Source organism: Mycobacterium sp. UM_Kg1 (assembly GCF_000972925.1).
Taxonomy (GTDB): Bacteria; Actinomycetota; Actinomycetes; order Mycobacteriales; family Mycobacteriaceae; genus Mycobacterium; species Mycobacterium hiberniae.
Genome location: NZ_JRMK01000004.1, coordinates 1 through 57671, shown reverse-complemented (window position 1 = coordinate 57671; position 57671 = coordinate 1). Strand labels below are relative to the sequence as shown.

The following is a 57671-nucleotide window of genomic DNA, read 5'->3' as shown; positions in this document are numbered from 1 at the left end:
AGGTCATCGAGACGGTGCCGCTCGGCCGGCCGTCACGCTGCCCGGCGGGCCGCCGCACCCGGTCGCGTGCGTTGCGGCTTGCAGTTTCCCGACGCCGCCGCCATTGCGTCGCCATTTTTCCCGCGCCGGCCATGAGTGCGTGAATCATGTTGCACGGCAACGTATTTCTAGAGTGAACGACCACCGTGACAAAGCCCTGAGTCGGTACTATCCATTAGTGGTTGTATATCGGCCGGATAATTCGGCGATAAATTTCGCCCTCTCGACTGCGGAACCTGCGCTTTATTTCCACGGAATTATCCGAATTTGCTGACGGTACGCCTCAGGGCAGCCCGGCGATGTCGTCCGGGGAGTTGAGATTGACCAACGGGGACGCGTCGGCCAGCACGACCCGACGGACGTCGACGGCATCGATCAGGGCGCCCACCCGTCGTTGGCCGGCAGCCACCAGGGTCTGGACGGTCGGGGCCAGGCCGGTGCGATACACCCCGGCCAGATAGTGGTCGCGGCCAGCGCGCGGCAACACGATGTCCGCCGCTGCGGCCCCGGCGAGGAGATCGATCAATTCCGTTGTCAGGTAAGGCATGTCGACGGCGCAGACAAATGCCCTGGAGGCACCCTCGCGCTCGGCGGCGCGCAGCCCCAGCCCGATGGCCGGCAACGGTCCCAGCCCGGGAACTTCGTCGCGCAGCACCCGCGCAGGTACGGTCGGCAGCGCTTGGCCCTGGGCGGCCACCACGAACACCGGATCGCAGCGCTGCGCCAGCACCGAGACCAGATGCTGCACCAGGGTCAGGCCGCCGAATCGGCCCGGCACCGTCAGGGTGGCCTTGTCACGGCCCATCCGGCGGGAAGCGCCGCCCGCCAGTACCACGCCGGCCAACCGACCGGCGGTCATCGCGTCAGTCGACGGTCCAGGTGTCGCGACCACGCAGCAGCGCCTGGAGTGCGGCGGTGTCGTGGGCGGTCGACTGCCGGGCCTCGGCGACCTGCGCACGCGCCAGGTCGTCGTAGGTGGGCTTGCTCACCTTGCGGAAAATGCCCATCGGGAAGTGCGACAGGTCCTGCTCGGAGAGCCGCGACAGCGCGAACGCGTACGAGGAGTCGGCCTGGGTGGCGTCGTGCACCACGATCTGGTCGGCCGAGACGTCGGCGGTCTTGGCGACCTCGAGCCCGAAACCGGACTTGATGACGCAGTACTCCCCCTGGGCACCGAACACGATGGGTTCACCGTGCCGGACGTTGATGATGCGGTTCTCCGCACCGTCCTTGCGCAGCAGGTCGAAGGAGCCGTCGTTGAACACCGGGCAGTCCTGCAGGATCTCCACCAGCGCCGAACCGCGGTGCTCCATCGCACCCTGCAGGACCTCGGTGAGACCCTTGCGGTCGGAGTCCAGGGCGCGACCGACGAACGTCGCCTCAGCGCCGATGGCCAGCGAGATCGGGTTGAACGGGTTGTCCAGCGAGCCGTAGGGCGTCGACTTGGTGACCTTGCCGGTCTCCGAGGTCGGCGAGTACTGGCCCTTGGTCAGGCCATAGATCCGGTTGTTGAACAGCAAGATGGTGATGTTGACGTTGCGGCGCAGCGTGTGGATCAGGTGGTTGCCGCCGATCGACAGGGCGTCGCCGTCACCGGTGATCAGGAACACCTTGAGGTCTTCGCGGGCGGTCGCCAGCCCGGTGGCAAACGTCGGGCCACGGCCGTGGATCGAGTGCACGCCGTAGGTGTTCATGTAGTACGGGAACCGGCTCGAGCAGCCGATACCGCTGACGAACACCACGTTCTCCCGGCGCAGTCCCAGCTCGGGAAGGAAGCCGCGGATCGTGTTGAGGATGACGTAGTCACCGCAGCCCGGGCACCAGCGCACCTCCTGGTCGGAGGTGTAGTCCTTGGCCTTCTGCGGCTCGTCGGTGGTGGGCACCCCGCTCAGCGCGGTCAGCCCCAGGTGGGTACCGACGAGCGTGTCTGCCGATTCGGTGGTGGTCATGAATTCGCTCCCGCTGTGCCCGCAATGGTGACCGCCGCGGCCTTGGCCAGCGACGCCTTCTCGTTCTCCCGATCGGCCAGCGTGCCGGCCAGCGCGTCGTCGATGATTCCCTCGATCTCATCGGCCAGGAACGCCTGGCCGGTCACCTTGGTGACCGACTGGATGTCGACCAGGTAGCGACCGCGCAGCAGCAGCGCCAGCTGGCCCAGGTTCATCTCCGGCAGCACCACCTTGGGGTAGCGCCGCAGCACCTCGCCCAGGTTGGCCGGCAACGGGTTGAGGTTCCGCAGGTGCGCCTGCGCGACCTTGATCCCGCTGCGCCGGACCCGCCGGCAGGCCTCGGCGATCGGACCGTAAGAACTGCCCCAGCCCAGCATCAGCAGCTCGGCGTCCCCGGACGGGTCATCGACGACCAGGTCGGGCACCTTGATGCCGTCGACCTTGGCCTGCCGCAGCCGCACCATCAGGTCGTGGTTGGCCGGCTCGTAGGAGATCGCCCCGGAGCCGTTGGCCTTCTCCAGTCCACCGATTCGGTGCTCCAGGCCCGGGGTGCCGGGGATGGCGAACTGCCGGGCCAGCGTCTCGGGGTCGCGCGCGTAGGGCGCGAAGTCCTCGCCGGCCTTGGCCAGGTTCTGCTCGATCGGCTCCATCGAGGCCACGTCGGGGATACGCCACGGTTCGGACCCGTTGGCGATCGCGCCGTCGGAGAGCAGCACCACCGGGGTGCGGTAGGTCACCGCGATCCGAACGGCCTCAACGGCCGCGTCGAAGCAGTCCGACGGTGTGCACGGCGCCAGCACGGCAACCGGCGACTCACCGTTGCGCCCGAAGAGGGCCTGCATCAGGTCGGCCTGCTCGGTCTTGGTGGGCAGGCCGGTGGACGGGCCGCCGCGCTGGACGTTGATCAGCAGCAGCGGCAGCTCGGTCATGACGGCAAGGCCCAGCGCCTCGGCCTTGAGAGCCAAACCGGGACCGGAGGTGCTGGTGACGCCCAGCGCACCGCCGTAAGAGGCGCCGATCGCGGCGCCGATACCGGCGATCTCGTCTTCGGCCTGGAAGGTGAGGACGTTGAAGTTCTTGTACTTGGACAGCTCGTGCAGGATGTCCGAGGCCGGGGTGATGGGGTAAGTCCCCAGCACTACCTGGGTGTCGGCCAGCTGGCCGGCGACGATCACGCCGTAGGCCATCGCGGTGTTGCCCGAGATCTGGCGGTATTCGCCGGCCGGCAACTTGGCCGGGGCGATCTCATAAGTGGTCCCGAATGCCTCGGTGGTCTCGCCGTAGTTCCAGCCCGCCTTGAGCGCCAGCACGTTGGCGTCGGCCACGTCGGGCTTCTTGGCGAACTTCTCCCGGATGAAGCGCTCACTGCTGGCCAGCTCCCGGCCGTACATCCAGGACAGCAGGCCCAGGGCGAACATGTTCTTGGCGCGGGCGCCGTCCTTCTTGGTGGCGCCGATCGCCTCGACCGCACCCAGCGTCAGGGAGGTCATCGCGACCGGGACCACGACGTAGTCGGAGAGCTCCTCGGTTTCCAGCGGGTTGGTCTCGTAGCCGATCTTGGCCAGGTTGCGCTTGGTGAACTCGTCGGAGTTGACGATCACCATGCCGCCGCGCGGCAGGTCGCCGATGTTGGCCTTGAGCGCCGCGGGGTTCATCGCCACCAAGACGTCGGGCCGGTCGCCGGCGGTCAGGATGTCGAAGTCGGCGATCTGGATCTGGAACGACGAGACCCCGGGCAGGGTGCCCTGAGGTGCGCGGATCTCCGCCGGATAGTTCGGCTGGGTGGCCAGGTCATTGCCGAACAGGGCCGCCTCGGAGGTGAAGCGATCGCCGGTCAGCTGCATGCCGTCGCCGGAGTCCCCGGCGAAACGGATGACGACCTTCTCGAGTTTTTGGCGTCCCGGTGCCGATCCGACTCCGTTACCACTCGGCCCCACGGCCCCGCCTTCCCACACGTCCGACCCGGGCCCGCGCAGCACGGCCGGCGCACCCACAAGTTTTTCTGTCACTAGCAGTACCGATTATTGCACCGCTCTTATAGACCATACGACGCCACACCGTGTCGAATTTCGGGTTACTCAGTGTTAAATGTCGATGTCACACGGGGGTTCACGGACAACTTCGGGCGTAAATGTGGTTTTCATCACGTCTGCCCACGGGCCAAGTCTAAGAAAACGCCCGTACTGTTCGAAAACCCGCCGCCGAGCGGGCGGCGCGGTGCTCTAGGCGCTCTTGTCGCGACGCTCGCTGCGCGATGCCTTGCGCGGAACGATGGTCGGCAACACGTTGTCCTGCACCGTTTCCTTGGTCACCACGACCTTGGCGACGTCGTTGCGGCTGGGGATGTCGTACATCACCGGCAGCAGGACTTCCTCCATGATCGCCCGCAGACCACGTGCACCGGTGCCCCGATGGATGGCCTGATCCGCGATGGCCTCCAGGGCGTCCTGGGTGAACTCCAACTCCACCCCGTCCATCTCGAACAGCCGGGTGTACTGCTTGACGAGGGCGTTCTTGGGCTCCGAGAGGATCTTGACCAACGACTCCATGTCCAGGTTGGTCACCGAGGCCACCACCGGCAACCGGCCGATGAACTCGGGGATCAGCCCGAACTTGATCAGGTCCTCGGGCATGACCTCCGCGAAGTGGTCGGTGGTGTCGATCTCGGCCTTGGACCGGACTTCGGCGCCGAAACCCAAACCGCGCTTGCCGACCCGGTCCGAGACGATCTTCTCCAGTCCGGCGAAGGCCCCGGCCACGATGAACAGCACGTTGGTGGTGTCGATCTGGATGAACTCCTGGTGCGGGTGCTTGCGGCCGCCCTGCGGCGGAACCGAGGCCTGCGTGCCCTCCAGGATCTTCAGCAGCGCCTGCTGCACGCCCTCACCGGAGACGTCGCGGGTGATCGACGGGTTCTCGCTCTTACGGGCGATCTTGTCGACCTCGTCGATGTAGACGATGCCGGTCTCGGCGCGCTTGACGTCGTAGTCGGCAGCCTGAATCAGCTTGAGCAGAATGTTCTCGACATCCTCGCCGACGTAGCCCGCCTCGGTCAGCGCGGTGGCGTCGGCGATCGCGAACGGCACATTGAGCATCTTGGCCAGGGTCTGGGCCAGGTAGGTCTTGCCGCAGCCGGTGGGTCCGAGCATCAAGATGTTGGACTTGGTCAGTTCGACTGCCTCACCGGAGCGGGAATCGCGGTTCTTCTCGCCGGCCTGGATCCGCTTGTAGTGGTTGTAGACCGCCACCGCCAGGGTGCGCTTGGCGGTGTCCTGACCGATGACGTAGCCCTCCAGGAACTCCCGGATCTCCGCGGGCTTGGGCAGCTCGTCAAGCTTGACGTCGTCGGCGTCGGCCAGCTCCTCTTCGATGATCTCGTTGCACAGGTCGATGCACTCATCGCAGATGTAGACGCCCGGTCCTGCGATGAGCTTCTTGACCTGCTTCTGGCTCTTCCCGCAGAACGAACACTTCAGCAAGTCCCCGCCATCTCCAATGCGCGCCATAGTGCGTTAGGACCTACTTCCTGTTCGCCGTCTGTCGTCGGGGAGCCGATGTCTGCTCCGACGCTACCCGTTCATTCCGGTGCGAGGCGACCGATAAGGCCGAATCGCGTCGTTGGTATTCATCACTAGCCCGTCTGCCTGCCCAAGAAGATATCGCCCGGGACGCCGCACCCGGCGGTGTGACGCGCTGGCGTGGCGTGAGCGATTCGGGGGCGTTACCCGGCTGTGAGACACAGCAGAGCGTCGGGGGCCCTACAGTGGCGACCGTGGGGTTCGCCGTGCCCGACGATACCGTGCTCGTCGCCGATGGGGGGCTGGCGAGCGAGCTGGCGGCCCGCGGAGCAGACCTGTCCGATCCCCTGTGGTCGGCCCGCCTGCTCATCGACGACCCCCGGGCGATCGTGACCGCTCACGGCGCCTTCTTCGCCGCGGGCGCGCAGATCGCGATCACCGCCAGCTATCAGGCGAGCCTCGACGGGTTCGCCGCCCGCGGGATCGGCCGCCGCGACGCCGCGGACCTGTTGCGCCTCAGCGTGGACCTGGCGCGCCAGGCCGGCCACGGCGGGCAGGAGCGCTGGGTTGCGGCCTCCGTCGGCCCGTACGGCGCCGCCCGCGCCGACGGTTCGGAATACCGCGGGCGGTACGGGCTTTCGCCTGCGCAATTGTCGGCATGGCATCGGCCCCGGCTGGAGATCCTGGCCGACGCCGGCGCCGATCTGCTCGCGCTGGAGACCGTGCCGGACATCGACGAGGCGCAGGCCCTGGTGGATCTGGTGCAGCAGGCGAATGCGCCGGCCTGGCTGAGTTACACCGTCGAGGGCACGAAAACCCGCGCCGGGCAGCCCCTCTCGGAGGCGTTCGCGGTAGCTGCCGGGGTGCCGCAGATCCTGGCGGTGGGAGTGAACTGCTGCTCTCCCGAGGACGTCCTGCCGGCGATCGAGATCGCCCGCGAAGTCACCGGCAAGCCGGTGGTCGTCTATCCCAACAGCGGCCAGCGCTGGGAACGGGGCACCTGGACCGGACCGAGGGTGTTCTCCCCCGCGTTGGTTCCGCAGTGGGTCGCCGCGGGCGCCCGCATCGTGGGCGGATGCTGCCGGGTGTCGCCGGCGGACATCGGCGCGGTGGCCGAAGTGGCCGCAGGATTACGCCCAACGTGCACCCAGGGCGAAAATCCCACCGGAAAATCGCCCTGAATGCACGCTCGGCGCGAAGACTTACGCCGTCTGCGCCGAAAGCTTGCGGTACTCCAGGACGGTGTCGATGATCCCGTAGTCCTTGGCCTCCGGGGCGGTGAGGATCTTGTCGCGATCGGTGTCCTTGCGGATCACGTCGGCGTCCTTGCCGGTGTGTCGCGCCAGGGTGGCCTCCATCAGCGTCCGCATCCGCTCGATCTCGGCCGCCTGGATCTCCAGGTCGGAGAACTGCCCCTGGATCACGCCGGACAGCGACGGCTGGTGGATGAGCACCCGCGCGTTGGGCAGCGCCATCCGCTTACCGGGCGTTCCCGCTGCCAGCAGCACCGCGGCCGCCGATGCGGCCTGGCCCAGGCACACGGTCTGGATGTCGGCCCGCACGTACTGCATGGTGTCGTAGATCGCCATCAGCGAGGTGAAGGAGCCACCCGGGGAGTTGATGTACATGGTGATGTCGCGGTCGGGGTCCAGCGACTCCAGGACCAGCAGCTGGGCCATGATGTCGTTGGCCGAGGCGTCGTCGACCTGCACGCCGAGGAAGATGATGCGCTCCTCGAACAACTTGTTGTACGGGTTGGACTCCTTGACGCCCCAGCTGGAGTGCTCCACGAACGACGGCAGGATGTAGCGCGCCTGCGGCTGGATGTGCGGGTTCATGATGCGGCTCCGTTGGTGTGGGCGCGAGTGATGATGTGGTCGACGAAGCCGTATTCCAGGGCTTCCTGGGCGGTGAACCAGCGGTCGCGGTCCGAGTCGGCCTCGATGCGCTCGATGGGCTGACCGGTGAACTCCGCGTTGAGCCGGAACATCTCCTTCTTGATGACCGCGAACTGCTCGGCCTGGATGGCGATGTCGGCCGCACTGCCGGTCACCCCACCCAACGGCTGGTGCATCAGGATGCGGGCGTGCGGAAGGGCGTAGCGCTTGCCCTTGGTGCCCGCCGCCAGCAGGAACTCGCCCATCGAGGCGGCCATGCCCATCGCGTAGGTGGCGACGTCACACGGTGCCAGCACCATGGTGTCGTAGATCGCCATCCCGGCGCTGATCGAACCGCCCGGAGAGTTGATGTAGAGCGAGATGTCCTTGGTCGGGTCCTCGGCCGCCAACAGCAGGATCTGGGCGCACAGCCGGTTGGCGATGTCGTCGTCGACCTGCGACCCCAGGAAGATGATGCGTTCTCGCAGTAGCCGCTCGTAAACCGAGTCGACGAGATTCAGACCAGGCTGGCTCACAGTGGGGTACCTGCTTCCTCGAGATTCATATGCCGAGACATGTTTAAGACCCTAACCAACCGGCGCGGCCGAGGACGGCCCGAACCGGGTTCGTTCGCTTACAGCGTCACTACTCGGACGCCGGCGCGGCCTCGTCGGCGGATTCCTCGGCCGCCTCGGTCTCGTCGGCGGACGCCGCGGCCACCGCGGCCTCGTCGCCCTCATCGCTCTCGTCGGCTCCGAAGAACTCAGCGGTGTCGACCTCGTTGCCGTCGGTGTCCTTGACCGTGGCGGCACGCACCGCCGCCGCCAGCGCCTTGCCGCGGCGCACGTCGGCCAGCACGGCGGGCAGCTGGTTGTTCTCCTGCAGGAACTGGATCAGCTGCTGCGGGGCGACGCCGTACTGGCGCGCCATCAGCACCAGGTGCTGGGTCAGGTCGTTCTGCCCCACCTTGACCTCGAGCTTGTCGCCGAGCGCGTCGAGCAGCAGCTGGGTCTTCACCGACTTCTCGGCCTCGCTGCGGGTCTCGGCGTCGAACTCGGCCCGCGAGGAGCCCTTCTCGGCCAGCGACTCGGCCAGCTTGTTCTCGTCGTGGTCGACCGCGTGCAGGGCGTTGTGCAGCGCGTTGTCGATGTGCGCCTTTACGACGGCCTCGGGAAGCGGCATCTCGACCTGCTCGACCAGGGCCTCCAGGGTCAGCTCGCGGACCTTCTCGGCCTGCTGGATGCGCTTGGTCCGGCTCACCTGCTCGCTGAGGTTCTCCCGCAACTCCGCGATGGTGTCGTATTCGCTGGCCAGCTGCGCGAATTCGTCGTCGGCCTCCGGCAGCTCGCGTTCCTTGACGGACTGGACCGTGACGGTGACCTCGGCCTCCTTGCCGGCCTGCGGGCCGGCCGCCAGCTTGGCGGTGAAGGACTTGCTCTCACCGGCGGACAGTCCCACGATCGCGTCGTCGAGTCCCTCGATGAGCTGACCCGATCCCACCTCATGCGACAGGCCCTCGGTGGCGGCCCCTTCGACGGCTTCCCCGTCGATGGTGGCGTCGAGGTCGATCGAGACGAAGTCGCCCTCGGCGGCCGGGCGGTCGACACCGGTCAGGGTACCGAAGCGGGCGCGCAGCGAGTCGAGTTCGGCGTCGACCTCTTCGTCTTTGATCTCGATGGGGTCGACGGTGACCGCGAGCTGCTCCAGGTCGGGCAGGGTGATCTCCGGGCGCACGTCGACCTCGGCGGTGAAGGCGATCTGCTCACCGTCGTCGAGCTTGGTGACCTCGATGTCGGGCTGACCGAGCGGCTTGAGGTCCGAGGTGGTCACCGCCTCGCTGTAGCGACTCGGCAGTGCCTCGTTGACGACCTGCTGCAGCACCGCGGCGCGGCCGAAGCGGGCCTCGATGAGCTTGGCCGGCGCCTTGCCCGGCCGGAAACCCGGCAACCGCACCTGCTTGGCCAGCTCCTTGTAGGTCCGCTCGAAATCCGGCTGAAGCTCGGTGAACGGCACCTCAACGTTGATGCGAACCCGGGTCGGGGTCAGCTGCTCGACGGTGCTCTTCACGGGTTACTCCTCGATATGGTTGACGTGGTCAGTCGTGTGCCGGTGCGGCGCGCGCTGCTGGTCGGGGTGACAGGATTTGAACCTGCGGCCTTCCGCTCCCAAAGCGGATGCGCTACCAAGCTGCGCTACACCCCGCACTGACCAGGCGATCCTACGGCCCGGTAGATCGGCAGTCGCAAAGACCTGCTGTCAGCGCCCCATGAACGGCCCCGCGGCGGGGCAATTGGATTTCGAGTCCGCCACGCCGGTACAGTCTCGCTCTAGCTATTCATGCGGGCGTAGCTCAATGGTAGAGCCCTAGTCTTCCAAACTAGCTACGCGGGTTCGATTCCCGTCGCCCGCTCTGCAAGGGCCGCCGGACAGCGGTTCGGCGGTCTCCGACACGGTCGATCTCGGCCGTGAGCCGGGGCCGGGGCCGCTGTACGCGCACCCGGCCCGCGACTTATCCTTCGAACGCGGGTCCGATCGCCCCGTCGCCCCCGCGGAAGGGGATTCTCCCTAGCAGGAAGGCACTCGATGGGCGGCACACGGCACGTCCAAATTCATGGAACGTGCTCCCCGCGCTTTGAGAAGGTGCGGTACGAGTTCGAGCGCAACTTCACGCTGCGCGACGAACTCGGCGCAGCCGTCGCGGCCTATGTCGACGGCGAACTCGTCGTCAACCTGTGGGCCGGCTCCGCCGACGTCGAGGGCCGCCGCCCCTGGCAGGAAGACACCCTGAGCACGGTGTTGTCCGGCAGCAAGGGCCTGACCAGTACGTGTGTCCATCGCCTCGCCGAAGCCGGCGTATTGGACCTGCGGGTACCGGTGGCGCACTACTGGCCGGAGTTCGGTCAGGCCGGCAAGGGCGACATCACCCTGGCCATGGTGCTGGCACACCGCTCCGGGGCCATCGGGCCGCGCGAACCGATGCACTGGCGCGACGTCACCGACTGGGACCTGGTCTGCGAGCGCCTCGCCGCCGCCGAACCGTGGTGGCGTCCCGGCAGCGCACAGGGCTATCACATGACCAGCTACGGCTTCATCATCGGTGAAGTGGTCCAGCGGGTCACCGGCATGACAGTCGGCGAATACCTGCGCAACGAGGTCGCCGGTCCGCTGGGCGCCGAGGTGCACATCGGGGTTCCGGCCGAGCAACAGCCGTACCGCTGCGCCGACCCGGTGGGCAAGCCCACGATTCGGGAGATGCTGGCCTCGGCCGGGGCGCCCAAGCGCCCGACCTCGCTGGACGACCACCCGAGAGCGGGGCTGGCGGTGGCGATGGGATTCGCCCCCGACGACGAGATCGCCACCAACGACCTGACCCTGTGGCGCCGACTGGAATTCCCCGGCACCAACGCCCAGGTTTCCGCCCTGGGCATGGCCACGTTCTACAACGCGCTGCTGCAGGAGAAGCTGCTCAGCCGGGCCGCGATGGACCGCCTGCGGGTGCTGCAGGGCGGCACCGAAACCGATCTGGTGCTCGGACCCCGGGTGGCCGAGCACGGCTGGGGCTTGGGATACATGCTCAACGCGCAGGGCGTCAACGGGCCCAACCGCCGGATCTTCGGTCACGGCGGCCTCGGCGGGTCGTTCGCCTTCGTCGACCTCGAGCACCGGATCGGCTACGGCTACGTGATGAACCGGTTCGACCACACCCAGGCCAATGCCGATCCGCGCAGCGTGGTGCTGTCCAACGAGATCTACCGGGCGCTCGGCGTGCCGATCCGGCCCCGGCGCGAAACGATCTACGACGACTGACGGGCCCCTACCGGGCCGACGTCACGCCTGGCACGACGGGCACCAGAACACGTTGCGGGCCTCCAGTTGCGCGGTGCGCACGGCGGTACCGCACAGCCGGCAGGGCTCCCCGGCGCGGCGATAGACATAGGTACGCGGCTTGCCGGGCGCATACGCCGGTGCTCCGTGGTCGTCCTCGGGCCGCACCACCACGATGCTGCCGCGCCGCAGGCCGACCTTCAGCAGCGCCACCAGGTCGGCCCAGATCGCGGCGAAAGCGGCTTCATCGATCTGCGTGCCGGGCCGATACGGGTCGATCCGGTGCCGGAACAGCACCTCGCTGCGGTAGACGTTGCCCACCCCGGCCATCACGGACTGGTCCATCAGCAACGCTGCGATCGTCCTGCGGGACTTGGCTATTCGCTTGAAGGCCAGCCCCGGGTCGGCCTCGCTGCGCAGCGGGTCGGGCCCCAACCGCGCAATCACGTCGGCGACCTGCGCCGCGTCGACCACATCGCAGGCGGCCGGTCCGCGCAGGTCGGTGCCGTACCCGGTGCCCACCATGCGCATCCGAACCTGGCCGACCGGATCGGGCAGACCACCGTCAGCCAGGCCGAACTCGGTGAAATGGCCGTAGATCCCCAGGTGCACGTGCACGATCGGCCCGTGCGCGTAGCGGTGGAACAGGTGTTTGCCCCAGGCCTCGGCGCGCAGCAGCGGCCGCCCGTCGACGGCTGCGGCACCGGTTTCGAAGCGGCCCTGCGGGCTGGACACCGCGACCGGCGCACCCGCGAAGCGGCGCTGATGCAGCCGGGCCAGCCGGTGCAGGATGTGCCCCTCCGGCATGTCAGGCCGCGGAGTGGGTCAGGCCGGCGCGCCGGGGACGGCAGGCGCCTGGTGGTCGCGTTCGTAGGCGGCCAGGATGTCGATACGGCGCTGGTGCCGTTCGGCCTGCGACCAGGGCGTGCTCAGGAACGCGTCGACGATCGCCAGCGCCTCGGCGGTGGTGTGCATCCGGCCGCCGATGCCGATCAGCTGGGCGTTGTTGTGTTCGCGCGCCAGCTGCGCGGTCTCGGTGCTCCAGGCCAGCGCACAGCGCGCCCCGGGCACCTTGTTGGCCGCGATCTGCTCGCCGTTGCCCGAGCCGCCGATCACGATGCCCAGGCTGCCCGGGTCGGCAACCGTGCGGGTGGCCGCCGCGATGCAGAAAGCCGGGTAGTCGTCCTCGGCGTCGTAGGCGAAAGCCCCGCAGTCGACCGGCTCATGGCCGGCCTGACGCAGGTGCTCGATGATCTGCTCTTTGAGTTCGTAACCGGCGTGATCGCAGCCGAGGTAGACGCGCATGACGTCATTGTCTCAGAGCGGGCCGGCGGCTTCTGACGAGCCTGCGCCCCGCGGCGACCCCGCGGCGGGACGCCGCGGGGATCGCCTGGGCGGCTGGGGTCAGTCGAACTCCGGCGCCTCGGTGCGGGAGCGCTTGAGCTCCCAGAAGTGCGGGTAAGACGCGAAAGTCACCGACGCGTCCCACAGCTTGCCCGCCTGCTCCCCGCGGGGAATGCGCGACAGCACCGGCCCGAAGAACGCCACCCCGTTGACGTGGATGGTCGGGGTGCCGACGTCGTCGCCCACCGCGTCCATCCCGGCGTGGTGGCTCGCGCGCAGCGCGTCGTCATAGGCGTCGCTGGTGGCGGCATCGGCCAGTTCGGCCGGTAGCCCGACCTCGGCCAGCGACCCGGCGATGACGTCGGGGAAGTCCTTGTTGTCCTGATTGTGGATCCGGGTGCCCATAGCGGTGTACAGCGGCCGCAGAATCTCGTTGCCGCGCAGTTGTTCGGCGGCGATCGCCACCCGCACCGGCCCCCACGCATGCTTGAGCCGCTCACGGTACTGCTCGGGCAGGTCGCGTCCCTCGTTGAGGACGGCCAGGCTCATCACGTGGAAGGTGACGTCGATATCCCGCACCTTCTCGACCTCAAGGATCCATCGGGAGGTGATCCAGCACCACGGGCACAGGGGGTCGAACCAGAACTCGGCGTGCGACTTCTCGGGCATGGGAATCCTCTCGGCCTAGGGTTACGTCTGGGTCTAACGCGGCACCGGGCACATCTATGCCCTCCCCCGCATCTACCGGCCCAGTACCAGCAGTACCACCGCGACAGCCGGGAAAGCACCCTGGACGACCGCGGCGCGCGCCCGCTCCGGCGACGACGACACCAGAACCAGCGCCGCCGCCAGCATCGATCCCACCCCCGCGAAGATCAGCGCCAGCCCCACGGCGCGGTGGCCGCCGGCCACGGCACCGATCCCGACGGCCGTCACGACCGCCAGAAACAGGTTGTAGAAGCCCTGGTTGAAGGCCAGCGCCTTGGTGGTCTCGGCCTCCTCGGCGGTGGTGCCGAACACCGCCCGGGTACGCGGTGCGGTCCAGCGCAGCGACTCCAGCACGAAGATGTAGACATGCAGCGCGGCCGCCAGCGCGGCGAACGTCACACCGGCGATGAGCATGGTCTCCATTAAACGCCGTCCGGCGTCCGCCCACCGTGTTTGACGGCTACTGTAGGCGGGCGTGGCACTTCCTAATCTCACCCGCGACCAGGCCGCCGAACGGGCCGCACTGGTCAGCGTCGTCAACTACCGGATCGCCCTGGACCTGACCGACGGCAGCGGCGCCCCGGGCGAGCGCACCTTCCGCTCCACCACGACCGTCACCTTCGACGCGTTGGCCGGCAGCGACACCGTCATCGACATCGCCGCAGAGACGATCCACAGCGCCACCCTCAACGGCCGCGCCCTCGATGTCTCGGGCTACGACGAGTCGGTCGGCATCGCGCTGGACGGCTTGGCCGAGCACAACACCGTCGAGGTCGACGCACAGTGCTTCTACTCCAACACCGGTGAAGGTCTGCACCGGTTCGTCGACCCGGTCGACGACGAGGTGTACCTGTACTCGCAGTTCGAAACCGCCGACGCCAAGCGGATGTTCGCCTGCTTCGACCAACCGGACCTCAAGGCCACCTTCGACATCACCGTCACCGCGCCACCGCACTGGCAGGTGGTGTCCAACGGCGCCACCGTCGAGGTGCGCGACGGTGTGCACACCTTCGCCACCACCCCGAAGATGAGCACCTACCTGGTGGCCCTGATCGCCGGTCCGTACGCGCGATGGGACGACGTCTACCGCGACGAGCACGGCGAGATTCCGCTGGGGCTGTTCTGCCGGGCATCGCTGGCCGAGCACATGGACCCCGAGCGGCTGTTCACCGAGACCAAGCAGGGTTTCGGCTTCTACCACCGCAACTTCGGCGTGCCCTATGCGTTCGGCAAGTACGACCAGCTGTTCGTGCCGGAGTTCAACGCCGGTGCGATGGAGAACGCCGGAGCGGTGACGTTCCTGGAGGACTACGTCTTTCGCAGCAAGGTGACCCGGGCGTCCTATGAGCGGCGCGCCGAGACCGTACTGCACGAGATGGCGCACATGTGGTTCGGCGACCTGGTCACCATGCGGTGGTGGGATGACCTGTGGCTCAACGAGTCGTTCGCGACGTTCGCCTCGGTGCTGTGCCAAAGCGAGGCAACCGAATACAGCAGCGCCTGGACCACGTTCGCGAACGCCGAGAAGTCCTGGGCCTACCGTCAGGATCAGCTGCCGTCGACGCACCCGATCGCCGCGGACATCCCCGACCTGGCCGCGGTGGAGGTCAACTTCGACGGGATCACCTACGCCAAAGGCGCGTCGGTGCTCAAGCAGTTGGTGGCCTACGTCGGCCTGGATCACTTTCTGGCCGGCCTGCGCGACTACTTCGCCGCGCACGCGTTCGGCAACGCCACCTTCGACGATCTGCTGGCCGCGCTGGAGAAGGCTTCCGGCCGGGACCTGTCCGACTGGGGCCGTCAGTGGCTCAAGACCACCGGCCTGAACACCCTGCAGGCGGACTTCGATGTCGACGCCGAGGGGCGATTCAGCCGGCTCGCGGTGTCGCAGAGCGGGGCCGCCCCCGGCGCCGGCGAGACCCGGGTGCACCGGCTGGCGATCGGCATCTATGACGACGACCGCTCCGGTTCCGGGCGGTTGGTGCGGGTGCACCGCGAGGAGCTCGATATCGAAGGGCCCAGCACGGAAGTGCCCGGCCTGATAGGGGTTTCGCGCGGAAAGCTGATCCTGGTCAACGACGACGACCTGACCTACTGCGCGCTGCGACTGGACCCCGAGTCACTGGCCACCGCAACCGAGCGCATCGCCGACATCGCCGAGCCGTTGCCGCGCACCCTGGTGTGGTCGGCGGCCTGGGAGATGACCCGCGAGGCCGAGATGCGCGCCCGTGACTTTGTGGCGCTGCTGCAACAGGGTATCGGCGCCGAGACCGAAGTCGGTGTGGCGCAACGGCTGCTGCTGCAGGCGCAGACCGCGCTGGGCTTCTACGCCGAACCGGGATGGGCTGCCGAGCAGGGCTGGCCGGCGTTCGCCGACCGGCTGCTGAAGCTGGCCCGCGCCGCCGAGCCCGGCTCGGACCATCAGCTGGCCTTCCTCAACGCCCTGTGCACCTCGGTGCTCGCCGAGCGGCACACCGCAGTGCTCGCCGCGCTGCTGGACGCCGATCCGGCCGCCCAAGGGCTGGCCGGGCTGGCCGTCGACACCGACCTGCGATGGCGGATCGTGCTGGCGCTGGCCCGAAGTGGTGTGGTGGACGCCGCGGAGATCGACGCCGAGATCCAGCGTGACCCCACCGCGGCCGGAAAGCGCCAGGGCGCCCAGGCTTCCGCGGCCCGACCCCAGGCCGCCGTCAAGGAAGCGGCCTGGCGGCAGGTGATCGAGGACGACACGCTGGCCAACATCACCGGCCGGTCGATCATCGCCGGGATCGTGCAGCCCGGACAGGGTGCGTTGCTGGCGCCGTTCACCGCCCGCTACTTCGAGGCGATTCTAGGTGTGTGGGAGCGCCGATCCAGTGAGGTGGCGCAAACCGTGGTAGTGGGTCTGTACCCGGGCTGGGACGTCAGTCAGGCCGGCCTGGACGCCGCCGATGCCTTCCTCGCCGACCCACAGGTGCCGCCGGCACTTCGCCGGTTGGTGCTGGAGGGCCGGGCCGGGGTGGAGCGGTCGCTGCGGGCACGCGCCCTTGATGGCGCCTGATCAGCGGTAGCCGCCGTCGCGCAGGCCGGCCTCTTCCTCGAAACGGTTGACGCCGCCCCGGATTCGCGCTCTGGCCTCCTCGGCGAGGTAGCGCGCGGGCATCCGCAGTGGGCCCAGGTCAGCCCACTGCTGGGCGTGGATCTCCTCGTGATGCAGCAGCGAATCGAGCCCCGGTCCGTGCCGGCCGAGCCGGCCGGACTCGACGATCTCGCGCATCCGGCGAGCCGGGTCGCCGACACGCTGGCTGTTGACCAGGAACAGATCGCCCCACATGGTGCCGCCGCGATGGCTCAGCGGGCCGTGAATCCTGCCGCCCACCACCATCAACACCCCGTTCGGGGTGGTGACGACACAACCGCCGCTGTTGGAGATGCTCCACACCGTCGTGTAGCTCCAGCGGTTCGCGCGCTGCCGATCGGCGATCCGTCGCACTTCGGCGGCACCGTAGGGCGTTTCGGGAAAGTCGCTGGGCGCACCCGGCCGGCCGTAGCCGGTGCCCGCGTTGAGAATATAGGTCAGCAGTACGGCACGGCGCGCGTCGTCGCCGCCGGCCGTCGGGGGGATCACGAAATAGCTGCGGCCCGCCGGATCGGCGAGGCGTTCCATCGCGTCCAGAGCACGGAAGCTGTCCCGCGTGATGCGCCGCTCGCGGACGATCTCGGCCACCGCTTGCGGGGCCACCCCGCGCCGGTCGATGTTGCCCAGCCAGGCACGGTGCGCCGCCGAAGCGGCCTGCGCCGCAACGGACTCCCTCGCGGCATGGCGATCGGGGACGCGCACGCGGTGTCAGCTCTGCGGGCGCCCAGCGGCTAGGCCGGGGTGACTCCGGCGCTGATCACCTCAACGGCGCTCACCAGACCGTCGATCAGGTGGCCGTCCCGGAATGCCGCCGCCGCCGCTGCCACGCCCTGCGGGGCCGCGGCCGGGGCGATCCGGCCGGCCACACCGGCACCGTAGACCACCTCGATGGCCTTCTGGTCCGGCGAGACCGCGATCAGCACCGCGTCGTTGGGGGTGGGCACCTTCGCCAGGATCACGCGGGCCCGGGCGGCGGTGTCCGCGCCCAGATCGCCGATGTAGGTGGCGAACCGGGCACCGGTCCCCCGCGACGCGTAGGTCAGTGCGTCGTCGAGGGCCGCCAGCTGCTTGACCGGGAACGGGTAGTGCGTCGACGCCTCGCCGGGTTCGGTGACACCCGAGACCCGGCCGCTGGTGGTGATCACCGAACCGTAGGGCAGGTCCGCCGGGTCGATAGTCGTGACTTCACCAGTTGCCACTGGCTCCACCCCCCACGCTGAATTCCGATTTGCCATGGCCATGCCCGCCGCCGACGGCCTCGTCGGTCGCCGCCCACAGGATCGGCGGATGCGTCCACCGATCGCCCATCTGATAGGTGGCCGCGCGCGGCCCCTTCTGCGTCAGGGTCCGGGCGGCAAGCAGTGCGAACATTGCCACCGGGATGCCGATGAAGATGCCGAGGGTTTCCAACACGCTCACGCCGTAGACGGTATCCCACCGCTGATCGGCCGGTGCGAGAACCCGGCCCGATCGGGCCCGCGTGGCTCAGGCGGCGCCTTCACCGAGATAGCGCATCCACACCGGGTCGAGATCGTTGATCACCGCCAGCAGCCGCCAATGCTGGCCCTTGGGTGAGGTGGGCACCAGCCGCAGCGTCCAGCCGATCTCGGTGAGCAACCGGTCCGCCTTGCGGTGATTGCACGTCGAGCAGGCGGCCACACAGTTCTCCCAGGAGTGATCTCCACCACGGCTGCGCGGCACCACGTGGTCGACGGTGTCAGCCTTGCCGCCGCAGTAGGCGCAGCTGTGCTGATCGCGGTGCATCAGTGCGGCCCGGGTCAGCGGGATCCGGGCCCGGTAGGGCACCCGCACGTAGCTGCGCAGCCGGATCACCGACGGGACCGGCACCGCCCGCGTCGCCGAGTGGATGACCGGGCCGGACGGGTCGTCGTGCACGGCGTCGGCCTTGCCGCACATCAGCATCACCACCGCGCGCCGCAGCGGCAGCGCCGTCAACGGCTCGAAGGTGGAGTTCAGCAGCAGGACCCGGCGGCGGGTCCAGATCGAGGTGGCCTCGGTCCCGGACCCGGCGACCGAGTGCAGGCATGGGGCGCTGGCAAGCCCGCTCAGGCTCGCCGGTGGGGCACCGGGGGTGCGGTGGCCCCGACGTTTCATATCCGGTCTTGCAGCCGGTTGAGATGTCGCACCATTGACCTCCGCCGAACAGTTCACCACGATTCGACGCTGGTCGCACGCCTATTTGCTGTGTGTTCACCGGCAGGCGCGGGCGATGCTCCACAATGGTGGGCGATGCAGCCGATAGAAGAACCCTCGTTTTATGACGCAGTCGGCGGCGCGAAGACGTTTCAGGCCATCGTGTCGCGGTTTTACCAACTGGTCGCCCAGGATCCGATCCTGCGCCCGATGTATCCCGCTGACGACATGGCCGGCGCCGAAGAGCGGTTGCGGATGTTCCTTGAGCAGTACTGGGGCGGGCCGCGCACCTACACCGAGCGTCGCGGGCACCCGCGGTTGCGGATGCGCCACATCCCGTACCGGATCGGACCGCTGCAACGCGACGCCTGGCTGCGCTGCATGGTGACCGCCGTCGACGAGATCGACAGCGACACCCTCGACGACGCCCACCGCGCCGAGCTGCTGCAGTACCTGCACTCGGCCGCCGATTTCATGGTCAACGCACCCATCTGATGAGCGCAGGCGAGGGTCCCGGCCACGCCCCGTGGTGGGCCGACAGCGTGTTCTACCAGGTCTATCCCCGCTCGTTCGCCGACAGCAACGGCGACGGCGTGGGCGACCTCGACGGCATATCCGCGCACCTGGACTACCTGCGCCGGCTCGGGGTCGACGCGCTGTGGCTCAACCCCGTCATGGTGTCGCCGATGGCCGACCACGGCTACGACGTGGCCGATCCCCGCGATATCGATCCGCTCTTCGGCGATCTGGCGGCGCTGGATCGATTGGTGGCCGCCGCGCATGCGAGCGGCATCAAGGTGACCATGGACCTGGTGCCCAACCACACCAGTTCGGCGCATCCCTGGTTTGTCGAAGCGCTGGCCGCGCAACCGGACAGCCCGGCACGGGATCGCTACATCTTCCGTGACGGCCGCGGCCCCGACGGCCAGCTGCCACCCAACAACTGGGTGTCGGTGTTCGGCGGTCCGGCCTGGACCAGGGTGACCGGGCCCGCCGGCCCCGGCCAGTGGTACCTGCACCTGTTCGATGTGTCACAGCCGGATCTGAACTGGGACAACCCGGAGGTGTTCGCCGATTTCGAGGCAACCCTGCGGTTCTGGCTGGACCGCGGCGTGGACGGCTTCCGCATCGATGTCTCGCATGGCATGGCCAAGCCGCCGGGCCTGCCGGACATGCCGGTCACCGATGTGAAGCTGCTGGGCCACCAGGACGACGACCCGCGGTTCAACCGGCCCGGGGTCCACTCGATCCACCGGGCGATCCGGGCGGTCATGGACGACTATCCGGACGCGGTGAGCGTCGGTGAGGTCTGGGTACACGACAACGAGCAGTTCGCCGAGTATCTGCGTCCCGACGAGCTGCACCTGGCCTTCAACTTCCGGCTGCTGCAAGCCGACTTCGACGCCACGGAGATCCGCAGTGCGATCGACAACTCCCTGGCCGCGGTGGCCTCGGTGGGCGCCGCCGCCACCTGGGCGCTGGAGAACCATGACGTCGAACGGGCGGTCACCCGCTACGGCGGCGGCACCCTCGGGCTGCAGCGGGCGCACGCCATGGCCCTGGTGCTGCTGGCCCTGCCGGGCGCGGTGTTCGTCTACAACGGCCAGGAGTTGGGTCTGCCGAACGTCGAGCTGCCCGACAGCGCCCTGCAGGACCCGGTCTGGGAACGCTCCGGGCACACCGAACGCGGACGCGACGGCTGCCGGGTGCCCATGCCCTGGTCGGGCGACACCCCGCCGTTCGGATTCTCCGACAACCCGCACACCTGGCTGCCGATGCCGCCGGACTGGGCGCAGTGCACGGTCGACCGGCAACGCCACGAAGCCGGTTCCACGCTGTCGCTGTACCGGCAGGCGCTGGCGATACGCCGGCGCCGCGAAGAACTCACCGGGCGCCACCTCGACTGGCTGGAGACACCGCCGGGAATGCTGGCCTTCCGGCGCGGTGGTCTGGTGTGTGTGCTCAACGCCGGTGACCGCCCGGTGGATCTGCCGGAGGGCCGGCTGCTGCTGTGCAGCGCCCCGACGGCCGATGGCATGCTGGCGCCCGACGCCGCCGCGTGGCTGGCTTGAGAGGCCGTTTCGGTCAGCGCATACCGCTTGTGGCACCGGCGAATTCGGCCACCAGTTCTGCCAGCCGGTCCGGCTGATCGATCATCGAATAGGTACGCGCGCCCTCGATGAGTTCGAAGCGAGAGTTGGGCAGCACCTCGGCCAGGCGCCTGCCGTCCTCGGCGGGAAAGAACAGGTCGTCGGCGGACCAGGCCACCAGAGCCGGCTTGGCGAACGCGTGAAGCCTCGCCCCGGCGTCCAATGAGGTCTGCTGGTTCAGCGACTTGGTGAGCTGACGCAGGTCCTCGGCGACCGCGGAATCACGCAGCGGGGGCTGGACCCACTCCTTCACCAGCCGGTCGATGTCGCGGTGCGCCAGCTTCCCGTAGCCGTAGTGACGGAAAGCGCGCGTCCGCATCGGCTGGAGCGCGGCACGAAAGGTGATCGCGGTCTTGGCGGCCGCTATGAATGGATTGATGATGGGCGGCGGGAAGTTCTCGAAAGCGTCGCAGCTGGCCAAGACCAGTGCCCCTAACCGGTCTGGATGGTTGACCGCCACCAACTGACTGACCAAGCCTCCGGTGTCACTGCCGACCAACACCACGTCCTGCAGGCCGAGAGCTCCCATGAACGCGTCCACCATCGCGGCAATACCGGGCAGGGTCCTATCGGCTCCAGGCCGCAACGCCGTCGGATGCGCACCCAGCGGCCAGTTCGGGGCGATACAGCGCAGACCGCGCGCTGCCAGGCGTTCGCTGAGCGGTCCCCACATCGAGGCACCCATCGCGTAGCCGTGGACGAACAGCACCGAGCGGCCGTCGCGCGGGCCCGCGGTGTCGTAGTGGATGGTTCCGGCGTCGATGTCAACGGTGGGCATGAGGCGCTCCTACCATAGTTACGTGCAACCTGCCGATAACTTACCGACAGCCTGTACGGAAATCAAGCGTCGAACGCAGGCGGAGCGTTCGGCCGCCACCCGTGCCGCCCTGATGACCGCGGCCCGTGCCTTGTGGGGCGCGCGCGGCTACGCGGCCGTGGGGACCCCCGAGATCGCCGAGGCGGCCGGGGTGACCCGCGGCGCGATGTACCACCAGTTCCCGGACAAAGCTGCGCTGTTCCTGGCGGTCGTGGAGGCCGTGGAGTCCGACGTCATGACACGGCTCGCGCAGGCGGTGGCCGCCTCCGCGGCCACCACCCCCGCTGCGGCGTTACGGTCGGCAGCCGAAAGCTGGCTGGTGGTGGCCGACGACCCGGAGGTGCGTCAACTGCTCCTGCTCGACGCGCCCACGGTGCTGGGCTGGGACGGCTTTCGCGACGTGGCCCAGCGCTACAGCCTGGGCATGACCGAACAGCTGATGAGCGCGGCCATGCAGGCCGGACAACTGCCCCACCAGCCCGTCCGCGCCCTTGCTCATGTGCTGATCGGGGCACTCGACGAGGCAGCGATGGTGATCGCCACCGCGGATGATCCCGACCAGGCGCGCGCCGACGTGGGCGTCGTCGTGCACCGGTTGCTGGACGCCATGCTCACCGAGAGCTGATCCAGCGGGCGCTCGTCAGCGGAGGAACTTCTCCAGGTAGGCGCGATGGTCCGCCGACAGCCGCACCAGCTTCTGCTCGTCGATGCTGAAGGTGGCCAGCTGCGTCTCGGCGATCACGGCCGGCCGGGAATCCGGCGCGGCATGCACCGAGCGCACCTCGTAGCCGATGGTGAAGTCCACGGTGCGCAGCCGCGGCACCCACATCGTCACCTGCAGGGGTGAGTCCGTGAGCCGCAGTTGCCCCTTGTAGGCGACTTTGACCTCGGCGATCAGCAGACCGATGCTGGTGATGTCGACGGCGAAGGCCGGTGACAGAAAGGGCACCCGCGCCTCTTCGAGCATCGTCACCATGGTGGCGTGGTTGATGTGCTGGTACATGTCGATGTCCGACCAGCGCACCGGAACCGATGCCACAAATCCCGCGGGCTGCCCGGCGGGTTCGCCGGCATGCGTCACGACACCGCTCCTCGTCCGCTGGCGCGAGTCATGCTGCGGATCTGGCGCGCGGCCACCGACAGTGTCGCCAGATCGCGCTGGTCGGACTCATAGATCTGGGTCAGCGTGCGCTGCGCCCGCGCAACGCGCGAGGCGTTGGTCGATTCCCATTCGGCGATTTTCTGCATCCCGTCCTCATCCGGTTCTCCGACCGCCAGCACGTCCAGGCACAGCGACCGCACCGAATTGTAGATGTCGTCGCGGATGGCCAACCGTGCCAAGGCATGCCAGCGGTCGTTGCGGGGCAACTGGGCGACCGCGGTCAGCAGCCCGTCGGTGCCCAACCGGTCCATCAGCGCAAAGTAGGTGTCCGCCACCTCTTTGGCATCGCGTTCGGTGATGTCGGCGATGTCGATGACGTCGAGCAGGCTGTAGCGGTACAGGCCCATGGCGATGTCGGTGGCCAACTCACGCGGCACGCCCTGCGCTTCGAACTCGCCGGCGTGCTTGGCGACGATTCCGGCGTCGTCACCGCGCAACCAGTCCGTCATCCGCGGCGACAGTTCGCCGACCTGCCCGGCGAACCGGTTGATCTCGGCGCCCACCGCCAGCGGCTGGGGGCGGTAGTTGAGCAGCCAACGGCCCGCCCGGTCGATGAGCCGGCGCAGGTCCAGGGTCATCCGGTCGGTCACCGCCACCGGCAGGCCGTCGCGCTCACCGGCCGCGCGAATCCGGCGCCACAGCTCACCCACCCCGAAGATGGCGTCGGTCGCGACGTAGGCCCGCACCGCATCGACCGCCTCGACACCCACATCCTCGGTGATCCGGTAGGCGTAGGTGATGCCCGCGGTGTCCACCACGTCATTGACCAGCATGGTGGCCACGATTTCGCGGCGCAGTTGGTGCTGGCGGATCTCGGCACCGAAGCGCTGCTGCAGGATTCGCGGGAAGTACTGCGGCAGCCGGGCGGCGAAGGCGTCCTGTTCGGGCAGATCGGTGGCCAGCACCGCAGCCTTCAGCGTCAGTTTGACGTGTGCCATCAGGGTGGCCAGTTCCGGGGAGGCCAGGCCCAGCCCGGCCTCGGCCCGCCGCCTGATCTCCTTCTCCGACGGCAGTGCCTCCAGTTCGCGGTGCAGCCCGTGGGCGGCCACCAGGTGCCGGATCTGGTCGGCATGCACCGGCAGCAGGCTCGCCGCATTGGCGCGGCTGGTGCCCATCAGGTCGTTCTGAGCGGTGTTGTCGGCCAGGACCAGAGCGGTGACCTCGTCGGTCATCGACGCGAGCAACTGCGGACGATCCGCGGCGTCGAGCTTGCCGACGGTGACCAGGGCATCGATGAGAATCTTGATGTTGACCTCGTGGTCGGAGCAGTCCACTCCGGCTGAGTTGTCCAGGGCGTCGGTGTTGATCCGCCCGCCGGCCAGGTCGAACTCCACCCGGCCCAGCGGGGTGACGCCGAGGTTTCCGCCTTCGCCGATCACCTTGGCGCGCACCTGGTTTCCGTTGACCCGCACCTGGTCGTTGGCGCGGTCGCCCACGTCGGCGTCGGACTCGGACTCGGCTTTGACATACGTGCCGATGCCGCCGTTGAACAGCAGGTCCACCGGCGCCCGCAGGATGCCCCGGATCAGCGCCGGCGGGGTGAGCTCGGCGACGTCCGCGTCAAGACCCAGCACCGCGGCCACCTGCGGGCTGACCGGCACCGACTTGCGGTCTCGCGCATAGACACCGCCGCCGTCGCTGATCAGCGACTTGTCGTAGTCGTCCCAGCTGGACCGGGGCAGGTCGAACATCCGCTGCCGCTCGGCGAAAGACCGGGCCGGATCGGGGTCGGGGTCGAGGAAGATGTGCCGATGGTCGAAGGCGGCGACCAGCCGGATGTGTCGGCTGCGCAGCATCCCGTTGCCGAACACGTCGCCGCTCATGTCCCCGACGCCGACGACGGTGAAGTCCTGGGTCTGGGTGTCGACGCCCAGCTCGCGGAAGTGCCGCTTGACCGATTCCCAGGCGCCCTTGGCGGTGATCCCCATCTCTTTGTGGTCGTATCCGACCGACCCACCGGACGCGAACGCATCACCCAGCCAGTAGCCGTAGGACTCGGCGACCCCGTTGGCGATGTCGGAGAAGCTCGCGGTGCCCTTGTCGGCGGCGACCACCAGGTAGGCGTCGTCGCCGTCGCGGCGCACCACCTGCGGCGGCGCGCTGACGGTCCCGGTGGCGTGATCGACGTTGTCGGTGACGTCGAGCAGGCCGGAGATGAACAGGGTGTAGCAGGCAATCCCTTCGGTGCGGGCTGCCTCGCGCTCGGCGACCGGGTCGCCGGTGGGTGTCGGCGGGCGTTTGACCACGAACCCGCCCTTGGCCCCGGTCGGGACGATGACGGCGTTCTTCACCTCCTGGGCTTTGACCAGCCCGAGGATCTCGGTGCGGTAGTCCTCACGGCGGTCCGACCAGCGCAGCCCCCCGCGCGAGACGAAGCCGAATCGCAGGTGCACACCCTCGACGCGCGGCGAGTAGACGAAGATCTCGAATTTGGGCCGCGGCAGCGGCAACTCATCGATCAAACGGGCATTGAGCTTGAGCGCCAGCACATTGCGCGCCCGTGCCGACTCGGTGCGGGTGACGAAGTAATTGGTGCGCAGGGTGGCCTGAATCAGGGAGGCGAACGCGCGCAGCACCCGGTCGGTGTCCAGGCTGATCACTGCGTCGATGCCGGCGGCGACCTCGGCGGCCGCGGCCTGCGCGTCGATGTTGCGCTGCGCGCGGGACGGGTCGAACAGGGCCTCGAACAGTGCCACCAGTGCCCGCGCGATGCCGGGGTAGTCGTTGAGCACCGCGGCGATGTGGCTCTCGCTGTAGGGGAAACGGGCCTGACGCAGGTATTTGGCGTAGCCGCGCAGCACCACGATCTGCTGCCAGGTCAGCCCGGCGCGCAACACCAATTCGTTGAATCGGTCGGCCTCGACCCGGCCCTCCCAGATGGCGGTGACCGCCTCGGCGAACCGTTGCTCGGCGTCGACGCGTGCGTCCCCGGTCGCCGGGATGTCGATGGTGGGGTGAGCCGACACCCTGAACCGGTAGATCCACGCTGTCAGGCCGTCGGTGCGGGTGACGGTGAACGGCCGCTCCTCGAGCACCGCCACCCCCATGCACTGCAGCATCGGCAGCAGACGACTCAGCGATGCCCCGTGCCCGCCGAGAAACCAGGCCAACTGCGCTCCGTCGGACTCGCCGTAGCCGGAGAACACCAAGGTGACCGCCCCATCGGTCAGCCGCTCGACGATCGGGATGTCGCCGACGGCCTCTGCCGGGGTGACGGCCTGCTTGTAGCTCTCGTCGAAGGCGGCGGCGTAGTGTTCGGCCAGGTCGGCGTCGATGGAGTCCTGCGCCGCGGCCTCCAGCAGCCGGTCGCCCCAGGTGCGGGTGGCCTCGGCCAGCAGCGCCTGGATCCGAAGCCGGGTTGCCTCGCCGCAGTCGACCGCGCGGGCGTCGGGTTCATCTGACATCCGGATCATGAAATGCAGTAACGCCCAGGGCGCTTCGCTGACGCGGGCGCTGTATTCCAGACCCACTCCACCCAACTCGTGCAGCAGGATGTTCTCCATGTGCACCCGCACCGGCGTGGTGTAGCGGTCGCGGGGCAGATACACCAGGCAGGACACAAAGCGCCCGGTCCGGTCGCCGCGCAGGAACAGCAGGGTGCCGCGCCGCGAACCCAGGTCCGACACCGCCATCGCCATGGCCAGCAGCTGCTCGGCGTCGATCGCGAAAAGCTCTGAACGCGGGATGGTCTGGATGATGTCGAGCAGCAGCTGTCCCGGATGGCCGGGCTCCTTGTCCGCCAGCGCCAGGGCCTCGCGGACGGTGCGGGAGATGACGGGGATCTCGAAGACATCGGCGTTCATGGCCCCGGCGGTGAACAACCCGACGAAGCGGTGCGCGACGACGCTGTCGCCGGTGTCCTGCCGAATCACCACCACATAGGTACGCGAACTGAACCGCATGAAGCTGGGCACGGTCGCCTGCGCAAGGGTCAACAACTTGTCGCCGGTGAGCCTGGGCCGCAACGACTTACGCAGGCGCAGCACCCCCAGTCGAGCGTCGTCGTCGACCAGCACCTGCCCGTCGCGCACCACGCCCTGCTGGTAGCCGAGCAGCACGAAGTGCCCATCGGCCAGCCAGTGCAGCAAAGCGGCGACTTCGTGGCGATCAGGTGCGCGGTAGTGCCCGTGCGGGTCGGCCTCGACCTCGGCGGCAAGCTCGGTCAGCGCGCTGCGCATTGCGTGGGAATCAATGGCCACCTGCCGCACGTCGGCCATCACGTCCGGCAACAGCCGTTCGATCTCGGTGAGGGTGTGCCGGTTGACCGTCGGTGCCAGCTGGACATGAATCCACGCCTCGGCGCCCGCCGCGCCGTCAGCCGCGGCCGGGGCGACGCTGAGCAGCTCCCCTGCCGCGTCGCGCTGCACGGCAAACACCGGCGTCGTGATGCCCACGTAGGCCACCCCGAGGCGGTGCAGCAGCACCGCCATCGAGTCCATCAGCATGTCGGCGTGCTCGGTGACCACCTGGAGCGCCGGCCCGAAAGCCCACCTGTCGTCGGCGGGGTACACCGCGACTCGGGTCTGCCCGGCAAGCCGCTGCGACGCCAGCCGGGCCTGCGCGGCCGCCAGGGCCGGGGTCACCACGGCGGTGGCAGCGGCCCGGCCGGCCGGTTCGGAGGTACCGATGAGTTCGTCACCGACCAGCGAGTCGCTGTGCGACCCCCGGTAGGCCGCGCCGTAGGCAGCCGTTACCCAGGCGGGAATGCCTTGCGGTTCAGAGGGATCGGGAAATGTTGTCCACGCGGTCGATTCCTTGGTGGACTTTGTCATCCCCACCCCTCCTGACCAGTGTCAGTTCCGGCAGCGCCGCTACCGGACCAACCTTAGTCGCGGGTGAGTCTGCGGTGGGTCACTCGATGCGGACGCGCCGCCTCGGCCCCGAGCCGTTCCACCTTGTTCTCCTCGTAGGCGCCGAAGTTTCCTTCGAACCAGAACCACTTGGCCTCGTTGTTGTCGTCACCCTCCCACGCCAGGATGTGCGTGCAGGTGCGGTCGAGGAACCAGCGGTCGTGGCTGATCACCACCGCGCACCCGGGGAACTGTTCGAGGGCGTTCTCCAGCGAACCGAGCGTTTCGACGTCGAGGTCGTTGGTCGGCTCGTCCAGCAGGATCAGGTTGCCGCCCTGCTTGAGCGTCAATGCCAGGTTCAGCCGGTTGCGCTCACCGCCGGAGAGCACACCGGCCGGCTTCTGCTGGTCGGGGCCCTTGAAGCCGAACGCCGAGACGTAAGCCCGCGACGGGATCTCGTTCTGGCCGACCTCGATGTAGTCCAAACCGTCGGAGACCACTTCCCAGACCGTCTTCTTCGGGTCGATGCCCGCCCGATTCTGGTCGACGTAGCTCAGCTTGACCGTCTCGCCGACCTTGACCGTGCCGCTGTCCGGCTCTTCGAGACCGACGATGGTCTTGAACAGGGTCGTCTTGCCGACGCCGTTGGGGCCGATCACCCCGACGATGCCGTTGCGCGGCAGGGTGAACGACAGGTCCTTGATCAGCAGGCGGCCGCCGAAGCCCTTGTCGAGGTGTTCGACCTCGACCACCTGGTTGCCCAGGCGCGGGCCGACCGGGATCTGGATCTCCTCGAAGTCGAGCTTGCGGGTCTTCTCCGCCTCGGCAGCCATCTCCTCGTAGCGCTGCAGCCGGGCCTTGTTCTTGGCCTGGCGGGCCTTGGCGCCCGAGCGCACCCAGGCGAGTTCGTCCTTGAGCCGCTTCTGCAGCTTCTGGTCCTTCTTGCCCTGCACCTCGAGGCGCTCGGCCTTCTTCTCCAGATAGGTGGAGTAGTTGCCCTCGTAGGGGTAGGCCCGGCCGCGGTCGAGCTCCAGAATCCACTCCGCCACGTTGTCGAGGAAGTAGCGGTCGTGGGTGACCGCGAGGATCGCGCCCGGGTAGGAGGCCAGGTGCTGCTCCAGCCACAGCACGCTCTCGGCGTCGAGGTGGTTGGTCGGCTCGTCGAGCAGCAGCAGATCGGGCTTGCTCAACAGCAGCTTGCACAGCGCCACCCGCCGCCGCTCGCCCCCGGAGAGGTGGGTCACCGGCTCGTCGGGCGGCGGGCAGCGCAGGGCGTCCATCGCCTGTTCGAGCTGCGAGTCGATGTCCCAGGCGTCGGCGGCGTCAAGCTCCTCCTGGAGCTTGCCCATCTCCTCCATCAGCTCATCGGTGTAGTCGGTGGCCATCAGCTCGGCGACCTCGTTGTACCGGTTGAGCTTGGCCTTGATCGGCACGCCCTCTTCGACGTTCTCCCGGACCGTCTTGGTCTCGTCCAGGGGCGGCTCCTGCAACAGGATGCCGACCGTGGCGCCGGGCGCCAGGAAGGCGTCGCCGTTGTTGGCCTTGTCCAGGCCGGCCATGATCCGCAGGACGCTGGACTTGCCGGCACCGTTGGGGCCGACCACACCGATCTTGGCGCCGGGCAGGAAATTCAGCGTGACATCGTCGAGGATGACTTTGTCGCCGTGTGCTTTGCGCACCTTCTTCATCGTGTAGATGAACTCAGCCATGCCGGGGTGTCGCCTCCTGGTCTCGCGAAATTGCTCGCTGACCATCCTAGGGGGTCGCCCGGCACCGCTGTCGGCTGCGCTCACGGCGCCAGGGCCATGCCCGTCATCTGGTCTGCGGCGTCGGCGACGGCGTCGACGTGGGTGCTGTCCGGGCCATCGGCGTGCTCACCGCGGGCGGCGACCAGCGGGCTGTCCGGTCCGGCGGCGATGATCTTCTCCACGCGGGCCGCGCACCGCGCCAGGTCGGGGCCCACCGCGGTGGCGCGCAGCTCGACCGAGGACCGGCGGACTCCGTCCTTGTCCTCGTATTCGCTGGTGAAGACGTGCCCGACCACGATCACCGGCAGTCCCTTGCTCAACGACGCACCCACTCCGGTGACCAGCCGGTCCCAGCAGTTGACGGTGATGAACAGCGTGTTGCCGGTCTCCCAGCTCCCGTCGGCGCCGCGCCGGCGCGAGTTGCTGGCGACCCGGAACTTGATCAGCTCGTGCTCACCCACCCGGCGGCGGATGGGGTCGGTGACGATGTTGCCGATCACGGTCAGCGTTGTCTCGAACATGGGTGCTTCCTTCCTGGTTGCGGCGAACCCGACGAGCCCGCCGGTGCTGCACCCATTCGGCCGGTCGGGGCCGACAACGAGCCCCGCCGGGGATCGCCCGCACCGCCCATCTGTGGAAGAACAGCGAACTGGGGATAACGCCGCGCACCAACTAGGTGGGCGGCTGCCCGACGGTCACCGGCGCTCCCCAGTCCGAGAACCTCAGCTGCACAGCGGCGTCGTCCCCCGAGGCCAGCTCGAGTGCGACCAGGTGATGCGCGTCGTTCTCCTGGATCCAGGCCGTGCACGCAGTCCGCTTGGTGGCCTGCAGCTGGGGCACGATCTCCTTCGCCGCGTCGGCCGAGACCCCGCCGGTGATCCGGACCGTGGCCACGTCGCCGAGCATCTCGCGCTGCTCCACCTCGGGGTCCACGAAGCCGGTCAGCAGATCCGCCAGGCCGGTGTCCGGGCTCAGGATGCGCGCCGGGTCATAGAAGTTGGAGGCCGGCCCGTAATCGACCCACCGGCCCTGCTCCTGCGACACGTAGAGGCGGCCGCCGAACACCACGACGGCGACATAGGCCGCCGCGCCCCGGTAGCCGATCTTGGCGTAGCCCCGGGCCGCCGGAGCCGGTTGCTCGGTCACGTCGGCATCGAGCGCCGTGATGCCCATCGTGTCGATCTCACCGATCACCGACAACGACAGGTGCACACTGCCGGATTGCGCGGTGGCGGTGCTGGACTCCTGAAGGAGCGCCGCCGCATCGGGCAGCGGCTCGGCGAATCTCTTCGGCGGGCGCGGCCCGGCGCCGGCCCAGGACCCCGGCGGTGCGGTGGGCGCCGCCGGTGCGACCGCTGACGACGAGGCCCCCGGACCCCGTTCCGGCGACGTCACCGAGCATCCGGCCGTCAGGACAGCGACGGCGCCGGCCACGCTCAGCACGCCAGGCAGCCTGCGCATATTCGCCATGGTAGAGGCCACCCGACCGGCCGGGCAGGCGTTGCCGCGGCGGGGCCGGGTAGTTGGTATACGTTGCTTGCGGTGGGTACCAAGGGCCGAACCGGCAGCGGTGAACACACGGGCCGCGGCACCTGGGCGCGCGACGATATCCGGGTCGCGGACCCGGTAGCCATGCGGCGCTCGATCGCGGGCACCGCCATCGGCAATTTCATGGAGTGGTACGACTTCGGTATCTACGGCTTTTCGGCCACCACGATCGCGCAGGTTTTCTACCCCGGCGACAGCTCCAGCGCGGCCGGTCTGATCGCCACGTTCGGAACCCTGGCGGCGGCCTTCGCGGTGCGGCCCTTCGGCGGCATCATCTTCGGCGCGCTGGGTGACCGGATCGGGCGCAAACGGGTGTTGATCATGACCGTCACACTGATGGCGGTCGGCACGACGGTGACGGGTCTGCTGCCGCCCTTCGAGGAGATCGGGATCTGGGCGCCGATCCTGCTCCTGGTCACCCGCATCATGCAGGGGTTCTCCACCGGCGGCGAGTACGTGGGCGCCATGACCCACATCAGCGAACACGCCCCGGATCGCGATCGCGGCGCGCTGACCGGATTCCTGCCCTTGGGCACCCTGGGCGGCTACGTGATGGGCGCGGCGGTGGTGGCCGTCCTCAAGGCGCAGCTACCGGTGGCCGAGATGCTGCGGTGGGGCTGGCGGGTGCCGTTCCTGCTGGGGGTCCCGCTGGCCGCCGTCGCGCTGTACATGCGACTGCGCATCGACGAGTCACCGGTCTACGAGCGGTTGCACGCCGACGCAGACACCGGACCCGGCAACGCGCCGGCCTGGCGAACGGTGCTCGGACTGCGTAGAAGTCTGCTGATCTGCGTGGGCCTGGTGCTGGCCGAAAACGTCACCAACTACCTGCTCACCGGTTACCTGCCGACGTACTTCAAGCAGGTCGGCCGGATCAGCGGCAGCCGCGGACTGGGCATGATCGTGGTGACGCTGGTGCTGATGCTTATCGCGGTGGTGCCGCTGGCCAGGCTGTCCGACCGGATCGGCCGCAAGCCGATCCTGTGGACCGGCAGCGCTGTGCTGATCGTCGGCTCCGTTCCGGCGTTCTTGTTGATCGGCCGGGGCGGCAGCTATCCGCTGCGTCTGCTCGGTGTGCTGCTCATCGGGCTGGGTCTGCTGTGCTTCTACAGCACCACGCCGTCGACCCTTCCCGCACTGTTCCCCTCCCCCGTGCGGTACTTCGCGGTGGCGATCGGCTTCAACATTTCGGTGTCGCTGTTCGGCGGCACCACACCGTTGGTCGCCGAGACGCTGGTGGCGGGAACCGGCAATGTGCTGATGCCGGCGTATCTGTTGATGGGCGCGGGCATGGTGGGGGCCATCACGGTGTGGTTCACCCCGGAGGTGGCCGGCAAACGACTGCCGGGGTCAGGACCGTCGGTGGCCACGCAGCAGGAAGCTGACGCGATCGTCGAGGAGAAGCGATGAGCACAACCCCGGACCCCTTCACGCCCCCCGGCACCCCCGAGGCACTCGCGGGATTGAGCATGCCGCTCGCGGAGGCCATGCGCTCGCAACGGGCAATCCGCCGGCTGCACTTCGCCCCCGTCGACGAGGCACTGCTGCGCGAGGTGCTGGCGCTCGCACTGAAGGCTCCTACCAGCTCGAACAGTCAAGATTGGGCGTTTGTCGTCGTCAACGACCCCGAGCAGAAGCGACGCCTGGTGCGCAGCTACCAACGAATGTTCACGCTGTTCGGGTGGTTTGCCAGGCGCGCTGCCACCGATGAGCCGACGCAACGCCAGTTGCGGGTGTCCGAATGGCAACGTGAACACTTCCACGAGCTGCCGACCCTCGTGGTGGCCTGCTACCGGCGCAACCTGCGCCACCGGCCGGTGGGCTGGCCGCAGATCTCGGTCTCGTCGTTCTACGGTTCGGTCTATCCCGCGGTGCAGAACCTGCTTCTGGCGTGCCGCGCCGTGGGCCTGGGCGCCTCCCTGCAGACGCTGCCCGTGTCGTTAGTCCGCCACACCCGCCGCGTGCTGGAGCTGCCGCCCGAGATGGTGCCGGTGTGCATCATCCCGATCGGCTGGGCGCGGGGGCGATACGGCCCGACCCAGCGTCCACCGATCGAGGACGTGGTGCACGTCGACCGCTTCGGCCACCAGCCGTGGCGATCAGTCCAGCCCGACCAGCTCGGCGGAGATGGTCCATAGCCCGTCGATGAGCTTGGGGTCGCTGGCTTGCCGATTCTCCCGGCCATGCGCACGGTGCCGGTCGAAGTAGACGCCGTTGATCTCCGGGTCGGCGCCGCGGTTGGCCAGTTCGATCAACGGCGCGGCCCCCTGAGCCGGGGTGATGGTCGCCAGGTGGCGCAGCGGAGTGCGATAGAGCAGCCCGACAAACCATGAGTCGCGACCGAAGCTGGACGCGACCGGGCCGGGGTGCACCGCCGCCGAGACGATCCCGTCATCAGCCCAGCGCTGCGCGATACCGCGGGTGAACAGGATGTTCATCAGCTTGCTTGTCCCGTAGGCCCGCCCCTCGAAGGCACGCCGGCGCCGGTAGTCCAGGTCATCGAGGTCGACGTGTCCCAACCGGTTGCCGATGCTGGAAGTGTTGAGCACCAAGGCGCCACCGGATGCGGCCAGCCGATCGCGCAGCAGGTTGGTCAGCAGGAACGGCGCGAGGTGGTTGATACCGAAGTTCGGTTCATGGTCCTGGGCAGTACGCAGACGCGGGGCGAAGGTTCCGCCCGCGTTGTTCAGCAGGACGTCGATGGAGCCGGCCTGCTCGCGGATCTGTTCGGCCAGGGCGCGCACCTGGTTCAGATCGGCGAAATCAGCGGTGAATGCGGTAGCACCGGTATCGGCGGCGACCGGCGCCAACTTCTGGGCCGAACGGCCGGCGATGACGAGGTTGACCTCCGGTCCGGCCAATGCGCGCGCTGCGACGGCCCCGATGCCGTCGCTGGCGCCGGTGATCACGATCGTTCGCGGTGAGCTCACGGCACGGTCCCCTTCGGTAAACGCCGCCCAGCGCCTTATGTGAGCGACGCTTACACGCGGACGCTGCTAACGTTAAGAACTCATGTAAGCGGCGTCAACACGGGGTAGTCACAGATGTCACCGTCGACCAAGGCCTATCACCACGGTGACCTGCCCGGAACCCTGTTACGCGCAGCTATGGATCTCCTTGAGGAAAACGGCGCCGCGGAACTGTCGCTGCGGGCCACGGCCCGCCGCGCCGGGGTGTCGACTGCCGCGCCCTACCGGCACTTCGCCGACCGCAACGCGCTGCTGTCGGCGATCGCCGCCGTCGGCTATCAGGAGCTGGCGGCCGACCTGGTCGCCGCACATCCCGAGCCGAAGACGGCCGACGATCTCGCCGCGATCGCGATCGCCTACGTCCAGTTCGCCGTGAACCGCCCCGGGCTCTTCCGGGTGATGTTCGCCGAGAAGTGCGACCCGACCCACCCGGAGCGGTCGGCGGCGGTGACGGCGATCCAGGACTGCCTGAACTCGATGGTGCAGCAGGTTTTTCCCACCTCCGACCCGGAGGCGATGGCCATCGCTGTCTGGGGGCTGGTGCACGGCCTGGCCTTCCTGCACCTGGACGGCAAGCTCGACACCTCCTCGGCGCAGGCCCTCGCCGACCGGGTGCGCGCGGCGGTGCTTGTGGTAGCCGGGCGGACCTAGGCGGGTCGCCGCCTTGGGCTCAGGCGATCGCCAGCGCGGCGAAGCCGGGCGCAGCGGGTCGCCGCCTTGGGCTCAGGCGATCGCCAGCGCGGCGAAGCCGGGCGCAGCGGGTCGCCGCCCTGGGCTCAGCGCTGCACTGTGCCGTCGTGGCGGGACATCTCAGCCAGCATCGCGTTATAGGCGGCCAGTTCGGCGTCGTCGTCGCGGGCGGCGGCGCGGTCCAGCCGCTTCGCGGTGCGGCGATCACTGCGATGCCACTGCACCAACAGCGCGATCATCACCATCAGCAGCGGCAGCTCCCCTGCCGCCCAGGTGATCCCGCCCCCGAGATGCTGGTCGCCGGCCAGGTCGGTGTGCCAGGGCAAACCCAGGGAACCGTAGAACCACTCCCCCAGCACTTTGTGCATGCCCATCAGGAAGACCCCGAAAAAGCCGTGCAGCGGCAGCGAGGCGAACACCACCGCCAGTTTCGCCAGCGGTGAGATGGGCCGGGGCGTCGGATCCACACCGATCACCACCCAGTAGAAGAGATAGCCGCTGAGCAGAAAGTGCACGTTCATCGCCAGGTGCCCGGCGTGGCTGCCGACGATCGAGTCGAACAGGCTGCTGAAGTACAGCCCGTAGAAGCCGACGACGAAGATGACCCCCGCGATGATCGGGTTGGTGAAAAACCGCGAGATCCGGCTGTGCAGCGCAGTCAGCAGCCACTCCCGCATTCCGGGGGGCTCGCCGCGTCCGGCGACCGGTAGCGCCCGCAACGCCAGCGTGGTGGGCCCGCCCAGCACCAGCAGGATCGGTACCAGCATCGACAGCAGCATGTGCACGACCATGTGCATGCTGAACATCGCCGGCATGTAGCGGCCGGTGCCCGACGAGGTGGCGAACAGCAGCGTCGCACAGCCCAGCATCCAGGCGGTGGTGCGGCCCGCGGGCCAGGCGTCGCCGCGCCGGCGTAGCCGCAGCACTCCGGCCAGGTACACGCCCGCCAGCACCAGCGCGGCCGTGCCGAACACCACGTCGAAACGCCAGTCGAACAGGATGCGCGCCACGGTCGGCGGACCGGCGAAGTCGTAGCCGATCTTGACCATTGGGATCGACGGGTCGAGCACCGCCGGCGGCGGGGGCGGGGTGCGGCCCAGCCCGACCGCGATCCCGAACGTGACCGCGAAGACCACCGCCTCCGTCAGCGCCAACCGGATCAGCGGAGCGCGCTGGTCCGGGTCTTCCTGCAGCGCCGCCACGCCGCGGCGCCGCTGCCAGACTCCGATGACGCCCAGCGCGCACAGGGCCACGAACTTGGCCGTCACCAACCGGCCGTATGGGGTGGTGAGCAGCTCCGTGGGGGTCACCCGCACCAATGCGTTGAGCATCCCCGACAGGCCCATCGCCACGAAACACCACAGCGCCACCGTGGAGAACCGCCGTGCCGCCAAGTCGGCGTGCTCGCCGCCGCGCAGCGCGTGGACCAGCAGCGCCAGCAGCCCGCCGGCCCACAGGCCCGCAGCGATCAGGTGGATGAGCAGGCTGTTGGTGGCCAGGTCGTGCGAGCCGCCGGCCGCTGAGTGACCGGTCAACCCCAACGGCAGCAGGGTCAGCAGCGATCCGGCCAGCAGCACCGGGGTCCACGACCAGCGCAGCACCGGCAGGCTCACCAGGGTGAGCAGCGCCGCCAAAAAGGCCGTCCAGCGCCAGGCCGACGCGGTGTCGAGCAGACCCGCCAGCGACCACACAGTCGACGGTTCCAGCAGCTGCGAAAGCCGGTGGCCGGAGACGTCGGAGATGGTCAGGGGAACGAGCAGCGCCGCGCAGACCGCCCAGGTGCCCGACGCGACGGTGCCCAACCGCAGCGCGCGATAGCCGGCGACGTCGAGCACGCCGCTTTTCTGCGGCGGCACCAGAAACGCCGCGAGCAGGAATGATCCGACCGCCAGCGCGGCGGCGAACTCGCCGACCGCCCGCACGAAGGGCAGCCCCAGGGTGGTCACCGGTCCCGGGTCGGGCAGGCCTGTGGCCGTCAGCGCATCGGTCAGCGACAGCGCCCCGATTCCCGCGGCGGTGCCGCCGGCCAACAGTGCCAGTCCGGACAGCATCGGCACCAGGGTCGCCGCGCGGCCGCGGATGGCCGAAATCGCCGTCATGGCTTCCAGAGTATGGTGCGCGCCCGCCGCGTTGCATACCAGGCGGAACGCGGCACCGGCGGCTACCTGCTCAGCCTCCGCCGACTCCCCGCCAATGCCGCCGCACCTCCATGTCCCGGGCGGCAAACGCATCCCGGGCGATGTCGGCGATGCGGTCGGAGTCGTGCAGGATCTGGCGCAGCTCGGCCCGGAACGCCCTGCGGCGGTCGGCCAGGTCCGGCGCGGGCTCCAACAGACCCTGATCGGCGACCACCTGGCAGGCGGTGGCGAACAGCAGCGTGGACACGGACTCGCTGCTGCGCACGCGCCCCTGCGCCACATACTGGCGGCCGACGCCCAATGCCATCTGGATCAGCTCGTTCTCACCGACGTCGGCCGGTGCGTCGCACAGCACGTCGGCGATGATCGCGTAGGACTCGAAGAACACCCGCAACATCACGTCGGAGGTCACCGGGGTCTTCTCGGACAGGATCTTGTCGATCTCGGCGCTGCCGGCGGCGACGCGGGTCTGCCAGTCGCCGAACCACGACATCTCCTCGGCGAGGTTCTCCCGGAACGCCGCCGAATCGGCGAAGTAGAAGTCGAACTTGAGCAGGTCCCGCAGCCGCATCGCCTGGGTCCAGAACGCGTCCAGCCGGTCGCCGTCGCTGCTGCCGGCGTGGGCCAGGGCCAGCTCGACGATCGAGGTCTCCAGGAAGGCGTGGATCACCGAGTTGCGGTAGAACGATGCCGCGTGTTCGTCTTCCGGCGCGATCCGCCACACCGACTCACGTCCACCGTCGACGCGGGTGACCGGATGCCCGTTGGACATCGCGTCGACGGCCGCGCGCACCCCGTCGCGGCTGCGCAACCGCAACGCACTGGTGGAGATCGGGGTCTGCTTGCGTTCCAGGTAGTCCAGCCCGGCCTGCAGCGAATGGTGGATCTGGTCCAGCGTCAGCGCCAGCCCGTGCGTGGTCAGCAGCAGGGCCGACACCAGGCCGGTGGCGCTGATCGGGGTGACGCGCTGGATCCGCCAGGCCACCTCGATCGCCATCTTCTGCATGGCCAGCCGCTTGGCGTCGGGATCGGTGGCCGCGGCACTGTCGGGGGCGCCGAGGTACTGGCGCATCGATACGGCCTCGGGGAACCGCACGTGGATCTTGCCGTAGTTGCGTTCGCCCTGTGCCTTGATGAACCGGTAGAGCCAGCGCACGCCCTCCGGGGTCTTCTCCCCGCCGCGGGCGTAGGCGGCGTACTCGTCGGTCTCGTGCAGCTGGTCGAAGCTGATCGACACGCCCTGCAGCAGCACGTCCTCGGTGCGCTCGTCCAGGTAAGCGTCGGCCACGTAGGTCATCAGCCCGAGCTTGGGGGGCAGCATCTTGCCGGTGCGCGACCGGGTTCCCTCGATGGACCAGCTCAGGTTGAACCGTTTCTCCATGACGTAGCCGACGTACTCCTTGAGCACGTACTTGTAGAGCGGGTTGTTGCCAATATTGCGCCGGATGAAGATCACCCCGGCGCGGCGCAGCAACGGCCCCATCAGGCCGAACGACAGGTTGATGCCGGCAAAGACGTGGACGGGCGGCAGTCGGTTCTCCTGCATGGCAACCGGCATGACCGCCCCGTCGATGTAGGACCGGTGGGAGAACAGCAGCACCGCGGGGTGGTTCTCCAGCGCGGTCCGCAGCGCCGCCACCTGATACTCGTCGTAGTCGATCTGCGGGTCGAAACCGCGGCTGAGCAGCCGGGTCAGCACCGCGACCAGGTCCACCGACACCCGGCTCCACCCGGTGGAGAGCTCATCGAGCATCTTGCCGGCCTCATCGAGGCTGGCGCCGGGTATGGCCTCCAAACCCTCCCGGAAGCGCGCGGACGCCAAAATCTCGGGTTTGACCAGTCGCGGCGACTTGTATTGCGGCCCCAGGATCCGGTTCTCGGCGCGCGCCAGGGCCAGCTTCGCACGGCGGGTGACGAAGTGCGCGAAGTCGCGGGGATGCTCACCGACGGTGTGCTCGGCCCACTGGCTGCGCAGCTCGGCGACGCTGGCGGGTTCACCGACGACCACCCGGGCCAGCGACGCCTCGGTGCGCAGGATCTGCCGCTGTTGGCGTTCGCTGGGCCGGTAGGGATTGCGGCCGGGCAGCAACGCGGCCACCCGCTTGAGGGCGGAGGCTTCGGCACGTGGCATCCAGAACACCCGCACCGGCAGGATCGACCGCCGTTCGTCATGTTGAAGGTGCCCGACCAGCCGGGCCATGGCCCCGCCGGAGCGCTGTGCGGGGTCGAGCTCCAAAAGTTCGACGCGGACGCCGGGCCGGCCGTCGCGGTAGCGTTCCAGCCACTCGTGGATGAGATCGGCCTCCACCGGCGACGACACGTATGCCAGGACCAGCGTGTCGGCGCTCGCCGACTCCGGGGGCGGCGTGGCCGGCGATGTCGTCACAGGTCCCCCTTCGGAGTCGGCGGCTGGTTATCGGGTGCTTCCTTGGCGGGTGCCTTCTTGGCCGGCGCTTTCTTGGCGGCGGCCTTCTTGGCCGGCACCTTCTTCGCGGCGGCCTTCTTGGCCGGCGCCTTCTTCGCGGGCGCCTTCTTCGCGGGCGCCTTCTTCGCGGGCGCCTTCTTCGCGGGCGCGGTGGGCGCCGACGGTTCGGGGGCCGGCGGCAGCCCGTCGTCCGGCCAGTGCGCGAGGGTGTCCAGATACAGCTGGCGAACCTCGGCGATCCGCTCGGGCAGCGTGTCGAGGGTCCAGTCCGCGACGGAGATCGGCGGGAACACCGCGACGTCGACGGTGCCCGGGTGGGCACTCATCGAGTCCCGGGCCGCGACCACCTCGGCGTTGCGGATGACGATCGGCACGATCGGGAGCCCGGCCGCCATCGCCAGCCGGAACGGCCCCTTCTTGAACGGACCCACCCCGGTGGTGTCGACCCGGGTTCCCTCGGGGGCGATCATCACCGACAGACCACGCTTGGCGCGCTCCTCGACCTGATGCAACGACTCCACGGCCGCCGCCGCGTCGTCGCGGTCGATGAACACCATCTCGGTCAGCTTGCCCAGCGGTCCGGCGATCGGGTCCTTCTCCAGTTCCCGCTTGCCGACGCTGATCCAGTTGTCGCGGACCAGTGCGGCGGTGATCACCGGATCGACCTGATTGCGGTGGTTGAAGATGAACACCGCCGGCCGCTGGGCGGTGAGGTTCTCCTTGCCGATGACGTTGAGCTGCACGCCGTTGAGGCCCAACAGCACCTGCGGGAACACGGTGGTGAAGAAGTTGACGCCCCGGCGGCGGCTGCCACTGAGCAGACCCAGCCCGACCGCCCCCGCCCCCACCGGGAGGATCGAACCGATCCCGGCGAGATTGCGCAGCCGGCCCACCACGCCGCTGCCGCGGCTGCTGAACCGCAGGATCGGCCAGCCCCGCTTGCGGGCGACGGCGGCCATCTTGCCCTCGGGGTTGGTGGGCCGGGGATTTCCGACCAGGTGCATCAGCGCGACGTCCTCGTCCCCGTCGGCATAGAAGTAACTGTCCTGCAGGTCGATGTCGTGCTCGGCGGCGAACTTCTGTACCGCCGCGGCTTTGCCGGGTCCCCACAGGATCGGCCTGACCACTTCGCCGGTGAGCACGCCGTTCTCGTCGGTCACGAACTCGTTCGTGAGGGTGTTGGTGATGCCCAGGAAACGGGCCACCGGTTGCACCTGAATGGTCAGCGCCGACGAACTCAACACCACCGTGTGCCCGCGCGCGAGGTGGGCCCGCACCAGTTCGCGCATCTCGGGATAGATGCGCTTGGCGATCTTCTGGACGAACAGCCGCTCGCCGATTTCGTCGAGGTCGCTGATCGAGCGCCCGCGCAGCGCCGCCGACGCCGTGGTGATGAGTTGCTCGAACTCGATACGGCCGAGCTGGTGGTTGAGCCCGGCCTGGATCATGCCGAACAACTCCCCCAGCCCCATGTCGCGGCTGCGCACCCGCTCCCTGGTGAGGATCACGGCGGTGAAGCCGGCCACCAGGGTGCCGTCGAGGTCGAAGAACGCCCCGATCTTGGGGCCCGGCGGACTGGCGGCTATCTCAGCCACCGAGCCGGGCAGCCGCATGTCGCGCGGCGGCCGGGACTTCGCACTGTCGCTCATGCCTGGCCGCCCAGCTCGAATGACGCCGGAACACAGTGCGGCGCCGGGTCGCCGGCCAGCGCCAGCACCTCGTCGAAGCCCTGCACCAGGCAGGCGGCGAACAACTTCTCGTCGCGGACCGCGGCGCGGTCATAGCGGACCGTAACCGTGCACTCGCCGCCGCGCGAGATCAGCACCACCATCATCGCGATACCCGGCAACGGACCAATTCCGTAGTGCCGCAGCACCTTTGCCCCCGCGATATAGGTCTCGCCGGGATAGAACGCCACATTGCTGGCCTGCACATCGGCGTTGACCACCGACTCGGACATCCTTTCCAGCACCGGGTCAGGAAAGGCGCTGATCAGCGGCGCGATGGAGTCCAGGATGCCCATCGCCGGCTCGTCACGACGTTCGATCATCTGGGCCCGGACCCGTTTGATCCGCTCGACCGGGTCGGCAACCCCGATCGGGGCGGCCAAGTTCACCCCGGTGAACCGATTGCCCCCGGCTGGGTCCTCCTCGGCGCGCAGGTTCACCGGGATCGCCATCGGCAAGGCGGCGATCGGCACCCCCAGCGCCCGGTGGTATCTGCCCAGCGCACCCGACAGCGCTGCCAGATACGCGTCGTTGATGGACCCGCCGCCGGCCTTGGCCGCGCGATGCAGGTCGGCCAGACGCATGTCGATGGCCTCGGTCCGGCTGCCCAGACTGCGCCGGCGCAGCAGCGGGGAGGGTTCGGCCGCCTGCCGCACCACGCGCGCTCCGGAACGGGCGTAGGAGATGGCGCCGGTGACCGCCGACAACGGGTCGCGCACCGTGCGGGTGGCCATCGACAGCGCCCCCGCCAGCGCGTCGCGGGTGCCGCCGAGCAGCGACAGCGGCAGATGGGTGATGCCGTCACGCATCAGGTCGTTGGCCGACAGATCTTCCGGAACCGGCTGCGGCGGCATCGGCCGGGCCGGCGGATTGCGTTCCAGGTCATAGATCCTGCCGAACATCGCGGCACCCCCGACACCGTCGGTGACCGCGTGGCTCAGATGCATGATGGTCGCGGCCCGGCCGCCGGTCAGACCTTCCACCAGCGTGGCCGACCACAGCGGGCGCTGGAGGTCCATCGGTGACTGCAACGACACCTCGGCCATGTCGAGCACCTGACGTAAGCCGTCGGGCTCGGGCACCCGGAGCCGCCGGACGTGATAGTCGAGGTTGAAATCCGGATCCACCACCCAGCGCGGGGCAGCGGTCGGCAGGGTGGGCACCACCACCTTCTGGCGCAGTCGCAGGACTGTGCGGGAGACGCTTTCGAACAGGTTCCGGAACCGATCCCAGTCCGGGGTGGTGTCGAGCAGCTCCACGCCCATGATCCCCGAGCGGGTGCGCGGGTTGGCCTCACCGCGGTGCAGCAGGTAGTCCAGCGGCCCGAGTTCGGTGGGCAGGCCCGCGGCGTCGACGCGCTCACCCACGCCGCGCCACCCCCTCCGACGCTCCGCGCCGCCCTGCTCGACAAACCGAGGCGGCCGTCACCGCACACTCCTGCTGATTCACACACGTCACGGGCACTATTCAACGCTAAATGCCGGCTGACGGCGACGGGTGCCGATTGGCGCAGATCCGCAGCCTCGCCGTCCGATCCAAATACCGTGTTGGCCGGTTCAATTGGCAGCGCAGCCCCGCGGCGCGCTCGGCCGGCTCCAAGCCCCGGTGACCAGCGGATAAACTGGGCCGGTATTGCCTCCGTAGCTCAGGTGGATAGAGCACATGACTTCTAATCTTGTGGTCGCAGGTTCGAGTCCTGCCGGGGGCGCGTAGGCCGGGGTGAAGCACCAGAAGTCCGAACGACATGACATGGTGTCACCCAACGGCGAAAATACCCCCGAAGTCGCCGCGATCTGGAAAGGCAGGCCAATGAGCCACGAACGTACGATCATGCTCTTCACCTTCTTCATGATCGGACTGGTGGCGCTGTCCGCAGTGGTCGTCGCGCTCATCCCCTGATCCGGCGCGACCACCGTATCGGCCCATGACCCGCCCCGACCTCGTCTTATACAGCGTCGCCGACCGCGTGGCGCTGATCACGGTCAACGATCCGGACCGGCGTAACGCCGTCACCGGCGCCATGTCAGCGCAGCTGCGGGCCGCCGTCGAGCGGGCCGAAGCCGACTCCGGGGTCCATGCCGTGGTGGTCACCGGGGCAGGGCGGGCGTTCTGCGCCGGAGCCGACCTGTCGGCCCTGGGTGCGGCGACCGAGGACGGGCTGTTGGCGCTCTACGACGGTTTCATGGCGGTCGCCCAGTGCACGCTGCCCACAATCGCCGCGGTCAACGGCGCCGCTGTGGGAGCGGGCCTGAACCTGGCGCTGGCCGCCGACGTCCGCATCGCCGGACCCGCGGCGGTGTTCGACACCCGCTTCCAGCAATTGGGTCTGCATCCCGGCGGCGGCGCGACCTGGATGCTGCATCGCGCGGTGGGCCCCCAGGTGGCCCGGGCCGCGTTGTTGTTCGGCATGCGGTTCGACGCCCAGGCCGCGGTGCGCCACGGCTTGGCCCTGCAGCTCGACGACGACCCGGTGGCCGCCGCTTTGGCGCTGGCCGCTGGGCCCGCCTCGGCGCCCCGGCAGGTGGTCCTGGCGACCAAGGCCACCATGCGGGCCACCGCCAGCCCCGGTGCCGTCGAAGGCGAGCAGCACGAGTTCGCCAAGAAGTCCGAGCTCGGCCCCCAGGCGGCCACCGTGGAGTCCCCGGAGTTCGCCGCGCGGTTGGCAGCGGCCCGGCGCAGGTAGCCGCGCCCGCCTAGAGGTCCAGCAGCGCGATCTCGGGCTGCTCGATCAGATCGCGCAGCGCACAGAGCAATTGGGCGGCCTGCGCGCCGTCGGCGATCCGATGGTCAAACGCGCATGTCACGCTCAGCTGCGGCCGCACGGCGACACTGTCGCCGACCGCGACCGGCCGCGGTTTCACCGCACCGATTCCCACGACGGCGGCTTCGGGGTAGTTGATCACCGGAACCCCGTCGTCGAGGCCGAGCGCGCCGAAGTTGGACACCGTGAACGTCGCCCCCTGCAGTTCGGCCGGCCGCAGCGTGCCGGCCCGGGCCCCGGCGATCAGCCGGGCCACCTCGGCGGCGAGCTCGCGCGTGGTCTTGCGGTGCGCGTCGAAGATCACCGGGACCAGCAGTCCGCGGTCGGTGGCCACCCCGAAGCCCAGGTGCACCGCGCGGTGCGTGCGGATCTTTGGGCCGTCGGGCGCTTGCACCCAGGTCGCGTTGAGTACCGGGTGGCGGGTCAAAGCGACGATCAGCAGGCGCAGGATCAACACGAACGGGGTGATCTCGGCGCCGCCCGCGGCGGCAAGCCGATCCCGTAACGCCAGCAGGTTGGCGGCATCCACGTGCACGCGGGCATGTGCGTCGGGAATCGTGCTGCGCGACAGGGCCATCCGCTCGGCCATGGCCGCCTGTACCGGGCTCGGTGAACGAAGTTCGTCCTCGAGTGCCGACTGCCCGACGGCGGCGCGCACACCGTCGGCGGTGATCACGCCGCCCGGGCCGGGCGGTACCGCGCTGAGGTCGACGCCCAACTCGGCGGCCAGCTTGCGGGCACCCGGTTTGGCCTTGGGCCGCCCGGTCGTGGAGGTGCAGGCGCGGGTACTGGTGTCGAAGGTGTCGTCGGCGCCGTAGCCGACCAGCACCGGGGTTCGGCCGGCGGGCGCGGGCTGCGGGGCCGCCGCGCCGGTGTCGATGCGCACCAGCGGTGCCCCGACCGCCAGCATGTCGCCGACCGCACCGCCGAGTTCCACGACCCGGCCGGCATACGGGCTGGGGATCTCCACTTCGGCTTTGGCCGTCTCCACCGAGCACAAGGTCTGGTTGAGTTCGATCACCTCGCCGACTGCGACGTTCCAGCTGGTCACCGTCACCTCTTCGAGCCCCTCGCCGAGGTCGGGCACGGTGAAGGTCGCGACCGTGTCAGGTTTCATGGCGCCTCCAGGACCTGCTGGACGCAGTCCAGGAGGCGGTCGGGGCCGGGCAGCCACAGGCGCTCCAGCCGGGCCGGCGGATACGGAGTGTCAAAACCGGTGGCACGCAACACCGGTGCCTCCAACTCGTAGAACAGCTCCTGCTGCAGGCGCGCGGCCAGCTCGGCACCGTAACCGAGGCTGCGCGGCCCCTCGTGCAGCACCACGCATCGCCCGGTGCGCCGCACCGACGCCGCGACGGTGTCGAAGTCCAGCGGGGCCAGGCAGCGCAGGTCGACCACCTCCAGGCTCCACCCCTGGTGGTGCGCCGCGATATCGGCCGCCGACAGCGCGGTGGCCACCCCACCGCCGTAGGTGAGCACCGTGACGTCAGCGCCGGGCCGGCGCACCGCGGCGCTGCCGATGCCCGGCGCCGGGTGCGCGGTGTCGACCGGGCCCCGAGCCCAGTACCGCCGCTTCGGCTCCAGAAACATCACCGGGTCGGGCGCGGCGATGGCATGGCGCAGCAGCCAATAGGCGTCGGAGGGGTCGGACGGCACCACCACCTTGAGGCCGGCGGTGTGCGCCCAATAGGTTTCGGTGGATTCCGAATGGTGCTCGGCCGCGCCGATTCCCCCGAAGGACGGGATGCGAACGGTGACCGGCATCGACAGTGCACCGCGGGTCCGGGTCCGGTACTTGGCCAGGTGACTGACCACCTGATCCAGCGCCGGGTAGCTGAATCCGTCGAACTGAATCTCCGGGACGGGGACGAATCCGCGGATGGCCAGCCCGATGGCGATGCCGATCCCCGCCGACTCAGCCAGCGGTGTATCGAAACACCGTTGCTCCCCGAAGGTTTCGGTCAGCCCTTCGGTCACCCGGAACACCCCGCCCTGCACGCCGACATCGGTGCCGAAGACCAGGACCTTGGGGTCGGCGTCCATCGCGTCGCGCAGTGCCCGGTTGAGCGCGGCCACCATGGTCAGCTCGCCGGTAGGTGCGGGCCGCTCCGGGTGGCTTGCGGCGGACCCGGTAGCGGCCCGCGAAGCGGGTTCGAGAATCCGGGTCACTGGCGCCCCCTGTCCAACTCGGCGCGCAGCGCCGCGCGCTGCTGCCGCAGGTCTGGGGTGATCTCGGCGTAGACGGCGGTGAACACCTCGTCGATGTCGGCGTCGGGGGCGCCGACGGTGGCCTCGCGCAGTTCGGTGCGCGCGCGCTCGGCGGTGTCCTCAACCCGATCCTGCAGGCGCTGCGACCACACGCCGATATTGCGCAGGTAGCTGCGATAGCGCGGGAGCGGGTCGAGCGCCGTCCACTGGTCGAGTTCGGCGGTGCTGCGGTAACGCGTCGGATCGTCTGAGGTGGTGTGCGGGCCCAGCCGGTAGGTGACGGCCTCGATGAGGGTCGGTCCGTCACCGTTGCGCGCTCGTTGGGCTGCCTGCGCCATCACCGCATAGCAGGCCAGCGGATCGTTTCCGTCGACCCGGATGCCCGGCATGCCGTACCCGATCGCCTTGTGCGCCAGGGACGTGGCGGCGGTCTGCTTGCGCAGCGGCACGGAGATCGCCCACTGGTTGTTCTGCACGTAGAACACGCACGGGGCGGCGAACACCGCGGCGAAGTTCAGTGCCTCGTGCATGTCTCCTTCGCTGGTGGCACCGTCGCCGGCGAAGGCGACGGTGACCGAGTCCTCGTGCAGCAGTCGGGCGGCCATCGCCGCGCCCACCGCGTGCGGCGCCTGGGTGCCGATCGGCACCGCGATCGGGGCGCAGCGTTTCGCGGTGAAATCCAGTCCGCCGTTCCAGGTTCCACGCCAGGAGGCCGCGACATGCCATGGCGGGATTCCCCGGGTGAGGAAGACTCCCAGCTCCCGGTACTGCGGAAACAGCCAGTCGGTGTCGCGCAGGCAGGCGACCGCGCCGACTTGGGCCGCCTCCTGGCCGCGACACGACGCGTAGAGCCCCAGCTCGCCCTGGCGTTGCAGATTGACCAGCTCGGTGTCGATCGCACGGGTCAGCATCATCAGCTCGTAGAGCCGGGCCAGCGTCGTCTCGGGCAGTTCTGGGCTGTAGCGACGCTCGCCGGTGGGCGCGCCGTCCTGCCCGATCAGCTGCACAGGTTCCAGGGCGACCTGCGGACCGGTAATCCCTGGCAGCTGGCCCATGCGAGCCTCCTTGTGACGCTGATCTCATTATGCCAGCGCTCACGCCGCTGGCCCTGCGGCCGCGGTGCTCGGCGGTGCGCGTGTCGGCCCGCATCCCCGTGGACAGCGGCGAAAAGGGTCGAAAAGGGTGTCGACCTTCGCTAGCCGGAGACCTCGACGATGCCGTGGGCCCCGTTCTCGGCATGCCGCATGTCGTGGTCCATGAACGGATAGTGACCCGGTTCGCCGAAGCTGAGCTCGACGAAGCCGCCCTGGGCCGGTGCCAGGTCCAAGACCTGCGCACCCCCCGCCGGGGCCGAACCGGAGGGTTCATGCCGCAGCAGCCAGGCGCCCTCCTTGTAGACGGTGTCGAACTGCGAACCGACGACGTGGAACGCGATCGCATCTCCGGGCCCGGCGTTGACCACCCAGATGCGCACCCGCTCGCCGGTACGCGCCCGCAGCGGGGCGTGCAGGTACTGGCCCGCGGTGCCGTTGAACATCCAGCCGTCCGGCCGGCCGGCGCGGATCGCGGCGGGCTTGGTGCCGGAATCCGGTGCGCCGGCATAGAGTTGCGCACCCACCAGCACGTATTCCCGGTCCACCGCGGGCAACCCCGGCGGGTCGATGATCACCGCTCCGTACATGCCGTTGGCCATGTGCAGGGACATCGGCGGGGTGCTGCAGTGGTACAGCCAGGCACCGGCCCGGTGCGCCGTGAACCGGTACACCAGCCGCTCCCCCGGCGCCAGGGTGCGCATCGGCTGATCGGGGGCCAGCGCGCCGGCGTGAAAGTCGATTCCGTGGCCCATCTGCGCGTCGTTGATCACGGTGATCTCAAAGGTGTCGCCGACCCGGCCGCGCAGGGTGGGTGCGGGCTCCGTGCCCGCGAAGGTCCAGCGGATCTCGCGGCGGCCGGGCGCGATCTCCAGTTCGCGGTCCACGGCGCGCAATTCCACGCGATGCACACCCGGGGTCGCAGCGGCCAGCGCCGCGTCATACGGTGCCCACCCCGGCGACGGGTCGGCGGCCAGGTCCAGGGGCGTGGGCGCCGGGGCCATCATGTCGGGGGCAGCGGGCGATCCGGCATCGGGGTGCTGATGCCGCGGGGCGGCGCCGACGGCGTGGATCCGCATCGTCATCCCGGCGGACCGGTGGCCGGGCACATCGCACCAGACGTCCCGGTCCCGGTGCACCGCGCCGAGATCCAGGACAGCGGTCTGACCGCGGCTGAGCCGGGGGGTGCGCTCGCCGGTGTCGACGTGCACGTCGTGCGGCAGCCCGTCGTCGTTGGTGACCCGCAGCACCAGGCGATCCCCGGCCGGGACGTCGATCACGTCCGGGGAGAACCGCATGTTGTCGAGCCGGAGCTCGACTGTGCGTGCCGCACCGACGACACCGGCGGCCGCCGGGGGCGCCGGGGCGCCCGTTCCCCATGCCAGCGCGACCGCGAGCGCAGCCGCGGCGGCCCCGGCAACCAGCCCCGTGACGGCGCGCGGGTGCGGCGGGATCGCGTCGGCGTCCAGCGGACCGCGCAGCGCCACGGGCAGCGCGAGCCGCAGTGCCAGCAGGACGAAGCCGGCGACCGCGACCGCGGCCAGCACCCAGCCGATCAGCGGCAGCGGCGCCGGCCACGGCCCGGCGACCAGCGGTACGGCGAGGTTGATCGCGCAAACCCGCACCTGCCAGCCCTGGTCCAGGTAGCCCATCACCGCTTTACGGATCGTCGGGCCGTGGGCCACCAGGATCGGCAGCAGCTGGCTCAACGCGCCCAACAGGATCTGGGCGACGAATCCGACCGCCAGCATCGGCAGCAGGGGGCTCTCCACGAAGCCGGGCAGCAGGTCCAGCGACCGGCCTGCGATCAGCACGCCCGCCTCGATCACCGCGGCGACACCGAGCCAGGCCGTCGCGCCGGCCAGCATCCACGCCGCGGGCCCGGTGAAGCCGCGGCCCGGCCACAGCCCGGCGATGCACAGCACGACTCCGGCCGCATAGCCGAGCAGCCCGGTGGCGGTCAGCATCGGGCTGCCGCCGAGCAGCCCGGCCGCAACGACGATCAGGGCGGCCGCCAGTGTCGGCAGGGCGCGCCGCGCCATCGCGGCGTTACGCTCGCTGATCTTCTCCCGGATCGTGGTGGGCCACAGGGTGAACAGTGTTCCCAGCACCGTCAGGCCGATCCAGCCGTAGAGCATCACATGCACGTGGGTGATCCACAGTGACTCATACCAACGGGGGATGCCGAAGGCCATCGCAGCACCCGCCGCCGAACCGGCCAGCAGGGCCGCCGCGGCGGCCACGTAGAAGCCCACCAGGTAGTCGAAGCGCGCCGACAGTGCGGATCTCTTCATCGCGAGCAACTCGCCGCCGTGGGCAACCGCGAGCAGGGCGACGCCTGCACCGCCGATCCCGGTCAGGAACTCGGCGCCGGTGATGACGCCGAGCACGCTGGCGATCGCCGCGATGTTGAGCACGCCCAGCTTGGCCACCAGGCGCCACTGCGGCGGATCGGGCACCCGGCACAGCGTGGTGGTGAAGTGCCCCGACCAGGTCACGATCGCCGTGCTGGCGGCGCCGAGCAGCAGGGCGTGCACCGGCAGCCACATCGGTTGCGCCAGGACCCGGTGCGCGATCAGCAGCACCACGGCGACGGCCAGCCAGCTCAGCACCGCCAGGTTGGCGCCGAGGAATACCGGACCCCGTGGGCCACCCCGGCGGTGACCTGCGACAACCGGCACCGGAGGCGGCCCCAACTGGGTCATGGCGTCAGGTTACGGCGGGATTCCGCCCGCCCGTAAGTGCCCTAAGGCATCAGTTGGCGACGAAGCGGTTGTGGTAGTCGCGCAGGCGGTTTGCCACCTCGCCGTCGTCGAGCCCCAGATCAGCGGGCCGGTAGTCCACGGTGCCGTGGCGTCCGCGCGGGTGCTCGACGCAGAACTGCTTCATCGCCGCGCGGGCCCGGGTGTCGAGGGGCTGACCGGCCAGTTCGTAGATGCGGGCGACGGTGCCGTCCTCATCGGCCATGAAGTCGTCGAATCGCACGTCCACGGACTGGTCCGCCGGTAGCACGTCACGGTCGCGCAAGCACCCGCTCAGCAGGTCATCGGCGCGGTCCAGCCAGTATTTGGAGATCTTGACCGGGTCGGGGCGGTCGCAGCCCATCCGCGCGGCGTAGCTGATCATGGTGGCCATCGATCGGGTCACCTCGACCGGGTCCCGGTGGGTGACAACGAAGGTCGCGTCGGGGAAGGTCGCATACAGCGCCGGGAACTGCTCCAGGTGCTGTGGCGATTTGAGCACCCAGCGCGTTCCGCCGCGCAGCCATTGCAGCGCCTGCAGGGTGCGTTTGAGGTACGCATACGACGCGCTCTGATCGTGCGACTTGTAGTGCTGGGCGAAAGTCGGCAGATAGTAGCTGCATTCGAAGAGCATTCCGGAGATGTCGTTGGCCAGCAGCTGGATCTCTTCGTGCGCGTGGTCGACGGTCATGTCGTGCATGCGCTTGAACTCGGGCATCGAGGTGTTGATCAGGTCGAGCCCGACCGCGCATCGGTCCCGCCGCTCCTGCTCGCCCTCACCGGGTGCGGCAATGGGTTCCATGCTCTCCCAATAGGGCAGGTAGCGCAGCGCCGGGTCGGCGGCGATCAGGTTGTGCAGGTGGGTGGTGCCGGTACGCGGCAGTCCACAGATGATGATCGGTCGTTCGATGTCGATGTTCTCGATCTCCGGGTGCGCCGCGATCAGCGCCTCCAGCCGAAGCCGGTTCACCAGATGGCCCACCAGTTGTTCGAATGCCATCGCCCGGCCGACACCGGACAGCTCGGCCTCGTCGGTCAGGGACCCGCAGAGCACCTCGAGGCGTTCCCGGAATGCGTTGTCGCCCCAGTTGTCCAGACCGGTTCGCTCCGCCGCGGCCCGCAGCAGTGCGTCCGGCGTCAGGTGCAGCACGGCGCCGTAGCCGGCCAGGCCCTCGCGCATCGGGGCGGCGGCTTCGGGAAAGACGGGCGAGGCAAGGTCCTCGAGCCGGATCGCGCTCACGAGGCCGCCTCCGTCACGTCGATGACCCGGCAGGTCAGCGGTGCAGGGGTGGTTTCGGGCAAAAACCAGCGCAGCCAGATCAACCCCTTCGACCGGCCCGCCGTCGACACCCAGTTCGGATGCCCGGGATCGGTGTCGCTGATCACGATCTGCCATGACCCGTCCGGGGCGTAGCTGACCTGAGCGCCGTTGATGGTGACGCGTTCGCGGGTGTAGTCGTAGGTGTGCAGGAACGGATTCCACAGGCACAGGTTCCAGAAGACGCACTCCGGTGACGTCCCCTCGATGAGCAGCGCCTGGCCGGGCTGCAAGTCGTAGGCACCCATCGCATAGGCGGCATCGCCGGCGGCCCAGCCGACGGTGCGGCTGGGTACCGGGTAGGGCTCCTGCAGTGCGTTGGCCGGCAGCCGTACCGGGGCCATGGCGGCCTGTTCACGAATCCAGGTGCGGGCCGCCCGCATTCGCCGGCTCAGATCCGCCGGACTGTCAAGACGGCGCCCTGCGCCGTCGAGTGGTTCGATCTGCCAGCGGACCCGCCGACCGGTGCCCGGCTCGGTGAAGTAATCGCGGGTGAGGATGAATACGGCGTCGGGTTCCAGTTTCAGCCAGTTGCCCGGCTGTTCGGTGGAGCTGATGACGAAGTCGAAGTTGCCGTCGGCGTCGCAGTTCAGGTCGCGGTCGTTGATGGTGTCGATGATGCGGTCGCTGTAGCGCCCGTCGTCGGGGCCACCGTAGACGGTCATGGACAGGTAGACGGCGTCGCCGCGGTTGCCGGTGACGCGGTAGCTGCGGCTCGGGTCGATCGGCGCGAGCTGGTAGAAGGCGTCCGAATTGTCGCCGCCCCATTTCAGGTAGGGGCCGATCACGTCGGTGAGGATGGGCTTGTCGGCATCGCCCCAGATGTAGGCGTCCGCAGCCACCCGCAGCAGGCTCAGCGCCCATCGGTAGCCGTCGAGCAGATCTGCCTCCTCCAGCGGTGGATCGGCGGTCAGCAGCCGCTGCTCGACGGCACGGACCTCGTCTAGCAGCTCGCCGAACGCCGTTGACAGTTGTGACTCTTGGTCACTCACCCCGGTTCTCCTTCGTTGTCATTGCCCGCAACAGCAACGAGCACAGCCGATCGGGCGCATCGGCGGTGTCACCGGCGAAGCCGTGGGCCAGCGCGAAGCTGGTGCCCACCACCGCGTCATAGGCGATCTCGGCATCGACGTCGGCGTCGAGTACGCCTTGCTCGATGCCGGTGCGGACCAGCGCGCCGAACGCGGCACGGGTCTTTTCGTCGAGCAGCTGTTGGGTGCGGATGAACAACTCCGGGTCGCGGTGCCGATCCGACAAGATGCCCAGGGCCGCCGCCGCCACCTCCGGTGCGTTCCAGAACGCGAACACCCCGGCGACGAAGTGGCGCAGGTCGGCCTCGAAGTCCCCCGAGCCGGTCAGCACGTCGCCGGCCTCGGCGGCGCCGAAGACGGCGTCGAACACCAGGTGGGTCTTCGACGGCCAGCGCCGGTAGATGGTGGGGCGGCTGACCGCCGCCTCGCGGGCGATCGCCTCGATGGACAGCTGGTCGTAGCCGTCTCGGGCCAACAGCCGCCGGGCGGCCTCGGTGATGGCCTGCTCGGTGCGCGGATCGCGAGGCCGTCCGCGGCCGGCCGGGACCGAATCCGCCGTCACGGTCGCCTCTGTAGCACACGCACACCCAAAACAATTACACGCCGTAACGTAATTGGTCAATGGTGTTGCGGCGCCTGACTGCGCAGCTCAGAAGGCGTAGCGGTGGTACTGCGACATGTTCGCCACCGCCGGAATCAGCGACATCGCCGCACCCAACGCCCGGTAGCCGCGCGGCAGTCGGTGGAAGGTGTCTGATTCGAACCAGCGCTGCCAGGCCACGAGCCGGACCCCGGGAACGGCGGCCAGGATGTCATCGGGGCCGTTGATCGCCCAGTGCAGCCTCGCCCCGGATCTGCGCACCACCGCGTTGGACCACTGGGACTTGATGCCGAGCCAGTTGAAGGCGTCGAACTGCAGCTCCCCGCTCGGGGCATGCTCGACGACCCGTTGCAGCAACGCCACGCCGTCGGCTTCGGTCAGATACATGGTCAGGCCTTCGCCGAGCATCAACGTCGGACGTCCCGTGGGGATTTCGGTGAGCCAGGACGGGTCGGTGACGCACGCCGCGACCACGTGGTTGTGCCGCTGCGCGGGAAGCAGCTGCCGGCGCAGGTCGGTCACCGCCGGATAGTCGATGTCATACCAGTCGACGCCGTCGCCGGGCTGCAGCCGGAAATAGCGGGCGTCGAGCCCACATCCGACATGCAGCACCACCGCGTCGGGGTGGGCCGCCAGAAATCGGCGGGCCCAGTTGTCGAAGTGCGCCGAACGGGTTGTCACCGAAGGGGATCGCGCCGCCGTGATGGCCGTCTGAGACCAGTCGTAGTCGATGCGTTCGACCGTTGCCTTGGCGTAGCGATCGCCCAGGATGGGGTCGGCCCGGTCAGCGTCCAGGGCCTTGGCGTACAGCGTCGCGAGCATGGTCTGCGGCGCGCCGCGCAGCTGCACCCGGACCTTGTCCTGCGTCATACCACCCCACGCTAGCGCCGCATCGGAATCGGGCGGGGCGCAGCGGAGGGGCGGCAGTTCAGCGCTACCGCGCCATCCACTGACGTTCAACGGCTTTGACCAGTGCGGTCAGCGTGGAGTTCACCGGGGCCGGCACCCCCACGTGGGCGGCCGTGCGCACCACGGCGCCGTTGATGACGTCGATCTCGCTGACCCGGTGGGCCAGGTGATCCAGCAGCGCCGACGGTTTGGCATCGGGCATCTGGGCGCCGAAGGCCCGGACGTGGGCGACCGGGTCGGCGACGTCGATGGCGATCCCGGCGGCGCGGGCCACCGTCCAGGCCTCGGTTGCGGTGGCCCGGCTGACCGGCCCCATGGCGGTGTCGTCGTCCATGACCTGCCCCACCGTCATGCCGGTCAGCGCGCACGGCGCACTGTAGGCGGCGTTGCAGATCAGCTTCTCCCACTGCATGGCGGCGATGTCGGCGACGGCGGCGGCGTCGAAACCGGCCTCCGACCACACCTGGGCGATGGTGTCGACGACCGACAGCGGCAGCCCCGCGTAGGCGCCGAAACGGACCGCCCGCATCGCGTTGTGGTGCACATGCCCGGGCGCGGGCCGCGAGGCCCCGAATCCGCTGGCGATGCCGACCGCGACCCGGCCCGCGCCGACGATGTCGGCGACGGTGTCGGCCGAGCCGAGCCCGTTCTGGATGGTCAGCACCGGGGTGTCCTCGCCGAGCAGCGGCAGTGCCTGCGCGGCCCCGGCGGCGACGTCGGCGGCCTTGACCGCCAGAATCACCAGATCCATCGGCTCGTGGGGCGCGGTGGTGGCCACGCGCATGGGCACCACCTGGTCGGGCTGGGGGCCGCTGACCCGCATGCCGTGCGCGGCGATGGCCTCGACGTGCGCGCTGGACCGGTCCACGGCCAGCACGTCGTTGCCGGCCGCCGCCAGTCTGGCCGCGTAGATGGATCCCATGGCGCCGCAACCGATGACCGCGATCTTCATCTGCTCATCCCACCAGGTCGGCGATCACGGCGGCCAGGTCGGGCTTTTGTTCCAGACCGAAACCCGGGGCGTCGGTGGGCGCGATGGTGCCCCGCTCCAGGACGCAGCCGGGCGCGTAGCCGCCGAACGGCGCGAACACCCCCGGGTAGGACTCGCAGCCGCCCAGGCCGAGCCCGACCACGATGTGCAGGTTGATCAGGTGTCCGCCGTGCGGGAAGGCGCAGCGGCGGTCGAAGCCGTTGTGCTCCAGGACCTCGATCATCCGGGCGTACTCGGTCAGCCCGTAGCTGAGCCCGGCGTCCATCTGGAAGATGTCGACACCGGGCCGCATCCCCCCGTAGCGGACCAGGTTGGTCGCGTCGCGCACCGAGAAGAGGTTCTCGCCGGTGGCGACGGCGCCGTCGTAGCCGGCGATGACGGCGGCATTCAACGCGAAGTCGAGCGGGTCGCCGGGCTCTTCGTACCAGCGCAGCCCATAGGGGTGCAGCGCCTTGGCCCACTGGACCGCCGCGGCCTCGTCGAATCTGCCGTTGGCGTCGACCGCGACCCGGTCACCGCCGCCGAGGATGTCGATCACGGCCTCCAGGCGCGCCAGGTCCGCACTCATCGGGGCCCCGCCGATTTTCATCTTGACCGCGTCGTAGCCCAGATCGAGGTAGCCGCGGATCTCGGTCCGCAGCCGCTCCAGGCCGGTCTGCGGGCCGTCGCCCGGGTAGTAATACCCGCCCGCGGCATACACCGGTACGGCGGTACGGGCGGTGTCGCGACCGAAATACCCGGCGATGGTGCGGTAGGCGGGTTCGTCGGCCAGCTTGGCGTTGAGGTCCCAGCAGGCCAGTTCCAGCGCCGCCGCCGCACCGGCCCGGTCGCCGTGCCCGCCGGGCTTCTCGTCGGCCATGGCGCACTGCAGCACCCGGGCCGGATCGATCCGGCCGGTGTCGTCGAGCAGCGCATCGGGTGCCGCGCGCAGCACCCGCGGGATCATCCGATCGGCCAGGATGCCGCCCTGGGCGAACCGGCCGATCGAGTTGAACGCGACACCGGTCACCGGCCTGCCGTCGCGGATCTGGTCACTGACGACGGCGACCAGCGACACCGTATGGCGGGAGAAGTCCACCAGAGCGTTGGCGATCGCGCCACGCAACGGCACCGACGTCTCGACGATCTGGGTGATGCGCATGCGCGCTCAGTCCTCCTGGTGGGTCATTCCGCTCGCCGCAGGATCGCTTCGGCGTGGCGCAGCACCGGCGAGTCGACCATCTGCCCTTCGAAGGCGAACACCCCGCGCTCGCTCTGCGCGGCGGCGAGCACCCGGCGCGCCCAGTCGACCCGCTCGGGGGCCGGCCGGTAGGCGTCCCGGACCACCGCGACCTGGCTCGGGTGGATGCACACCGTAGCAGCGAATCCGACGGCGGCGCCATCGAGCGCCTCGGCCCGCAGGCCGTCCAGGTCGCCGATGTTCAGATAGACGGCGTCCAAGGCGGTCCGGCCGAATGTCGAGGCCGCCAACAGAACACTGGACCGCACATGCCGGGCCACATCGCGGTACCGGCCGTCGCTGTGGCGGCTCGAGCCGCCGCCCATGGCCGCGACCAGATCCTCGGCTCCCCACATCATCGCCACGCACTGGTCGGCGGCGGCGATCTCCGCGCAGAACACCGCGCCGCGCGGGGTCTCGATCAGGGCCACCACCTGGCGGGGCGCCAGTGCGGCGACCTGCGCGGCGGATTCGGTCTTGGCCAGCATCACGGTGGTGTAGGCCGTGTCAGCCAGCGCCTCGAGGTCACGGGCCTGATCGGCGGTGCCTGCCGGGTTCACCCGAACCACCGTGCGTTCGGGATCAAGAGGGTTGCGCCGCAACGCCTCCCGTGCGGCGGGCCGATCCGCCGCGGCCACGCCGTCTTCCAGATCCAGAATCACCACGTCGGCCACCGCGGCCGCTTTGGCGTAGCGCTCCGGCCGGTCCGCCGGGCAGAACAGCCAGGCCGGTCCGGTGCTCACCGCGCGTCCTCGGCAGGCCGCTTGCGCACCAGCGTGGTCCGTACCGCCCGGGCGACGACGTCGCCGTTCTGGTTACGCCCGACGTGCTCCAAGGTCACGATTCCCTCACCGGGACGGCTGTTGGACTCCCGCTTGTCGGTGCACACCGTCTCCGCGTACAGGGTGTCGCCGTGAAACACCGGCCGGGGGAACGACACCTCCGAGAAGCCCAGGTTCGCCACGATGGTGCCCAGCGTCAGCTGAGCGACCGACAGACCGACCAGCGTGGAGAGGGTGAACATCGAGTTCACCAGGCGCTCACCACGGAACCCCGGCTGCTGAGCCGCCCAGGCCGCATCCAGGTGCAGTGACTGGGTGTTCATGGTCAAGGTGGTGAACAGCACGTTGTCGGCCTCGGTGATGGTGCGCCCGGGCCGGTGGGCGTAGACCGTGCCGATCTCGTACTCCTCGAACCACAGGCCCCGCTGCTCGACCGTCTTCGTCATACCGCTTCCCTCTCCGTTCGGCTCGCCGTTGCGCATTCCGCGGCGCGGGTCGGTGGTCACAGTCCCAGCGACCGCGCGATGAGCATCAGCTGCACCTCGGTGGTGCCCTCGCCGATCTCCAGGATCTTGCTGTCCCGGTAGTGCCGGGCCACCGGGTATTCGTTGATGAAGCCGTAGCCGCCGTGAATCTGGGTGGCATCGCGGGCGTTGTCCATCGCCGCCTCCGAGGAGATCATCTTGGCGATCGCCGCTTCCTTCTTGAACGGCTTGCCCGCCAACATCTTCGCGGCAGCGTCGTAGTAGGCGGTGCGCGCCACGTGGGCGCGGGCCTCCATCCGGGCGATCTTGAAGCTGATCGCCTGGTAGGAGCCGATGGTCTGACCGAACGCCTCACGCTGGCCGGCGTACTTGACGCTCTCATCCACGCAGCCCTGCGCCACTCCGGTCGCCACGGCCGCGATCGCGATGCGGCCCTCGTCGAGGATGGACAGGAAGTTGGCGTAACCCCGGCCCTCCTCACCGAGCAGATTGCCCTGCGGAACCCGGGCGTCGGCGAAGGTGAGCGGGTGGGTGTCCGAGGCGTTCCAGCCCACCTTGTTGTAGGCCGGCTCGACGGTGAATCCCGGGGTGCCGGACGGCACGATGATCGTGGAGATCTCCTTCTTACCGTCCGGGCGGGTTCCGGTGACCGCGGTGACGGTCACCAGTGAGGTGATGTCGGTTCCCGAGTTGGTGATGAACTGCTTGGTGCCGTTGATGACCCACTCGTCGCCGTCGCGGCGGGCGGTGGTGCGGGTGCCGCCGGCATCCGAACCGGCGCCCGGCTCGGTGAGGCCGAACCCGGCCAGCGCACGGCCGGTCACCAGGTCCGGCAACC

47 protein-coding genes, 3 tRNA genes and 1 pseudogene are annotated in these 57671 nt (G+C 69.1%); 12 read left to right on the top strand and 39 right to left on the bottom strand.

Annotated elements, in window-relative coordinates:
* Positions 1–322: 322 nt before the first annotated feature.
* The 4 genes from mobA to clpX all read right to left on the bottom strand — a co-directional run bounded on the left by mobA (position 323) and on the right by clpX (position 5494).
* Positions 323–898, bottom strand: a complete 576-nt coding sequence (gene mobA, locus LI92_RS01440; protein WP_046315109.1) for a molybdenum cofactor guanylyltransferase — start codon at positions 896–898, stop codon at positions 323–325.
* A gap of 4 nt (positions 899–902) precedes the next feature.
* Positions 903–1988: a 2-oxoacid:ferredoxin oxidoreductase subunit beta gene (locus tag LI92_RS01435; protein ID WP_046315107.1), complete on the bottom strand. Its 1086-nt coding sequence runs from the start codon at positions 1986–1988 to the stop codon at positions 903–905.
* Positions 1985–3925 (bottom strand): 2-oxoacid:acceptor oxidoreductase subunit alpha, encoded by a 1941-nt coding sequence (locus LI92_RS01430; protein ID WP_046315142.1) that lies wholly within the window; start codon positions 3923–3925, stop codon positions 1985–1987. Before LI92_RS01430 ends, LI92_RS01435 begins: the two co-directional genes overlap by 4 nt.
* A 285-nt stretch (positions 3926–4210) precedes the next feature.
* Positions 4211–5494: an ATP-dependent Clp protease ATP-binding subunit ClpX gene (gene clpX / locus LI92_RS01425; protein ID WP_046315105.1), complete on the bottom strand. Its 1284-nt coding sequence runs from the start codon at positions 5492–5494 to the stop codon at positions 4211–4213.
* A gap of 266 nt (positions 5495–5760) precedes the next feature.
* Here clpX and mmuM point away from each other — a divergent pair, with 266 nt between their 5' ends.
* A complete protein-coding gene (gene mmuM, locus LI92_RS01420) occupies positions 5761–6687 on the top strand; it encodes a homocysteine S-methyltransferase (RefSeq protein WP_046315135.1) in 927 nt (308 codons plus the stop codon).
* Positions 6688–6708: 21 nt separating this feature from the next.
* Here the strand turns inward: mmuM and clpP2 are convergent, their stop codons facing one another.
* The 4 genes from clpP2 to LI92_RS01400 form a co-directional block, all read right to left on the bottom strand.
* Positions 6709–7344 carry an ATP-dependent CLP protease proteolytic subunit ClpP2 gene (gene clpP2 / locus LI92_RS01415; RefSeq protein ID WP_046315104.1) on the bottom strand — a complete coding sequence of 212 codons (636 nt, stop codon included), beginning with the start codon at positions 7342–7344 and terminating at the stop codon, positions 6709–6711.
* Positions 7341–7919 (bottom strand): ATP-dependent Clp protease proteolytic subunit, encoded by a 579-nt coding sequence (locus LI92_RS01410; protein ID WP_046315102.1) that lies wholly within the window; start codon positions 7917–7919, stop codon positions 7341–7343. The genes clpP2 and LI92_RS01410 overlap by 4 nt, the downstream gene beginning before the upstream one ends.
* Before the next feature lie 109 nt (positions 7920–8028).
* A complete protein-coding gene (tig, locus tag LI92_RS01405; RefSeq protein ID WP_046315099.1) occupies positions 8029–9450 on the bottom strand; it encodes a trigger factor in 1422 nt (473 codons plus the stop codon).
* A 58-nt stretch (positions 9451–9508) separates the two neighbouring features.
* Positions 9509–9585: transfer RNA gene (locus tag LI92_RS01400), tRNA-Pro, on the bottom strand.
* Positions 9586–9722: 137 nt separating this feature from the next.
* Here LI92_RS01400 and LI92_RS01395 point away from each other — a divergent pair.
* Together LI92_RS01395 and LI92_RS01390 are read left to right on the top strand one after the other, a co-directional pair.
* Positions 9723–9793, top strand: a tRNA-Gly gene (locus LI92_RS01395).
* A gap of 173 nt (positions 9794–9966) precedes the next feature.
* A complete protein-coding gene (locus LI92_RS01390) occupies positions 9967–11190 on the top strand; it encodes a serine hydrolase domain-containing protein (protein WP_046315097.1) in 1224 nt (407 codons plus the stop codon).
* Positions 11191–11211: 21 nt separating this feature from the next.
* Here the strand turns inward: LI92_RS01390 and LI92_RS01385 are convergent, their stop codons facing one another.
* From LI92_RS01385 to LI92_RS01370, 4 genes are all read right to left on the bottom strand, one after another.
* Positions 11212–12015, bottom strand: coding sequence for an Fpg/Nei family DNA glycosylase (locus tag LI92_RS01385; protein ID WP_046315095.1), 804 nt, complete (start codon positions 12013–12015; stop codon positions 11212–11214).
* A gap of 18 nt (positions 12016–12033) precedes the next feature.
* Positions 12034–12513 carry a ribose-5-phosphate isomerase gene (locus LI92_RS01380; RefSeq protein WP_046315092.1) on the bottom strand — a complete coding sequence of 160 codons (480 nt, stop codon included), beginning with the start codon at positions 12511–12513 and terminating at the stop codon, positions 12034–12036.
* Between the two features lie 99 nt (positions 12514–12612).
* Positions 12613–13221, bottom strand: coding sequence for a DsbA family oxidoreductase (locus LI92_RS01375; RefSeq protein WP_046315089.1), 609 nt, complete (start codon positions 13219–13221; stop codon positions 12613–12615).
* Positions 13222–13293: 72 nt separating this feature from the next.
* Entirely contained in the window at positions 13294–13674 is a 381-nt protein-coding gene (locus LI92_RS01370; protein WP_046315133.1) for a DUF1304 domain-containing protein, read from the bottom strand.
* Positions 13675–13735: 61 nt separating this feature from the next.
* Here LI92_RS01370 and pepN point away from each other — a divergent pair, with 61 nt between their 5' ends.
* Positions 13736–16300 (top strand): aminopeptidase N, encoded by a 2565-nt coding sequence (gene pepN, locus LI92_RS01365; RefSeq protein ID WP_046315084.1) that lies wholly within the window; start codon positions 13736–13738, stop codon positions 16298–16300.
* On the opposite strand, the gene LI92_RS01360 is transcribed toward pepN, so the two are convergent.
* The 4 genes from LI92_RS01360 to LI92_RS01345 all read right to left on the bottom strand — a co-directional run bounded on the left by LI92_RS01360 (position 16301) and on the right by LI92_RS01345 (position 18493).
* Positions 16301–17080, bottom strand: a complete 780-nt coding sequence (locus LI92_RS01360; protein ID WP_286134778.1) for a hypothetical protein — start codon at positions 17078–17080, stop codon at positions 16301–16303. It abuts the gene before it with no gap.
* Positions 17081–17109: 29 nt separating this feature from the next.
* Entirely contained in the window at positions 17110–17577 is a 468-nt protein-coding gene (locus LI92_RS01355; protein ID WP_046315082.1) for a DUF5130 family protein, read from the bottom strand.
* Positions 17564–17749 (bottom strand): aa3-type cytochrome oxidase subunit CtaJ, encoded by a 186-nt coding sequence (gene ctaJ / locus LI92_RS01350; RefSeq protein WP_192829954.1) that lies wholly within the window; start codon positions 17747–17749, stop codon positions 17564–17566. Before ctaJ ends, LI92_RS01355 begins: the two co-directional genes overlap by 14 nt.
* 114 nt (positions 17750–17863) lie before the next feature.
* Positions 17864–18493 (bottom strand): HNH endonuclease, encoded by a 630-nt coding sequence (locus LI92_RS01345; protein WP_046315079.1) that lies wholly within the window; start codon positions 18491–18493, stop codon positions 17864–17866.
* A 135-nt stretch (positions 18494–18628) separates the two neighbouring features.
* Between LI92_RS01345 and LI92_RS01340 the strand changes: the two genes are divergently transcribed.
* Positions 18629–19027, top strand: coding sequence for a globin (locus tag LI92_RS01340; RefSeq protein WP_046315078.1), 399 nt, complete (start codon positions 18629–18631; stop codon positions 19025–19027).
* The gene (locus LI92_RS01335) at positions 19027–20604 is read left to right on the top strand and encodes a glycoside hydrolase family 13 protein (RefSeq protein WP_046315077.1); all 1578 of its coding nucleotides are present in this window, start codon (positions 19027–19029) and stop codon (positions 20602–20604) included. Before LI92_RS01340 ends, LI92_RS01335 begins: the two co-directional genes overlap by 1 nt.
* A 13-nt stretch (positions 20605–20617) precedes the next feature.
* Here the strand turns inward: LI92_RS01335 and LI92_RS01330 are convergent, their stop codons facing one another.
* A complete protein-coding gene (locus LI92_RS01330; protein WP_046315076.1) occupies positions 20618–21460 on the bottom strand; it encodes an alpha/beta fold hydrolase in 843 nt (280 codons plus the stop codon).
* On the opposite strand from LI92_RS01330, the gene LI92_RS01325 reads away from it, so the two are divergent.
* Positions 21459–22124 (top strand): TetR/AcrR family transcriptional regulator, encoded by a 666-nt coding sequence (locus LI92_RS01325; protein ID WP_046315075.1) that lies wholly within the window; start codon positions 21459–21461, stop codon positions 22122–22124. The genes LI92_RS01330 and LI92_RS01325 overlap by 2 nt on opposite strands.
* 15 nt (positions 22125–22139) lie before the next feature.
* Here LI92_RS01325 and LI92_RS01320 read toward each other — a convergent pair whose 3' ends face one another.
* The 5 genes from LI92_RS01320 to LI92_RS22110 form a co-directional block, all read right to left on the bottom strand.
* Positions 22140–22580, bottom strand: a complete 441-nt coding sequence (locus tag LI92_RS01320) for an acyl-CoA thioesterase (protein WP_082109487.1) — start codon at positions 22578–22580, stop codon at positions 22140–22142.
* The gene (locus tag LI92_RS01315; RefSeq protein ID WP_046315074.1) at positions 22577–27433 is read right to left on the bottom strand and encodes an NAD-glutamate dehydrogenase; all 4857 of its coding nucleotides are present in this window, start codon (positions 27431–27433) and stop codon (positions 22577–22579) included. The genes LI92_RS01320 and LI92_RS01315 overlap by 4 nt, the downstream gene beginning before the upstream one ends.
* 53 nt (positions 27434–27486) lie before the next feature.
* Entirely contained in the window at positions 27487–29160 is a 1674-nt protein-coding gene (gene ettA / locus LI92_RS01310; protein ID WP_046315073.1) for an energy-dependent translational throttle protein EttA, read from the bottom strand.
* Between the two features lie 80 nt (positions 29161–29240).
* The gene (locus LI92_RS01305) at positions 29241–29720 is read right to left on the bottom strand and encodes a single-stranded DNA-binding protein (RefSeq protein WP_046315072.1); all 480 of its coding nucleotides are present in this window, start codon (positions 29718–29720) and stop codon (positions 29241–29243) included.
* Between the two features lie 151 nt (positions 29721–29871).
* Positions 29872–30660: an LppX_LprAFG lipoprotein gene (locus LI92_RS22110; protein ID WP_082109486.1), complete on the bottom strand. Its 789-nt coding sequence runs from the start codon at positions 30658–30660 to the stop codon at positions 29872–29874.
* Between the two features lie 171 nt (positions 30661–30831).
* Here LI92_RS22110 and LI92_RS01295 point away from each other — a divergent pair, with 171 nt between their 5' ends.
* A complete protein-coding gene (locus LI92_RS01295; RefSeq protein ID WP_046315125.1) occupies positions 30832–32157 on the top strand; it encodes an MFS transporter in 1326 nt (441 codons plus the stop codon).
* Complete coding sequence (locus LI92_RS01290; protein ID WP_046315071.1) at positions 32154–32885, top strand: nitroreductase family protein; 732 nt, start codon at positions 32154–32156, stop codon at positions 32883–32885. Before LI92_RS01295 ends, LI92_RS01290 begins: the two co-directional genes overlap by 4 nt.
* Here LI92_RS01290 and LI92_RS01285 read toward each other — a convergent pair.
* Complete coding sequence (locus LI92_RS01285; RefSeq protein WP_046315070.1) at positions 32847–33677, bottom strand: SDR family NAD(P)-dependent oxidoreductase; 831 nt, start codon at positions 33675–33677, stop codon at positions 32847–32849. The genes LI92_RS01290 and LI92_RS01285 overlap by 39 nt on opposite strands.
* Before the next feature lie 114 nt (positions 33678–33791).
* On the opposite strand from LI92_RS01285, the gene LI92_RS01280 reads away from it, so the two are divergent.
* The gene (locus LI92_RS01280) at positions 33792–34367 is read left to right on the top strand and encodes a TetR/AcrR family transcriptional regulator (protein ID WP_046315069.1); all 576 of its coding nucleotides are present in this window, start codon (positions 33792–33794) and stop codon (positions 34365–34367) included.
* A 125-nt stretch (positions 34368–34492) separates the two neighbouring features.
* Here LI92_RS01280 and LI92_RS01275 read toward each other — a convergent pair whose 3' ends face one another.
* From LI92_RS01275 to LI92_RS01260, 3 genes and pseudogenes are all read right to left on the bottom strand, one after another.
* Positions 34493–36505, bottom strand: coding sequence for a bifunctional copper resistance protein CopD/cytochrome c oxidase assembly protein (locus LI92_RS01275; RefSeq protein ID WP_046315068.1), 2013 nt, complete (start codon positions 36503–36505; stop codon positions 34493–34495).
* 70 nt (positions 36506–36575) lie between these two features.
* Positions 36576–40582: pseudogene (locus LI92_RS24585) on the bottom strand (glycerol-3-phosphate 1-O-acyltransferase).
* 32 nt (positions 40583–40614) lie between these two features.
* Positions 40615–42063 carry a wax ester/triacylglycerol synthase family O-acyltransferase gene (locus LI92_RS01260; RefSeq protein ID WP_046315065.1) on the bottom strand — a complete coding sequence of 483 codons (1449 nt, stop codon included), beginning with the start codon at positions 42061–42063 and terminating at the stop codon, positions 40615–40617.
* 267 nt (positions 42064–42330) lie between these two features.
* Here LI92_RS01260 and LI92_RS01255 point away from each other — a divergent pair.
* Both LI92_RS01255 and LI92_RS01250 read left to right on the top strand, forming a co-directional pair.
* A tRNA-Arg gene (locus LI92_RS01255) sits at positions 42331–42404 on the top strand.
* A 216-nt stretch (positions 42405–42620) separates the two neighbouring features.
* On the top strand, positions 42621–43379 hold the full coding sequence (locus LI92_RS01250; protein WP_046315064.1) for an enoyl-CoA hydratase: 759 nt from the start codon (positions 42621–42623) through the stop codon (positions 43377–43379).
* A 10-nt stretch (positions 43380–43389) separates the two neighbouring features.
* On the opposite strand, the gene LI92_RS01245 is transcribed toward LI92_RS01250, so the two are convergent.
* From LI92_RS01245 to LI92_RS01185, 13 genes are all read right to left on the bottom strand, one after another.
* Positions 43390–44574 (bottom strand): dihydrolipoamide acetyltransferase family protein, encoded by a 1185-nt coding sequence (locus LI92_RS01245; protein ID WP_046315063.1) that lies wholly within the window; start codon positions 44572–44574, stop codon positions 43390–43392.
* Positions 44571–45536: an alpha-ketoacid dehydrogenase subunit beta gene (locus LI92_RS01240; RefSeq protein WP_046315062.1), complete on the bottom strand. Its 966-nt coding sequence runs from the start codon at positions 45534–45536 to the stop codon at positions 44571–44573. The genes LI92_RS01245 and LI92_RS01240 overlap by 4 nt, the downstream gene beginning before the upstream one ends.
* An 86-nt stretch (positions 45537–45622) precedes the next feature.
* Positions 45623–46720 carry a pyruvate dehydrogenase (acetyl-transferring) E1 component subunit alpha gene (pdhA, locus tag LI92_RS01235; protein WP_046315061.1) on the bottom strand — a complete coding sequence of 366 codons (1098 nt, stop codon included), beginning with the start codon at positions 46718–46720 and terminating at the stop codon, positions 45623–45625.
* 140 nt (positions 46721–46860) lie between these two features.
* On the bottom strand, positions 46861–49461 hold the full coding sequence (locus LI92_RS01230) for a multicopper oxidase domain-containing protein (protein WP_052740670.1): 2601 nt from the start codon (positions 49459–49461) through the stop codon (positions 46861–46863).
* Between the two features lie 49 nt (positions 49462–49510).
* Complete coding sequence (locus tag LI92_RS01225; protein ID WP_046315060.1) at positions 49511–50737, bottom strand: sulfotransferase family protein; 1227 nt, start codon at positions 50735–50737, stop codon at positions 49511–49513.
* Complete coding sequence (locus LI92_RS01220; RefSeq protein WP_046315059.1) at positions 50734–51807, bottom strand: DUF1214 domain-containing protein; 1074 nt, start codon at positions 51805–51807, stop codon at positions 50734–50736. The genes LI92_RS01225 and LI92_RS01220 overlap by 4 nt, the downstream gene beginning before the upstream one ends.
* Complete coding sequence (locus LI92_RS01215; protein WP_046315058.1) at positions 51800–52408, bottom strand: TetR/AcrR family transcriptional regulator; 609 nt, start codon at positions 52406–52408, stop codon at positions 51800–51802. The genes LI92_RS01220 and LI92_RS01215 overlap by 8 nt, the downstream gene beginning before the upstream one ends.
* An 87-nt stretch (positions 52409–52495) precedes the next feature.
* Complete coding sequence (locus LI92_RS01210; protein ID WP_046315057.1) at positions 52496–53317, bottom strand: class I SAM-dependent methyltransferase; 822 nt, start codon at positions 53315–53317, stop codon at positions 52496–52498.
* 64 nt (positions 53318–53381) lie between these two features.
* Positions 53382–54308: a ketopantoate reductase family protein gene (locus tag LI92_RS01205; RefSeq protein WP_046315056.1), complete on the bottom strand. Its 927-nt coding sequence runs from the start codon at positions 54306–54308 to the stop codon at positions 53382–53384.
* Positions 54309–54312: 4 nt separating this feature from the next.
* Complete coding sequence (locus LI92_RS01200) at positions 54313–55488, bottom strand: enolase C-terminal domain-like protein (protein WP_046315055.1); 1176 nt, start codon at positions 55486–55488, stop codon at positions 54313–54315.
* A 23-nt stretch (positions 55489–55511) separates the two neighbouring features.
* Positions 55512–56309, bottom strand: coding sequence for an HpcH/HpaI aldolase/citrate lyase family protein (locus LI92_RS01195; protein ID WP_046315054.1), 798 nt, complete (start codon positions 56307–56309; stop codon positions 55512–55514).
* Positions 56306–56830 (bottom strand): MaoC family dehydratase, encoded by a 525-nt coding sequence (locus tag LI92_RS01190; protein ID WP_152665295.1) that lies wholly within the window; start codon positions 56828–56830, stop codon positions 56306–56308. The genes LI92_RS01195 and LI92_RS01190 overlap by 4 nt, the downstream gene beginning before the upstream one ends.
* 20 nt (positions 56831–56850) lie before the next feature.
* Positions 56851–57671 (bottom strand): acyl-CoA dehydrogenase family protein (locus LI92_RS01185; protein WP_046315053.1); only part of this gene is annotated, 821 nt, incomplete at its 5' end.

Coding starts and splice junctions, on each gene's coding strand:
- mobA (WP_046315109.1), bottom strand. CDS start 898: ATGACCGCCGGTCGGTTGGCCGGCGTGGTACTGGCGGGCGGCGCTTCC.
- LI92_RS01435 (WP_046315107.1), bottom strand. CDS start 1,988: ATGACCACCACCGAATCGGCAGACACGCTCGTCGGTACCCACCTGGGG.
- clpX (WP_046315105.1), bottom strand. CDS start 5,494: ATGGCGCGCATTGGAGATGGCGGGGACTTGCTGAAGTGTTCGTTCTGC.
- clpP2 (WP_046315104.1), bottom strand. CDS start 7,344: ATGAACCCGCACATCCAGCCGCAGGCGCGCTACATCCTGCCGTCGTTC.
- LI92_RS01390 (WP_046315097.1), top strand. CDS start 9,967: ATGGGCGGCACACGGCACGTCCAAATTCATGGAACGTGCTCCCCGCGC.
- LI92_RS01385 (WP_046315095.1), bottom strand. CDS start 12,015: ATGCCGGAGGGGCACATCCTGCACCGGCTGGCCCGGCTGCATCAGCGC.
- LI92_RS01380 (WP_046315092.1), bottom strand. CDS start 12,513: ATGCGCGTCTACCTCGGCTGCGATCACGCCGGTTACGAACTCAAAGAG.
- LI92_RS01375 (WP_046315089.1), bottom strand. CDS start 13,221: ATGCCCGAGAAGTCGCACGCCGAGTTCTGGTTCGACCCCCTGTGCCCG.
- LI92_RS01370 (WP_046315133.1), bottom strand. CDS start 13,674: ATGCTCATCGCCGGTGTGACGTTCGCCGCGCTGGCGGCCGCGCTGCAT.
- ctaJ (WP_192829954.1), bottom strand. CDS start 17,749: ATGTTCGCACTGCTTGCCGCCCGGACCCTGACGCAGAAGGGGCCGCGC.
- LI92_RS01345 (WP_046315079.1), bottom strand. CDS start 18,493: ATGAAACGTCGGGGCCACCGCACCCCCGGTGCCCCACCGGCGAGCCTG.
- LI92_RS01340 (WP_046315078.1), top strand. CDS start 18,629: ATGCAGCCGATAGAAGAACCCTCGTTTTATGACGCAGTCGGCGGCGCG.
- LI92_RS01335 (WP_046315077.1), top strand. CDS start 19,027: ATGAGCGCAGGCGAGGGTCCCGGCCACGCCCCGTGGTGGGCCGACAGC.
- LI92_RS01325 (WP_046315075.1), top strand. CDS start 21,459: ATGAGGCGCTCCTACCATAGTTACGTGCAACCTGCCGATAACTTACCG.
- LI92_RS01330 (WP_046315076.1), bottom strand. CDS start 21,460: ATGCCCACCGTTGACATCGACGCCGGAACCATCCACTACGACACCGCG.
- LI92_RS01315 (WP_046315074.1), bottom strand. CDS start 27,433: ATGACAAAGTCCACCAAGGAATCGACCGCGTGGACAACATTTCCCGAT.
- ettA (WP_046315073.1), bottom strand. CDS start 29,160: ATGGCTGAGTTCATCTACACGATGAAGAAGGTGCGCAAAGCACACGGC.
- LI92_RS01305 (WP_046315072.1), bottom strand. CDS start 29,720: ATGTTCGAGACAACGCTGACCGTGATCGGCAACATCGTCACCGACCCC.
- LI92_RS22110 (WP_082109486.1), bottom strand. CDS start 30,660: ATGCGCAGGCTGCCTGGCGTGCTGAGCGTGGCCGGCGCCGTCGCTGTC.
- LI92_RS01295 (WP_046315125.1), top strand. CDS start 30,832: ATGCGGCGCTCGATCGCGGGCACCGCCATCGGCAATTTCATGGAGTGG.
- LI92_RS01290 (WP_046315071.1), top strand. CDS start 32,154: ATGAGCACAACCCCGGACCCCTTCACGCCCCCCGGCACCCCCGAGGCA.
- LI92_RS01280 (WP_046315069.1), top strand. CDS start 33,792: ATGTCACCGTCGACCAAGGCCTATCACCACGGTGACCTGCCCGGAACC.
- LI92_RS01275 (WP_046315068.1), bottom strand. CDS start 36,505: ATGACGGCGATTTCGGCCATCCGCGGCCGCGCGGCGACCCTGGTGCCG.
- LI92_RS01250 (WP_046315064.1), top strand. CDS start 42,621: ATGACCCGCCCCGACCTCGTCTTATACAGCGTCGCCGACCGCGTGGCG.
- LI92_RS01245 (WP_046315063.1), bottom strand. CDS start 44,574: ATGAAACCTGACACGGTCGCGACCTTCACCGTGCCCGACCTCGGCGAG.
- LI92_RS01240 (WP_046315062.1), bottom strand. CDS start 45,536: ATGGTGGCCGCGCTCAACCGGGCACTGCGCGACGCGATGGACGCCGAC.
- pdhA (WP_046315061.1), bottom strand. CDS start 46,720: ATGGGCCAGCTGCCAGGGATTACCGGTCCGCAGGTCGCCCTGGAACCT.
- LI92_RS01230 (WP_052740670.1), bottom strand. CDS start 49,461: ATGACCCAGTTGGGGCCGCCTCCGGTGCCGGTTGTCGCAGGTCACCGC.
- LI92_RS01210 (WP_046315057.1), bottom strand. CDS start 53,317: ATGACGCAGGACAAGGTCCGGGTGCAGCTGCGCGGCGCGCCGCAGACC.
- LI92_RS01205 (WP_046315056.1), bottom strand. CDS start 54,308: ATGAAGATCGCGGTCATCGGTTGCGGCGCCATGGGATCCATCTACGCG.
- LI92_RS01200 (WP_046315055.1), bottom strand. CDS start 55,488: ATGCGCATCACCCAGATCGTCGAGACGTCGGTGCCGTTGCGTGGCGCG.
- LI92_RS01190 (WP_152665295.1), bottom strand. CDS start 56,830: ATGCGCAACGGCGAGCCGAACGGAGAGGGAAGCGGTATGACGAAGACG.